Origin of the sequence: Clostridium sp. D43t1_170807_H7 (assembly GCF_015555905.1) — a bacterium.
GTDB lineage: Bacteria > Bacillota > Clostridia > Clostridiales > Clostridiaceae > Clostridium.
In genome coordinates, this window is the sequence record NZ_JADNLK010000012.1 from 57,672 (window position 1) to 115,342 (window position 57,671).

The following is a 57,671-nucleotide window of genomic DNA, read 5'->3' on the forward strand; positions in this document are numbered from 1 at the left end:
TGTAATTTTTGTCCGAAGACTAAAAGAAAATATAAATTTATGAATAAGGAAGAATTTAATTATATTTTAAACGAAGTAAAGCCTTTTACAGAGCATATATATTTGCATTTGATGGGAGAACCTTTATTAAATGAAAATATAGAAGATTTTTTACAGGAAAGCGGTAATAAGGGACTTCATGTTAATTTAACAACTAATGGAACATTGTTAAATAAGGTTGGAGATAAGCTTATTAAAGCAAGGTCATTAAGACAAGTAAATATTTCTCTTCATAGTTTTGAAGCAAATAAAAAAACTGTGGAATTAGAAGAATACTTGAAAGATGTTAGTAGTTTTATAATAAAGGCTAGAGAAAATAGTGATATAATTTGTGCAATAAGACTATGGAACATGGATAGTAATGATTTAAAGGGTGAGAATAACTTAAATAGAGAAATTTTAAAAATGCTTGAAGAAAACTTAAATCTTGATTTTTCGTTGGCAGAAAAGTTACAAGAAACAAATAGAATTAAGCTAAAGGATAAAGTATATTTAAATATGGCAGAAAAATTTCAATGGCCAGATATAAAAATTGATAGTTTGGGAGAAGAAGTTTTTTGCTATGGACTTAGAAATCAAATTGGAATTTTGGTAGATGGTACTGTTGTACCATGTTGTTTAGATAGTGACGGAAATTTACCTTTAGGAAATATTTTTGAAAAATCATTAAAAGAAGTACTAGAGGGTGAAAGAGCAACTAATATATATAATGGTTTTTCAAGAAGAGTAGCAGTTGAAGATTTATGTAAAAAATGTGGTTATGCTACTAGGTTTAAAAAGTAATAATTCAATGAAAGGCACCTAATAAGTTTAATATTCTTATTAGGTGCTTTATATAGATTAAAAAAAGCTAAGATTGTTTTCTTGAGAAATAACCTTTAATAATGTTGGCATATAATTATCTAATAGTTCAAAGTTGTCATTAATTTCTTTTTTGATTGATAATAGGCATCTATAGTTTGTTTTCTTTGAATAACAGTGAGTATTATTAGATTTAAATTTAACTTTCCAAACTTCACAACCTTGAAAAGGATTAGCAGTACCAATATAAAGAGAATTAGAAGAGTCTACAAATAGAGTTCTGCCACCATAATTGTATCTATTAGCCAAACCATTTAGAAATACTGGTGTGAAGTTAATTCCATCAGTAGATTCATAAAGGTCAAATCCAAACGGATAATCTATAGAGTTTAACTGAGAAACTATAGATTGATATATTTTAATAAGTTTATTTGTTGTTGCAGTGCCAATTTTATTTTCTATTGTAGTCTTATTAGTAACAAGAAATTCTAAGATAACTTCCATATTACTTGAATCATCAAAAGTACTTATTAATAATTTGTCTTGATATTCTTTTATTTGCCATGCATATACATTAAAAGGGTTATTAAAACCAGAGTTAAAACCAGACAAGCTATTAGTTCTTATTCCTTTAGATGGAGCTGAAGGAATTACAGGTTTGCTACCTACAACTAATTTCCAATTGTCATTAGGGGAGATTCTTATAATGTCACATCCCATTGGAGCAAGCCAAGTTAGAGGAAGTTTTTTAGTAGCACTTACATAAAGATAGTTTTTAAAAGCACCCATACTTAGAGTATATTGATTTGCAGCATCACCAAATCCATTGTCAACAATAAGAGTCCAATCATTTAGTTTTGGTGTAGAGTTATTTGTTCTCCAAACTTGAACGCCATCAGTATTATTGGTAGCAACATAAATTTTATCATTAAAAACTTTCATTTCGCTTATGGAGCCATTTGGATTTTTAGATTTATCATATAATGGATTGTCAGCATTGATTACATCTTCCCAGGGATAAAACTCTGGATCTATACTACTATATAAGTTAGGAATTAATGTAGGATTTTTTTCATCAATAGTAGCAATGTATAATTTGCCTTTATGGCTTATCATTGCACGAGACGAGGTTCCTTTAAGGATCATATCAGAAAGCGGAAACCAATTTACACCATTACTAGATTTAAATATCTTTAACTTTCCACCATAACTAGCAGCATACAGGTTGTTATTGCCATTAAAAGGTTTATGAGAAACTATAAATCTAAGTCCTGATAGTTGAAGATACTTTGGAACAGAATAAACCTTTTCCCAGCATAGAGTATCATCTTTTTTATATCTCCAAATTTCAGGAGAATTATTAGCTGCAGGTGGAGTTATTGAAATAGGAGTAATTATTTCAGGTGAAATACTATTGATTATATTATAAGCAATATTTCTTCCAGTACCAACATAGATATATTGATCTAATTGCTCAATTGACCAAGCATAATTATTTTGACGGGCATTGTTTAAATTGTTGGAATCAAATCCAGTTGTTGGGGTAATGTTTTTAAAAGAATACATAACATAAATTCTCCTTTATCATTTGGTTTTTAGATATTTTATATCTAATATACAATATATGAAAATATAAAATTGTAAGTTACATTTAAAATATAATCAGGTTGACATTTATTGAAAAGTTGTTAAAATTACTTGTGTAGGAAAATGTCGAAAAAGACAAAGTGAAAATAATAAAAATAAGATTTTTATTAAATATAGGGTAAAGATAGAGGTTGCAATATTAAAGAGTAATATTAAGGAGATAAGCACGATGAATTAATATGAAAGGTAATATTGCCGAAGTATATAGAGGAGGCTTTAAATCTATATACTGGGTTTGTATAAAATATATGCAAAACTGTCACAATAATAATTGTGGAGAGCTATCTTTGTGTTTGTTTATTAGTAAGTACAAGCTCAAAGAGTAGGCTTTGGGCTTATTTTTTTACCCCAAACTAAGGAGGAAAAATGGAAAACAAGAGTTTAAAAAAAGAAATTAGTCTTTTTATGGCCACAATGCTTGTGTGTGGTAATATGATTGGTTCTGGAGTATTTATGTTACCATCAACATTAGCACAGGTTTCTGGACCAGGAGCTACAATTATTGCATGGATTTTAACAACAGTTGGATCTATATTAATTGCAATTTCATTTGCAAATCTTGGTACAAAATATCCATCAACAGGCGGAGCTTACCACTATACTAAAGAGGCTTTTGGTGACTTTGCTGGATTTTTAAGTGCTTGGCTTTATTGGAATGGTTCGTGGATAGGAAATGCAGCTATATTAGTTGCAATTACTAGTTATGCATCAGTAGTATTTCCGGCATTAAATAATCCTACAATATCAATAATATTTTCAAGTGCAGTTCTATGGATTTTTACTTTAATAAACATATCAGGTGTAAAAAAAGCTGGAAAGATTCAATCATTTGTTACAGTATTTAAAATAGCATTTTTTGCATTATTTATAATAGTTGCATTTTTAAATTTTGATTCGGTTAATATATTACCACTATATCCAGAGGAAAAGGGACTTAGTACAGTTCCGTTAGCAGCAACTTCAACTCTTTGGGCATTTATAGGACTTGAAAGTGCAACAGTGGCAGCAGGTGAACTAAAAAATCCAGAGAAGAATGTAAGAAAAAGTACAATTTATGGACTTATAATATCTGCAGCAATATATCTATTAATAAGTATAGGTAGTATGGGCGCTATGAATAATAAGGAATTAGCACAAAGTTCAGCACCACTTACAGATATATTAACTAATGCATTAGGAACTCAAGTAGGAAAAATCCTTACAATTGCTGTTGTTATTTGTATTTTAGGAACTATAATTGGGTGGCTTTTATCTACAGCTAGAGTAGGCTATGCAGCTGGAGTTGATGGAGTATTCCCTAAGTTTTTTGGTAAGATAAATGAAAAGACAGGAACACCGGTAAATTCATTAATATTTGGGTCAGTATTAGTTAATATATTATTAGTAATGAATTTCCAAAAAGGTATGGTTGATGCATTTACATTTATAACAATACTTGCAACACTTTCATATCTTCCAGTTTATCTTTTAAGCATATCAGCAGAAATGATGCTTACTTTTAAAGAAGAGAAAAAGTTTAACTTTAAAATATTTATTAAAAAATCTATTTTACCATTATTAGCATTTATATATGTTCTTTGGACTATATATGGTTCAGGAGCAGAAACTGTTATGTGGGGATTTATATTAATGTTAATAGGTATACCTGTATACATATATAATTATCATAAGAATAAGCTAGGATAAATTTAATTAAAAAAGTCAGTAATAATTTGAACTATAGATTGTCTATTAAAACAGATAAAGTTCATTAATTATTTACTGGCTTTTTTGTAAAGTTAAATTATTTTTAATAAATAATTAACTTTAGAAAATCTTAATAACTTTTAATTATAAACTATGTTAAAATAGAAGTAGTATTTTAGAGGTGGAGGAAAAAAATGAAGATAAATTGGAATAATAAATACGCAACAATAGCAATGTATGCATTTTTAGTTATTTGTGCAAGTATTCTTTTATATTTAGGAATTTCACAGATTAACTCAATAAAAGCAAGTGTTAATGATTTTATTGGAACACTGCAACCATTTATTATAGGAGGGGCATTAGCATATTTATTAAACTTTATTTTAAAATTTTATGAAGATTATATATTATCGCATAAAACTTTTAAAAGATTAAAAAAGTCAGGTAAAAGAGGAATAGGATTATTATTAACTTATATTACTGCAACTATAATTACATATTTATTTATACAATTTGTATTACCACAATTACTAGATAGTATTATAGGGTTAGTAAATAATATACCTCAATATCTAAATGATCTAACAAAGGTTACTAATGATATATTTGATAATTTAAATTTACAACCAGAATACATTAGTTTAATTACTGATAAATTTGGTGAAGCAATTACATATATTATAACACTAATAAGTAATTTAGTACCGGTTATTGGTAATTTTATAGTGGGTGCAACATCTAGTATATTAAATATAATAATAGGAATAATAATTTCCATTTATATATTAATAGATAAAGAAAAATTTATGGCATTAGGTAAAAAAATAGTATATGCATTATGCTCAGAGGAAAAAGCTAAATTTATTTTAAGATTAGCAACTCAAAGTAATATGACATTTAGTAGATTTATTGGTGGTAAAATTTTAGACTCATTTATAATAGGATTATTAACTTTTGTAATATTAACTATATTTAAGATGCCGTATATATTATTAATTTCAGTAATAGTCGGTGTTACTAATATTATTCCATTCTTTGGTCCATTCATAGGGGGGATACCAGCAGCAATAATTATATTATTTGTGTCTCCGATACAAGCATTATGGTTTGTTGTAATCATAATTGTAATTCAGCAAATCGATGGAAATATAATTGGACCTAAGATATTGGGAGATTCAATTGGAATATCGGCATTTTGGATATTATTCTCATTATTAGTTGCAGCTAAGTTTATGGGATTTGTAGGAATGATAATAGGAGTTCCTTTATTTGCAATATTCTATTCAATAATTAAAGAAATAGTTGAGGAAAGATTAAGAAAAAAAGGATTACCTATATAAACAGAAAAATATAAATAATATTATTTATATATGTATATAAATTTTAAAAGTGTCTATACTATAATAATGTAAAGACAAGGAAGGTATACAAACAGTAACTAATAATTCATTATTTTGTTGTTATTTTTGTTTAAACCTTTCATAGTATGGAGGAATTTTAAATGGCAGACAAAACATTAACATGTAGAGACTGTGGAAGTGAATTTGTTTTCACTGAAGGAGAACAAGAATTCTACAAGGAAAAAGGATTTGAAAATGAACCAACAAGATGTCCAGCTTGTAGAAAAGCTAAGAAACAACAAAATAATAGAAGATAATTATAAAGTATGTTTCTTAAGAGCTATAGAAGTATTCTATAGCTCTTTTAATGCAAAAAATCTGGCAACCTATCATTAGATAGTTTCCAGATTTTTTTATTATATAGAATTTAATGATTTTATCATAATTGAATTAAGAGCTTGCTCAACATCAACTTGGCTGATTAGACTTACTAAGGATTCATTTAATCCTTGTGCTTTTCTTAATAAGTCTATAGATTTTTCAAAATTTCCGTTTTTACCTTCTATTAATGCAGTATAGTAGTAAGGTTCAATAAAACGAACATTTTCATCAATTAAAGTATCAAAATATTTCTTTGCTTCATCAAATTTTTCAAGCTTATAGCATATTTCTGCATAGTTAGATTTAATGATGTTATTATCAGAATTAAACTCCATAGCTTCAATAACATAATTCTTTGCTTCATCAAATTTCTTAGAGCCTAATAATAATGAAGTTAGTGTTTCGTATATATAAGTGTTTTTATTACTAGCTAATAAGTTTTTTAAAGAAGTTATTGCTTCTTCTTTTGAGCTAGTTTTCCAATTAACAATTGCTTTTGTAACTTCTAAATTTAGAATCTCATGTGGTTTAATAGATTTAGTTTTTAAATTTTCATTTACATATTCTTTTGCTATTGATGGTTTACCATATTTTAATTCACAAATTAAGTAATTTGTTATTATAACACCATTAGCCCAAGTAGACATGGCTGCATCTCTATAAAATTCTAATGCGGTTGTATAATCTTCAAGTTTATATGCGTTCATACCCTTAAATACTTTAATATAATGTTTTTTTGTAATGATTAAGTAGACTAAAAATAATACTAAGAATAAAATTATAGCTAATTGTATTCCAAGAAAAGTTGCTGATATTAAAGAAATTGTAGCTATAGATAGTAAAATTATAGTCTCTTTGTTTAAATTTTTTCCCATAAAATCCTCCATTAGTTGTATTGTTTTAGCAAAGTTTAATATAATATGTAAAGTAAGAACTAGTGAAATCTAGTTAACTATAGTTATTATTATACAATATGTAAATAATTTAACAACCTGTTAATAAAAGTTAATGGTTTAATGGTTTTAATTGGAATAAAAAGGAGTATAATAAATTTAGTATAAAACTAAGTCAAGGAGAATAGTTATGAGAGTAATGTCTTTTAATTTAAGAAGTGATTTTATTTTAGATTTTAAAAATAGATGGGATAATAGAAAGCATATAGTGTATGATATAATAGATAAATATAAATGTGATATTATAGGAGTTCAAGAAGTAACCAATAAGATGTATGAAGATATAACTTTAAATGTTGATAATTATAATATAATAGGTAGTGCACGAAGTAAAGGATTTTTTTCAGAGAGAAATAATTTATTTATTAGAGAAAATCATAAGATATTAAAGCATAAAACATTCTGGCTATCTAAAAGTCCTGATAAGGTAGGAAGTCAACTTTGGTATTCATTATATCCAAGAATATGTACAACTGCTGTAGTAGAATTAAAAAGTGGTGAAAAGGTAAGAGTATATAATACACATTTAGATTGCTTTTTACCTCAAGCTAGAGATTTTGGATTAAAGAAGTTAGGACAATTTATTGAAAAAAATCGTAAAGAAGAAAAACTACCTATAATTATAATGGGAGATTTTAATGCAACACCTAATAGTAAAATTATTAAAAAATTTGCTGCTGGTGAATATAGTACAGATAGATTTGTAGCTGTACAAGAAGTGAAAAAAGAATTATATAGCAAATCAACTATGAGTAGCTTTAAAGGGAAGGAAAAAGGACTTCATATTGATTATATTTTTGTTAGTGAAGATTTAGAAATTATTGATGTTGATATTGTTAAAGATAATATTAATGGGAAATATCCATCAGATCATTATCCATTAATTGCAGATATTAGAATAAAAAAATAAATGATATTGAGAAAATTATATATTTTGTTAATAGAGTAAAGAGGGCTAAGATTTTAGCACTCTTTAAATTTACAATTAATTAATATTTATTATTAAAAATATTAAAGTTTAATTATTTAACTTTTTTGAACTAAAATTTTAATAAGATATTAATTTTTAATTAACAATAAAAATTGAAAAACAGTAGAGTCAAGGTAAATTAATATATCTATATCAAAATAAATGGAAAATAAAGAAAAATAAAGAAATATTGTGAATAGGATATAAAAGTTAACTTAAAAATGAAAAATGGAAATAAAAGGGTTGAAAACTAAAATTGAAAAAATAGTCCAAAAAGTATAAAGTTTAATTCAAGAGAATGATAGGGGGAGCATACTATGGAGAAAATATCACGAGCAATAGCTAAAAATAGGATTTTTATTTTAATAGTAGCAATTGTTTTATTAATACCATCTGCAATTGGCTATTTTACAACAAAAGTTAACTATGATATTTTAAGTTATTTACCAAATGATTTGGAGACAAGGGAAGCTCAAAAAATATTAAAAGATGAATTTGATTGTGGATCTTTAGCAATGTTAATTGTTGAGGGAATGGATAATAAGGATGTATCAAAGTTAAAAGAGAAAGTGTCTGATGTTGATGGTGTATCAGAAGTTATATGGATAGACGATGCCCTTGATATTTCCGTTCCAAAGGAGATATTACCGGCTTCAGTAAGAGATATGCTTTTTTCAGATGATTCAACATTAATGATTGTTAAATTAAAAGATACAGATGCCAGTGAAAGCACTGAAAAAGCAATAGAAGAAATAAGAAGTATTACTGGAAAGCAGGGATTTTTAAGTGGGATTGGAGGAGTAATAAAAGATACAAAGGATTTAGCAGACAAGGAAACTCCCATTTATATTTTAATAGCTGTGATAGTATCGATAATAATTTTAAGTTTGACTATGGAATCTTTTATAGTTCCTATTATATTTATGCTAAGCATAGGGATGGCAGTAGTTTACAATATGGGAACCAATATTATATTAGGAGAAATTTCTTATATAACAAAGGCATTATCGGCTGTATTACAACTTGCTGTAACAATGGATTACTCAATTTTTTTACTTAATAGATATGATGAAGAAAGGGCCAAGCAATCTAATAACACTGATGCTATGGCGGTTGCAATAGAAAAAACTATTTCATCTATTGCGGGCAGTTCATTAACTACTATTGCTGGATTTTTATCATTATGTATTATGGAGTTAGGATTTGGAAAAGATATTGGATTTGTAATGGCTAAAGGAGTTATATTTGGTGTTATATGTACTATAACAGTATTACCAGCAATGATATTAACATTTGATAAACTTATTCATAAATTTAAACATAAAACATTATTACCTAAGTTTGAAAGAAGTTCAGCATTTATAATAAAACATCATAAATTATTTGTTATTATTGGAGCTATTGTGTTAATACCAGCTGTTATAGGAAATAATAATACAAAAGTTTATTATAACTTGGATGAATCGCTTCCAAAGGACCTACCTTCTATTGTAGCTAATAATAAATTAAAATCAGAGTATAATATGATGTCAACTAATATAATTTTGGTAAGAGATGATTTAGAAGGTTATAAAGTTAATCAAATGATTAATGAATTAAAAAAGATTGATGGAGTAACTTCAGTAGTTGGATTAGAAGATATATTAGGAGTAAGAATTCCGCAAAACTTCATACCGCAGGATTTATTAGAAAAAATCAAAAGTGGTGGGTATGAAGAGATAATGCTTAATTCAGAGTATAAAGCTGCATCTGATGATGTAGGAGTTCAATTAAAGGAAATAAATAATATTGTTAAAAAGTATGATAAAGATGGATTAGTTGGTGGTGAAGCACCATTAACAGAAGATTTAATTACAATAGCAGATAGTGACTTTAATAGAGTTAATATAACATCAATTTTAGTTATATTTATAATAATACTATTTGTATTTAAATCAGCAATAATTCCTATATTATTAGTTATATCTATTGAATTAGCTATTTTTATTAACTTAGGAATTCCATTTTATACAGGTACAAGCATTCCTTTTATATCATCAATAGTAATAGGAACTATTCAATTAGGGGCAACTGTAGATTATGCAATTTTATTAACATCCAGGTTTAAAGAGGAATTAGCTTTAAATTCTGATAAGAAAAAAGCAATGATGATAGCATTACAAAGTTCATCAAGATCAGTTGTAACTAGTGCATTAACTTTCTTTGGAGCAACTGCAGGTGTTGGAATTATATCAGATATGGAAATGATAAGCTCTTTATGTAGCTTGCTGTCTAGAGGTGCAATTATAAGTATGTTTGTAATCCTATTTGTATTGCCAGGAGTATTATTGCTTTGTGAAAAATTAATAGTAAAAACAAGCAAAACTTTTGTTGAGTGTGTAGAGGGAGGAGAAAAAATATGAGAAAAGGGTTATCAAAAAGATTAGCATGTTTAGTTACACTAATAACAGTTACATCAAATTCAGTTGTTTTTGCTCAAGATATACAAAAGGATGAAACTGTTTATGTTATATTAGATGAAAATGGAAATCCTACAGAACAAATTGTTAGTGATTGGATTAAAGGAAGTGAAAATTTAGGAGAATTCTCCGATAAGTCATCACTAACTGATGTAAAAAATGTAAAAGGTAATGAGGAACCAATTAAAAATGGAGATGAATTAAATTGGAATATTAATTCCAATGAACTCTATTATCAAGGAAAGAGTGATAAGGAATTACCAGTAACTATATCTATTAAATATGAATTTAATGGAAAAGAGGTTAACCCAAATGATGTGTTGGGGGAAAAAGGTAAATTTAAGATTTCAGTTAATATTAAAAATAATGAAAGTAAAACAGTATTAATCAATGGTAAAGAAAGGACTTTGTATTTACCATTATTAACTGCGGCAGAATTTACATTAGGTAATGATAATTTTACTAATGTAGAAGTTAATTCAGGAAAAATAATAAATGACGGTAATAATTCGTTAGTAACTTTTGTAACAATACCAGGTCTTAAGGAATCATTAGATTTAGGAGATTTATTAAATGACATCTTAGGAAACTCTAGTATTGATTTATCAGATTCTTTTGAGATTACAGGTGAAACTGATAATTTTGAAATTCCTGCAATAATGGTTCTTGCAACTACATCTAGTGAAGATATAGGTGAAATAGAGGGATTAGATAAGATTGATGATTTAAGAACTGCCTTAAATGATTTACAAACTGGTGGAGAAGATTTATTAAAGGGATCTAAAGAATTACTAGATGGACAAATTGAATTAGCAAGTAATTACTCTATATTTAATACTGGAGTAGGGACTTTAAATAGTGGAGCTATTGGACTTAGAAATGGGCTAAATACACTGAATAGTAGTGTTCCAACATTATTAAATGGAGTTAATTCTTTAAATAGTGGTGTAGGAGAGTTGAAGGGAAAATATTCACAATTTGATGAAGGAGTATCATCATTATCAGCAGGTGTAGAAAGTTTAAATAATAGAATTAGTACTTTAAGTGGAAATATACCAACATTAATTAATGGAGTTGATTCTTTAAATAGTGGTGCAGGAGAGTTAAAAGAAAAATATTCACAATTTGATGAAGGAATATCGTCATTAGCAGCAGGTACAACTAGTTTAAATGATGGTATTAATACATTAAATAATAGTGTACCAACATTAAATGATGGGGCAGTTGCATTAAATTCAGGTGTAAGTGAATTACAAGGAAAATATACAGAATTTAATGAAGGAGTATCAAATTTAGCCTCAGGAGTAAATAATTTAAATAATGGAGTTGTATCTTTAGAAGATGGATCAAACAAATTAAATGCAGGTGCAACAGAGTTGAATGGAGGACTTGGAACTTTAAAGCAATCCCAAGAACAATTTACATCTGGAGTTAATAGCTTTATAGATGGAGTTAGTGATATTAGAAATAATTATATATCAATAGATAATGGCATAAATTCAGCATTAAATAGTGCAACACAATTAAATTCAGGGTTGCAACAAGTAAATGGAGGAATTGAAAATATTCAAAGCACTACAGGAAGTTTAATTCAAATTGCCAACTCCATAGATGAAATGGCTAATGAAATTGAAGCAACAGATGCTAATCAGGCAGCTACTCTTAGAGCCTATAGTGAAAGTATTAGGGAAATTGCAAGTGGACAAAATGATGGATTATCATCTTTAAGTTCTGGAATTCAATCAGTTGAAAATGGAGCTAATGACCTACAAAATGGATTATCAAGTTTAGCTACTGGATCAGCACAAATTAAAGCTGGTTTAGCTACATTGGAACCTGGTGGTGAAGAATTAAAAGCGTCTTCTCAAGCTATTGGAGAAGGCATAAGTTCAGCATATACAGGAAGTAGTTCTTTAGTAGAGGGAACTGAAAGTTTACAAAATGGTGTTGGAACATTAAAGGAAGGAAGCAGCACATTGCTAAATGGAGCTAATTCATTAAATGATAATTCTAAATTAATAAATTCAGCTATGGGAGACTTATCTAATGGTAGCCAGGAATTAGCTGCTGGTACAGGTACTTTATTAGAGGGTACAACATCTTTAAGTGCAGGAAGTAGCACATTAGTAAATGGAGCAAATGAATTAAGCACTAATTCAAAGTTGATAAATTCTGGAATAGGCTCAATATATGATGGAACAACTCAATTATCAAGTGGAGGAAAGACATTAGCTGATGGTGTAACTGCTTTAGCATCAGGAAGCAGTAAATTATCAAGTGGAGCAAATAAGTTAAATACAAACTCAAAGAATATAAACTCAGCATTGGGAACATTATATAATGGTACAAAAGAACTAGCAAATGGAGGGAAAACATTAAGTGATGGAGTAAGTACTTTAGCTAAGGGTGGAGCTACATTGGCAGAAGGCACTAGTACATTAAAGAGTAATTCTAAAAAAATTCTTGAAGGAACTATTGAGTTAGAAAGTGGAACATCTCAATTATATGATGGTGTTGCAAAGCTTAAAAATGAAGGATTAGATAAACTTAATGATGAAGGAAGTCAAGCTTTAGATAGTATTGATGGCTTTAGTGAAGTTAAAGATGAGCTAGTTCAGATGACAAAAGAATATGGAGTATATTCAGGATTATCAAGTGATATGACTGGATCAGTTAAATTTATAATGAGAAGTGATGCAGTAAAAAGTTCTAAGAATAATAAAACTAAAGAGGAAGTTATTACTGAGAAAAGTAATACAAGTAAAAATTCAGATGAAAGTGATAAATCATTATTAGAAAAGATTAAAGATATATTTAAATAATAGATGGAGAGAGTAGATAGATTTAGGTAATAAACAAATCTATTTACTCTCCCATTATTTATTTCACGAAAAGTAATTAATGATATATGATTAAATTTACTAATCAATATTATGATATTTTTTCTTTTTTAAACCATTTTAATGCATTCTTTAATTTAATAGGATTTCCGTACATTAAAGTACCTAATCTATAAATTTTAGCAGCGCCAAGAGCTATTAAAATAGTAGATAATAATAAGATAATAAATGAAATAATTATTTCTATATTAGATACAGTACCCAGTGCAACTCTTATAAGCATAGTCATAGAAGAGCTAAAAGGTATAAATGAAGCGATTTTTATTAAAAGGCTATCACTATTTGTTAGCCCAAACATACTTATAAGGAATACAATAATAAAAATCATAGTTATAGGTGCTATACTAGAGCTAATATCTTCTGTTTTTGAAACTAAGGCACCAAGAGCTCCGAATATAAATGAGTAGAATAAGTAACCAATACTACCGAAGATAATAAATGTTAATAGGATATTACTAGGTATTTTAAACACTCCATCTAAGAGACCATTCCAAGCCCTGCTATTTAAAGTATAGCTTATCATACCAGATCCTAATATTATAGCAACCTGTAAGAAGCTTGCTAATGCAGCACCTATTACTTTACCAAATATAAGACTATTACTGCTAGCACTTGTTACCAGAACTTCAATAGCTCTATTACTTTTTTCAGAGGTAACTGAAACAGCAATTAGTTGACCATATAGTAATATCATCATATACATTGCAAAAACAAATATATAAACATAAAAGAAATTACTTGCACTATCTTTTCCTAATATAGTTATATCAGATTGAAATGGTGTGTGAATAACTGATTGTAATTCATCAATATTTAAATTATTATTTTGTGCATACTCAATTTGATTTAATGTAGATAATATGTTTTCAAAAATCATTTGATTAGTATCAGTGAAACCCAAATTATCAACTAAGTAAGAGTATTTATTTAAACTTTCAATAATAAATCCAGCTTCAGCATCACCAGATTTTATAAGATTTTCAGCTTCATCTTTACTATTTACTATAGTCCAATTTGAGTTTGGAAATGAAGTTTCAAGAATACTCTTATCACTAATAATATTATTAGTGTCCATGATAATATAGTTAGTTTTATCTTTGCTTTCTTCTATATCATCAGTGCTTTCTGTAATTTCAGAGTTATTACTTGATGATAATTGGGGAATAAGTTTAGACATATTAAATATTGAGGGTAAAGATAATCCTACGATTAATAATATTGAAATAAGTATAGTAGTAATTAGATAACATTTATTCTTAAAATAATTACTTAATTCAAAGCTTAATACATTAAAAAATTGTTTCATTATTTATCACCTGCCTTTAATACAAAAATATCTGTTAGTGAAGGTTCATATACTGAGAATTTTTCTATGTCAATATCATAATCAATGATATTTTTTAAAAAAGAATTTTTGGTACAGTTTTCACAAAGCTCTAATATTAAAAAGTCTTTCTTTATGTCATAAATACTAACTAAATCAGAAAAATTGTTTTCGCAAATCTTTTTTAATTCATTTAATGAATAATTATTAGCGCTTAAGATAAGTCTATTTCTTCCATATTCTTTTTTTATATCTTTCAAATTGCCACTTAAAGCAATATTTCCTTTATTTATTATTGCTATATCTTCACAAAACTCTTCCACATAGCTCATTTGATGACTAGAGAAAATAACAATTTTATTATCAGCAATTAATTCACTAACCACATTTTTAAGTATTTGAGCATTAACAGGATCAAGTCCACTAAATGGCTCGTCTAATATAATTATATTAGGATTGCAAACTAAGGTTTGAGCCAATTGAACTTTTTGTTGATTTCCTTTAGACAAGGTATCTAGCTTTCTATTTTCATATTCAGCAATTCCTAATCTAGTTAACCATTTCTTTGTATTTTCCTTAGCTTCTTTTTTACTAATTCCTCTTAAAGTTGCAAGATAGACTATTTGTTCTGTTACCTTTTTCTTTGGATATAGCCCTCTTTCTTCAGGTAAGTAGCCTATTTGATGATTGCGAGGTATAAAAGGTTTACCATCCAGTAATATTTCACCAGAATCACCTTTAAAAACATCCATTAGTATTCTGATAGTTGTCGTTTTACCTGCACCATTTCGGCCAAGTAATCCTAATGCTTTTCCGCTTTCTACTGAAAATGAAATTCCATGCAGAACTTCATTTCCAGAGAAACTTTTCCTTAGATTTTTTATCTCTAGTCTCATAAATAGAGTCCCCCTTTGAAAAATAAATAGATTCAATTAACTTCATAAAAGTTAATTTTAAAAATATTAAGAAGTAACTTATAACTTATTATAAAGTAATAAAGATAGAAATTCAATACTTTATTAAGAAAATTTTAGTAAATTTCAAAATAAAGTAAAATAGTATTTACATAAATTAATTAATAAAGAATTTCAGATTATTAAAAAGCAACTTTGGAAATAATATTTAGTGGAGAATAGTTTACTATTGGTGAGGATAATAATTTATATCAGGTTTAGAAAGATGAAAGGATGAAGAGGATGATAGATAAAAAAGATAAAAAAGATTATAATAATGGGTTAATTGATGGTGTAATTCCTTGTGAAGAAGAAGAAAGAAAATTAAGGCATGGAGATGAACCAAAATCAAAGAGAGGAATTACAGATATATTTAATTTCCCTAATTTAAATTAATAGTAAAAAACCCACTAAATACTATTTAGTGGGTAAATTTAAAGTATTATTTAATATTTAAATTTAAAGTGCAGCATCAAGTTGGCTTTCATCAGAATAGAATGTTGTTTCATTAAATTCGCATTCTTGTTTAGCCACAATTGTAGTACAAATTGCATCTCCAGTAACATTAACTGCAGTTCTTGTCATATCAAGGATTCTATCTATTCCCATTATTATTCCTATACCTTCAACTGGTAAACCTACTGAGTTAAGAACCATTGATAATGTTATAAGGCCAACACCAGGTACACCAGCAGTTCCTATTGAAGCAAGTGTTGCTGTTAGAATAACTGTAAGATAAGCATTTAATCCAAGTTCTATTCCAAAGGCTTGAGAAATGAAAACAACAGCTACACCTTGCATTATTGCAGTACCATCCATATTTATAGTAGCTCCTAGTGGAACTGTAAAAGAAGATATTTTTTCAGAAACACCCATTTCATTATCTAGAGTTTCTATACTTAGTGGTATTGTTGCATTTGAAGATGAAGTTGAAAATGCAAAACTCATTACTGGGAAGAATTTCTTTAAAAATGTTATAGGGTTTAGTTTCGTAAATATTTTTAACATTGCCATATATGTTATTAAGCATTGCATAACTAATGCTAATAAAACAGCAAAAATATATTTTAACATAGGAGTAAATGCACTCCAACCAATATTAGAAAATGTAGTTGCGATAAGACAAAATACTCCAATTGGAGCAGCTTTCATAACTATCATAGTCATTTTCATCATGATTTCATTGAACTCACTAAAAAAGTTTGCTACTGTTTTAGCTTTTTCATTAAGCATAGCAAGAATAATACCTACTAATATTGAGAAAAATATGATTTGCAACATATTTCCATTTGATAATGCAGAGATCGGATTTGTAGGAATTATATCCAGGATAACATCAGATACAGCACTTGCTTCACTAACTGTAGTTTCTGCAACTTCAATATTACTCATATCTAAGCCAACTCCAGGATTAATCAATTTACCTACTCCTATAGCTAAAGTAATTGCAATTGCAGTAGTAATAAGGTAAAACACTATAGTTTTTACACCAACACGTCCCAATTTTTTAGTATCGCCTATAGCCATACTTCCGCAAACTAATGAACAAAATACTAATGGTACTACAAGCATTTGCATAGCTCTCAAAAATCCTTTTCCAAGAATTTTAAACACACCATTAATTAAAATATCATCTCTTATTACTCCAGCAGGTACAAAACCGTAAAGAATAATACCACAAATTGCACCAAGTAATAAACCAATAAAAATTTTTGTTGTTAATCCTAATTTTTTTTTCATATTAGCCCCCCTTATTGTTTAAAATGCATGAAAAAAAATAAAACTTGCATTTTTATAGATTTTACCATAGAAAGAAAAAAAACACAACAAGGTATTTCGTAGAAAAACGAATAAATAATATAAAAATGAAAAAATATGTAAAAATATATGAATGATTTAAAATAAAACTTTCATTTTGTTGATAAAATTATAAAAAGTAAAATGTATAAATTTAAATAAATAGTTAATGATAAAAAGGGTGATATTTATGTTTAATTTAATATATTTAGTATTAGGAATATATCTAATAAAGATTATAGTAATAAAAATAAATATGGAATATAAAAAGAAAAAGAATGAAAAGTGTATTAAGAAAATTTCTATAAGAAAAAATATTCAATATAAAATAAAGAGTATTTTTAATGAAGAAAATAATATTTTCATATTTATGAACAATAAAAATAACTATAAAGAGGATAATAATATAAAGGATAAAGAAGAATGGAATTTGAAACGTCATAAAGCTTTGGAAAGAGCAAAGTATAAATGTGAAGAGTGTGGAAATATTACTAATTTAGAAGTCTATACTAAGGGGATTAATAATGATGAAGAGTTAATAGTACTTTGTAAAATGTGCTATGAAAAGAATATTGGTGAAATAAAATTACATTATCAATAAAAACTAAAACCTAACAGAATTAGGTTTTAGTTTTTATTTTTATAATAATATTAGATTTAAATTACTAAAAAATTATAATATATTAATTGCTAAAAAGTTCATAGTTTATTTTAGAATTATCTACACCTAATTCAACTAAAATACTTTCCACAGCTTTCATAAATACTGGTGGTCCACAAAGATAAAAATCTGAATTTAAGTTTATGTTATTTTCAAGAAAATCTTTATTTACATATCCAGTATAATCATAGTCGACACCTTCTATATCTTCATCTAATGGATTAGAGTAAAATACAGTATTTTCAATGTTTCTTAATTTAGCTATATTCTCTATATCCTTTTTGAATGGATGTATCTTAGAATTCTGTACTGCTTGTATAAAGTGAATATTATTTCTAATAGAAGATTCTTCATATAGCATAGATAATAATGGAGTTATACCAATTCCCCCTGAGATTAAAACTATATCATTATTTTTATTCTTTATAGTGAATAATCCTGTTGGAACCATTGCTTCAATAGAATCACCTATATTAAGGTTTTCATGTAGATAAGTACTAATTAAGCCACCATCAATTTTTTTTACACTTATTCTATAAGTATCTTCATTAGGGAACATAGAAAGACTATAAGTTCTTATAACATCTTTATATTTAGGATCATTAGTTTTTATTTTAAAAGGTAAGAATTGACCAGCTTTATGCTTTACAAGTTTGCTTCCATCTTTTGATTTAAAGTAAAATGAAATAATATCAGGACAAACTTCAGTTTTATCAACTAATACTAACTCTTTAAAACCATCCCAATTTTTATTATTCATAAAATACCTCCTATAATTATTAGGTAATAATAATTATTATCTAATGAAAAGTAAATAAAGTCAATATATATAGTGTATTTTACTATGGAAATCTATTAATTATGACATGAAGATATAGTTTAATCTGTTATATTTTATAGATAAAAATAAATAATTAAAAGTTAAGTAAATAGGAATAATATTTAGTGTAGTTTTTTGTGAGGTGATATTATGGAAAAAGATATATTAGATAAATTAGAATTAAAAAATAATGAAAATTTATCAAGAAATAGAATGAATGATAATGTACTTGGAATGAATAGAGATTTAGATTATTTAAAGATTAATGATGATTTCTCAAATGAGGAGGTTATAGAAGACGAATTTAGTATTATTGAAAATAATTCTTATGTAGACTTGTCAGATATAGTAAGTGATATGGAAATTAAAAAAACTGATGATATTAAAAAAGCTGATATTAGCGCATTACCCTTAGACAATGAATAGATATAAATAAAAAGAGGAGAAAATTACCTCTTTTTATTTATATATTTATTTTTATAAGCTATAACTTAACGTTAGTTTTTTTTAGCTTTTCTTTAAGAAATATTTCTTCTTTGGATAGTGGCTCTTTATTTATTGAGCGAATATTGAATAGATAAAATAATATTTGTCTTAAAGTTATAGGTAAAGTAATCATTATAATTAAGCAAAGTACTAAAACGAAATTACTTTCTATAAAACTATAATCATTTGGTTGATTAAATAAATTTAAGTATGCTTCTAAAGCAAAGACTGCTATAAATCCTATCCAGCATATTGTTTCAAGAAAAACTTCAAAGTGAACTTGGCGTTCATACTTTGTTTCTTTAGTTATATTTGATATTTCTTCATTTAATTTAGTAGAATTAATATTTCTAAAAGTATTTATGAAACTTTTAAAATGCTTAAATGGTGATAATACTTGAATAAGAAAATATCCTAATATTACAGCAAATATAATAAATAAAGTATTTAAGGTTAGATAAGTTGTTATGTTATACCATTTACCAAAGCTAGTAAATAAAATAGTGTTAAAAGATAAACTTATAAAAAACATAATACTCCAATAAACTATTTTTTTAGATGTCTCAGTTTTATGATACCTTATTTTATTTTGCAAGATAAATACAGTTAAGCCTACTAAAATTATTAATAATTCTAATTTAAACATTATAATAGCTCCCCATTCATTGTATAATTTTCATTAAGATTATTTAAGGAATCAATATATTGATTATTTAATGTCAATGAAACGATTTTATCATTAGCCCATACCACAAATTTACTTTTTATTAATACATAATCTTCATCAGTAATATTAGAGTTTTGATCTTTAAAAAACAATTCTTTAGAACTTACTATAGTTGCTAAATTAAATTGACATAAAGTTGCTAAAAACACTTGATATTCATTTAAGTTGCTTAAAGGACAGTACATAGAATATCCATTTTCTAATGTTTCTGTTAAAAGATTAAATTGGGAAATAAAGTTTTTTAGCTTAAATAATGTATTCTCAACTCTATTTTCATCACGACTAGTAATATCACCAGATAAGAGTGAAAGCATTAATAAATTTTCAATTGATTCTTTAGAATTACCTACAACTTCTTTTATTGATTTTGCAAATAGTGGTGTTTTTTCTTTACCATCAATTATGGCAAATATTAATGTTAATCCATCAATAAGTATGGCAAAAAGCAAACAGAACCAGGACATACTTAAACCTTCATTGTATTTAAAAAGATTTATTATAGGTAAAACATATAGATTATGAATTAAAAAATCTTCATCAGTTGAACTGATTTTTTCTGTATTACTAGAGATATTATTTAAAGTATAAATTGCACTTTTAATTTGAGAGTCCATTAATGAGTAAAGGTCCATTGCATTTTCGTCAGTTAATATAATATTATCTTGATTTTCAGAGTTAGTGGTATTTTTATAAGCAATTAACTTTAATTCATCATATGATTTTATAATTTCTGAATCCTTTTTATTTATAAGTAAAAATTCATTGATTTGATTTTGAAGGTCTTCTATATTACTTTCATTATTAACAATTAAAGCTTGAGAGTTTAAATTAAGTAATATAGTAGCGAAAATATCTTTATCGCCATCAATACCTTGAATGTAGTTTTGGCAATAATCTTGAATTTTAGCTAGTTTTTCATTTGTATTAAGAGAGTTTTCTTCTGGTGATATTAATTCGTAAATACTTGTAATACCTTTTTCAAATTGTTCTTTTTTACTCTTAGTTTCTATACTTTCTGAAGTGAAAGTTTCCAATGTTTTTCCGCCTAAAATAGATTCAACTTGTGAATTATATAGTTCGTTTTTTAATGATGATTTTTGCTTAGCACTATCAGTAATCATATTACCTATTGCAGTATTATATTTAGACATATCAGCGTAATATTGGTCTAAATTATCACCATAATTATTTATATTTGGCTTAGATACAGAAGTAGTTTGAGAACTTATTAAGTCATTATCTATATTTATATTGGCTATTTGTTCAGACAGATTATTATTATTTTCAATTTGCATAGTTAGAGTTGCATAGCTTGTACTTAAATCATTAATTAAGTTAAGCATAGTTTTAGTCATGGATCCCTTACTTGTTTCTATTAAAGTATCGTATTTATTAGAAATATTAGTGCTTATTTGTTTGTATTTTTCTTCTAGATAATTAATAGGGGAATTAATATAGTTATATATTCCTATATAGGAGAAGTAAGTTGAGCATAGTGTTGCTAAAGTAAGAACTACAATGAGTACTTTCCTGAAATTACATTTAAGAGTATGACTGACATAAAATACTATTAATTGAATAGATAATGCAAATAATAGTGGAGCACTTAAATTAAAAGGTAAATCAACTCCACCAAAATAAACAATGCTTCCTTTGTAGGTAGTAGCTAGAGAAATTAATTGAAGTAGTAATGTTACTATCACAATTAACCAAGATAAGGACGTCTTATTGAAAATTAAGCTAGTATCATTTCTAGCTGAAGAATTAACCATACTTTCATAAAATCTCTGTTGTTTTTTTATTTGATATTTATTATTATGGTTAGTTATTTTTTCTTTAATATTATTTTTAAAATCCATAGTAGCCTCCTTTAAGATTTATATAATTTTACTTATATATGTGGCAAAGAATTATTTCCATAAAATGTATAAAATTAATATTCTTTTAAGAAAGTCTTAATAAATTATAAATATAGAAGATTAAAATTTAAAAAAAATTTAATTATTAGAATGTTATAAATGGAAATTTACTTTTAGAACATGATTTGTAGGAGGAAAAAGACTAAGAATGTGTATATGGAAACAATAGAAAAAGGTCAGAACAAGATATAAAAACCTTAAGAAATTAGGATTAAATCACTATCAGTCAATAAAATTCGCCAATACCCGTAAAGGATACTGGCGAATAGCTAATAGTGAAATATTAAATACTACACTGACAAATAAATTCGTTAACTCTAATAGATAATTCTTTCTCTAGCTTATTTTGATATGAATTCAATTATGAAAGTTTATAATAAATATAATCTTATTTATATTCATCAATTTCTGTAATAACCTTTACTGGTACTCCTTGTGTTGAAGTTGCTTTCATTCTATCCTTCTCTGTTTTAGCTTCTATGATAACTTCCATTGGCCCTTCTTCTAATTTACTTAAAAATTCTTTATATTTATCCCTTTCAAAATATAACTTCCAAGAATAAGGATATGTTCCTATTGTAACAGAAGCATATTTTTCATTAATATCATCGTCATAATTATAATTATAATAATCTGATATCTCAGCTTCTCCTGCTAAAACAAAAGCTTTTCCAACATTTTCATACATTTGATATTGTACATCAATACAATCTAAAATTTCAGGATTTTTTGCTATATAGTTATTTCTAATTTCCATTTCATTATTGGTATTTGTTTTAGCTTTATTATAAGTTTTTTTATCTATATCTATTACTTCGCTAGCAATTCCTATTCCAATACAATCTTTACCAGATATATCTGATAATTTTTCAGGATCTTCTAACTTAACTATACCATTAAAGCTTCCTAATTTTAAATTTTCATATATTTCTTTATTGTGTTCCCTATTTAGATAAACTTCTAACTGAATAATTTCCATATCTTCAGTACTATTTACTTTAGGGCAATATTCTGTCCTTATACCAACCTTAAAGTAATCTTTGTCTAGTTCTTCAAAATAATTATCGTATCCAGTATCTAATAAAATAAGCCCACCTACTAAGATTTCATTATTTTCTAAATTATTAAAATTAATATCTTTATCACCATAATATACTAATGTTAATGTTATATTGAAATAATAGATTCTGTAGAATATAATTAATATTTATATGGTAAGTTTTGGTATGGTGGTAGATATTATATCAATTTATTGGGGGTGAAACTTTGAAAAAGAAAGCTTTTAAAATAATAGGAGCAAGTATATTTATAGTATTTTTACTAGCAGTAGGGCTATTTATTTATATATATTTTACTCAGCCTATTGCTATTTTTGAAACTAAAGATGTGGAATATAGCGGTGAGCCAGATATTAATAAAATATTATCTAAAGAAGAAGTAAGTGAAGATATAGAAAATGTCATATATATTATAGAAAGTACTCATCCAATATTTTTAGAAGAAGTACCAGAAGAGTACTATAAAGAAAAAGAAAAGCTTTTAAGTATTAGTGAAGAAAGCATGAGCGTAGGGCAGTTACAAAATAACATATCCAGATATTTATCAGTGTTAGAAGATGGACATACTATGCTTTGGTGGCAGGAAAATCAATTTTTAAATATTGATTGGAAATATGTTAATGGAAAGCTAATGCTTTTAGAAAATAGTGAGTTAACAGGTAATAGAGTAACTAAAATAGGAGATGTGAATATAGAGGATATAATAGAAATTATTGAAGCAACCTTTCCAGCTGAAAACTATATTGCAGAAGCTAAAAATATAGAGAAGTACTTAAAGTCAAAATTGGTATTGGAGCAAGCTGCAGTACAAGATTACGAATTTATTAATATTACTGTTGAAAGCAATGGAGAAGAAAAAAAGTTACAAGTTGAATTTAATAATGGAAATAATAAAACTAAAGATTATAGCATATACAGTAAAAAAATAGATGATAACATTGCATATATACGATTAGGAATTTGTGAAGTAAATAGTTCTTTAGAAAAAGTTATAGATGATATAAATAATTATTTAGATAGTGAAATTGATAACTTTATAATTGATGTAGAGGACAATCCAGGGGGGAATTCAACGGCATGTACTATAATATTAGAAGCACTAAAAATAACTCCGGGAAATTATGGTAGTACAATAAGATTTTCTAAATTAGCTCAAGAGCAAAGGGGATATTTAAGAAGTTCAGGAAGTGTAGATTTTAAAAGTAATAACGATGCTGTAGCTAATGAGGATATTAATTTATATGTTATTGAAAATGAAAATACTTTTAGTTCAGCACAAATGCTAGCTGTGTGGGTAAGTGATGGGAATCTTGGAAGAATAGTAGGCAGACCAAGTAGTAATAAGCCTTCTAGTTTTGGAGATATTATTTGTTTTCAACTAGAGAACTCTAAGCTGAAAGGCTCTGTATCTCATAAAAAATGGATAAGACCAGATATAAATAAAGATAAAGAAGATATATTAGAACCAGATATTTATGTAGAGTATGGAGAAGATTCTGTAAAAACAATTATAGATGAAATAAATAGTAAATAAGATTACTATAATTTATAATAAACATATATTATACTTTATTTTTTGAAAAATGAGATTATATTGAAGAGATATAAGGAATACAAATAGCAGTACCACAGTAAAGGTAAAATACCTTTCCTGTGGTGCTTTTTTATTTTTTATTATATTCATAAAATAAAGTAAAGATTAAAAAAAAGGAGTGTTAGTGATGAAGATTGGAGTGATAATGGGTGGAATATCATCAGAAAGAGAAATAAGCCTAAAGTCAGGGGAGCAAGTTTTATTAAATTTAAATAGAGATAAATATGAAGATATAATTCCTATAATAATAGATTCTAAAAGTGAAGTAGTTGAAAAAGTAAAAGGAATAGACTTTGCATTTTTAGCTTTACATGGACAGTTTGGAGAAGATGGAACTATTCAAGGGTTACTTGAAACTATGGGAATACCTTATAGTGGTTGCAAGGTGCTACCAAGTGCTATATGTATGAATAAAGGCTTAACTAAGAGAATAGTAAAAACTGTAGGTATTAATACGGCAAAGTGGCTAATAGTAAAATCAGTTGAAGAAATAGATTATAAAAAAATAAGAGAATTACAATATCCTATATTCATTAAACCTAATAGCGGTGGTTCAAGTGTTGCTACATTTTTAGTTAGAAGTGAAGATGAAGTGGAAATGGCAGTAAGGGAAGGATTAAAGTACGACAATGAAATAATGATAGAAGAATATATAGATGGACAGGAAATAACTTCTTTTGTATTAAATGGAGAGGTTTTTCCTACTGTTATGATTAAGTCAAAAAATGGTGAATTTTTTGATTATGTTTCTAAGTATGAGGAAAATGGAGCAGAAGAGGAAGTAGTTTTGTTAGATGAAAAGTTACAAGAAAAAATTAATAATATCTCAAAAAAGGTTTGGGATATTTTGGGTTGCAATAGTTATGTACGAATTGATATGATAGTAAGTGATGGAGTACCATATTTACTAGAAGTAAATACACTTCCTGGAATGACAAAACAAAGTTTAATTCCTAAAAGTGCAAAGGTACGAGGATTAGAATTTAGTGAGTTATTAGATAAAATAATAGAATATTCATTAAATTAGGAGTTGTGAGATAATGATATTTTCTAAAATAGACTTTAATGATGAAGAACCGTTATATTTACAAATAGAAAATTATATAAAGAGTATGATTGACAGTAATCTTCTTGTATCAAATGGCAAGCTCCCTGCTACAAGGGAGCTTTCTAAACTACTTGGTGTAAGTAGAAATTCTGTAATAACTGCATATGAAAATCTTGAAGAGAAAGGTGTTTTATATACTGTAAAGGGAAGAGGAACCTTTGTATCGGAGATTAAGTCAATAAATGAAGATGGATGGAAGGTTTCTTGGAGCGAAAAAACCAATGATTATGGAAAGCTTGCAGAAAAATTAGATATTGTAAAAAGTGAAATTCCATGGGAAAAGAATTTAATATCTTTTAAAAGCATATCACCAGATGGTGAATTGTTTGATATGGAAGAGTTTAAAAAATCATTTTTAAATAGAATTTCAATAGAGGGACATAAGATTTTAAATTATGGATATGCAAAAGGTTATAAACCTCTTATTGAATATCTTTTAAAATATATGAATACAAAGGGGGTAGATACTGAAGGTAAAGATATTATAATTACTAATGGATTTACAGAGGGATTGGAGATGCTTCTTACTTCATATACAAATAAAGGAGATAAAATTATTTGTGAAAATCCAACTCATAATACAGCTATTAAGATTATGAAAGTTCATGGATTAGAAGTAGTAGGAGTTTCTATGACAGAAGAGGGAATAGATACTAATGAATTGGAAGAAAAGTTAAAAAGCAATGATATAAAGTTTGGGTATTTAATTCCTTCATATCATAATCCAACTGGAATTGTAATGAAGGGTGAAAGAAGATATTCTGTTTATAATTTATTTAAAAAGTATAATGTTCCTATAATTGAGGATGGCTTTAATGAAGAACTTTTATATAATAGTACCCATGTATCTCCAATAGCAGCTCTTGATAATGGAGGGAGTGGAGTTGTTTATATAGGAAGTTTCTCTAAGATACTATTTCCAGGTATACGAGTAGGATGGATTCTTGCAGATAAAAATGTTATAGACATATTAGAAAGTGTGAAGAGGTGTAAAAATATTCATACATCATTTTTAGATCAAGGAATACTTTATGAGTATTTACGTTCTGGAGCTTTTGAAAAGCAAATAAAAAAGGTTAGAAAAGTTTATAAGGAGAAATATGAGTTTGCTATAAAATGTATTAATAAATATATTAACCCAACATTTATATGGGGAGAAGGTGGACTGCATATTTATATTAGAATAGAAGGTGTAAATTCAAGACAACTTTTAGAGAAGTGTTATAAAAAGGGGGTTATATTTACACCAGGAGATATATTTTCAGTAGATGATAGTTGTAAAGAGAGTTTAAGATTGGGACTATCTAGATTATCTCTTAAAGAGATAGAAGAAGGTATTAAAATTATAGGTGAGGTAATTGAGGAATTAAAAAATAGTTAATTATTAAAAAGGGGCGTAGGTAATATGAAGTTAATAATTCATGATTTAAGTAATAAAGATTTTACTAGTATTTCAAAAAATATAGATAAGGATAATATTGTAATTTCTAAAGATAAAGAAATAAAAAAGTGTATAGGATGTTTTGGATGTTGGATAAAGACTCCGGGAGAATGTGTTATAAAAGATGATTATAATAAAATGGGTGAAAAAATAGCTAGTTGTGATGAGCTTGTAATAGTAAGCGAATGTAAATATGGTATGTATAGTCCCTTCGTTAAAAATGTACTTGATCGTAGTATAGGTTATATACATCCATATTTTACAATAAGAAATAATGAAATCCACCATAAAAGCAGATATAAAAAACAAATAAATATGAGAGTGTATTTTTATGGTAATAATATTTCTGATGAAGAAAAAGAAATTGCTAAAGAATTAGTTAATGGGAATGGAATAAATTTCAATACTAAAGCTAGTGAAACTATATTTGTAAAAGATATATTAGAAATAGGAGGCACTTTGTAATGAAAATAATGATGATAGATGGAAGTCCTAAGGTATCTAAAAGTAATTCAGAATATTTTCTAAGTGTATTAAGTAATTTCATTGAGGGCAAAGATATAGTTAAATATAGACTATCGAAAAAGTTAGATTATGAAAAGATAATAAGTAACATTAAGAATATAGATATATTAGTACTTGCTTTCCCTTTATATGTAGATTCATTACCTTCTCATGTTTTAGAATTTTTAAGTATATTAGAAGATAATTTTAAAGAAGAATTAAATGGTATTACTGTGTATGTTATTGCTAATTGTGGGTTTTATGAAGGTAATCAAAATAAAATAGCACTTAAGATAATGAGATGTTGGTGCAAAAAGATGAACTTAAAATGGGGTCAAGGAATAGGTATAGGGGCAGGAGAAATGATGGGTGGATTAAGTAATGTACCTATGGGAAAAGGACCTAATACAAGTTTAGGTTTAGCATTAGAAGATTTGGCTAGGAACATAAATGAAGGAAGTAGTGGAGAGGATATATTTACTATTCCAAGTATGTTTCCGAGATTTGCATTTAGGTTGGCAGCAAATAGATTTTGGATAAGTAAGGCTAGTAAAAATGGATTAAGGAAGAAAGATTTAAATAAATGCATTGTAAAATAGTAATTATATAGAAGATAGGTATAAGAGGTAAGAAAAATTTTTCTTACCTCTTAAAGTTTGTTTTGCAAAAGTATGCTAAATATGCTATTCTATTTAATTGTGAAATAAAACGTTAGGGGGAGATGATGGGATGAAAAATGATATGAAAAATGATATGACAAATGATATGATAAATGATATGATAAATGATATGACAAATGATATGACGAAAGGTAGTCCGATAAAATTAATTTTACTGTTTTCGATACCTTTATTAATAGGGAATATATTCCAGCAATTTTATAGTATGGTAGATACTATAATAGTTGGTAGATTTGTTGGTGTAGATGCATTGGCAGCAGTAGGATCAGCAGGATCTATAGTGTTTTTAGTTAATGGATTTGCCACAGGGTTAACTAGTGGATTTGCAGTTTTAGTATCACAAAGATTTGGAGCTAAGGATGAAAAAGGACTTCGTAAGGCTACAGCAAGTGCAATTACTTTAACTGTTATTTCAGTAATAATAGTTACAGCAATTGCTTTATTAGGAGCAATGCCATTATTAAAGTTAATGAATACACCGGAAAATATAATAGGTGATGCTTATGTATATGTAAAAATAATTTTTGCTGGTATAATAACAACAGTTGCATATAATTTAATTGCAAGTATATTAAGAGCACTAGGAGATAGTAAAACTCCTTTATACTTTTTAATAATATCTTCAGTATTAAATATTATTTTAGATTTAGTATTTATAATCAATTTTAATATGGGGGTTGCTGGTGCTGCATATGCAACAATTATATCTCAAGGGATATCAGCCATATTATGTTTAATATATACATATAAAAAGTTTACTGTTTTAAGACTTAATAGAGAAGATTTTAAGGTTAAGAAAAGATATTATAATAAGCATTTAAAAATAGGGATTCCAATGGCGCTTCAATTCTCAATAACATCTATAGGAATAATGACTGTTCAAGGTGCTTTAAATGTATTTGGATCTACAGTTATTGCTTCATATACAGCGGCATCAAAGGCATTACAACTTGTTATGCAACCAGCAATTACTTTTGGTGTTACTATGGCGACTTATTGTGGACAAAATCTTGGTGCTAAAGAGTATGGACGTATAAAAGAAGGCGTTAAAGAATGTACTAAAATTTCAATTATTACAAGTATTATTGCAGGAGCAGTTTTAATGTTCCTTGGGAAATATTTTGTTATGATGTTTATAAGTAACCCAGATGCTGAAATATTAAAATATGCACAACAAGTACTTGATATATCAGCTATATTCTTTATACCTTTAGGATTAATATTTATATATAGAAATGCACTTCAAGGGATAGGAGATTCATTTGTTCCAATGATGGCTGGAGCATATGAACTTATAGCAAGAGCTATAGTTGCATTTACTTTACCAAGGTATTTAGGTTTTATGGGCATATGTTTAGCTGATCCAGTAGCTTGGTTTGCAGCTGTAATTCCATTAGGAATCACTTATTTTAAAAGAATAAGAAGTTTATTAAAGCATGGAAATATTAAAGTTTAAAATTTAGTTAAAGGTGATATAAAATGATTTTAGATTGTTTTATATCATCTTTTTATTTTTTAGAGTAAAGAGAGGAGATATTGATAGTCTTTATAATAATGAGATTAGGTCAAGTAAATATTTACCTGAAATAGGAGAAGTTTTAGTAGAATATGAAGGTGTACTTGAAGGAGATAATTATGAAATAATATATTATGATTATACAAATACAGTAAGTATGTATAGTGAAAATAGTTTTAATGTTGATTTAAAATAAAATTGGTGTAAATTTGTAGCAATGTTTATAATTTTGACGTATTATGAAGTGTTAGATAAGTTATAAGGAGAAAAAAATTGAGTACATTAGGAGCAACAGATACTTTAAATGAGATTATAAATAACTTAGATGAAGATGATTTAAGAGAACTTTGTTCAAGTTATTGTGAGGATACGAATGATGTTAATGGGACAAATGAGTTTTTGGCATGTCAATTATTAAATTTACTGCAGTGTTATGGTAGTCAGTTTGTGAGATTGATATTGCTACTAATATTTTTATATGCTTGGAATAATCAAATGACAAACAATTATTTAATGAATTCAAATTGCCAATTAACAAATGCTATTAGTGATTTATTACAAGAGTGTATGGAGAATAATTGTAATAGTAGAAAGAAATAAAATCAAAAAAGAATAACAGAAATGTTATTCTTTTTTTGCTACTTGACAATACAAAGTAGTGTGGTAAAATTTATCTATAACTATTATGCAATGCAAAGTAGGTGAAAAAGTGGCAAATTCAACACAAATGCTAAAGGGATTATTAGAAGGATGTATATTAAAGATAGTATCTAATGGTGAGACTTATGGATATGAAGTTTGTGAAAAGCTTATAAATTATGGTTTTGAAGATGTAAGTGAAGGAAGTGTTTATCCAATTCTTATAAGGTTAGAAAAGAAAAAATTATTATATTCAATAATGAAAAAATCACCACTTGGTCCAATGAGAAAATATTATTATTTAACTGAAGAAGGAAAGTATGAATTAAATGAATTTATAAATACATGGAATATAGTAAAAAGAAATGTGAAAAATGTTTTGGAGGGATAATTATGGTAAGGGTATTGAAGTTAAGAAATATAAGGATCAAAGAACAGAAAAAATTAAACGAAAATAATCTTTTTTTATATAAATATATAACTACATATATAAAGGCTACTGATTTAACGATGTATGAAAAGGAAGAGATATTACATCAAATAATGGATATGCTTCTTGAAGCTCAATATGAAAATAAAGATAAGTCTTTTATTGTTGGTGATGATTATAAAAAATTTTGTAAAAGTATTATAGATGAATATATGGCAACTAAAAGTAAACTGTATATATTTTTAGATTATTTTCAAAGATATATTTTATGGATGACAATAGGGTTGGGGTTGGATGCTTTATATAATTTATTTTCAATAAATCAATTAAGTATAACTTTAAATGATATATTTACTTGGAATATGATCTCATTAGTCATTGTATTTGTTTCTAAATCAGTAAACAGGGAAGCTATAATAGTGCCTATAAGTGGAAAAAGTAAAATTAAAGTAAATGTTAATTTTAATAATAATAATAATAATAAATATATGATTTGCTTATTTGGTATTTTATCATTTGTACTTCAATTAGTTTCAAAATATTTATTTAATATTGATCCATATACGTACTCAATAATATTAAAGAGTAATATTGGTGCAATAACAACTGCTATATTGTGTATTTTAATTGGAGTTTCAATATATAAATACCAATATTGTAGGAGATATTAATAATGATATTTTCTAGGAAATCATTAAATCAGGAAAAAGTTATTATTGGGCAGAGATTGAAGTAATACTTAGGATAATTAATATATTAGATAATAAAGTAAAGCCAGGTGTTGTAAAGTCAAGAAATGCTATTAAGCTTTTAGAGTATGTTGGATAGCCTAAAGAGATTGTTGATGAGGCAATGTATTTAACAAAAGTACTAGAAGAATAATTTGTAATATTATTGTAATTTATACTTAAAATTTTGATTATATATTAGTAATAAATTAAAATTTTAAGTTTATAGTTAAAGTATAAAATATAAATTTTTAAGTTAAATTATAAGAGGTGAGAACTTGGCAAAACACGATTTTGGAATTATTGAAAGATTTGAAGATGATAAGTGGTATAGTGATTATGAACCAGAAAAGTATAATTGTATTTCTGTTAGTGATGAATTAATAGATGAAGTAATAATAGAGTATTTAGAGGAATTAGGACATTTAAAAACATACTTTCATGTAAAAAAGCATCCAGGATTAGGATTAGATTATTGTGGTACTACCATTATACCGCCAAGTTCATTAAAAGAATTTAAAAAAATTATTATGAGAGCTAATAAGCAATTTAAATCAAATGAGCTTGATAAGTTAATAAGGAAAATTAATATTGCAATAAAAGAAAACAAGCATGTAATTCACTATGGAATATAAGATTAAAAAAATAAAAAAAGATTAAGGTAAAAAACTTAACTAATGGTTAAGTTTTTTTGCTTTTATTTAAGTTTAGAATTGCATATTTGTTCGTTAAATATTTTTATACAACGGGTAGTGAGGAAATAGCAAAAGAAATGATAAAGGAAAGCTTAGCTTTAAATGAAGAAGTTGTACTTAAAGCTACTAATAATAAGCTAAGTGATAGAGAAAAAATAATGATATTCCTAGAGGTAATATCATTATTTTTCGTCATCACGGCATTCAAGCTTTAACGAACAATTTAGTTAAAAATTTCGTATGGAGTTATAATTAAGTAAATCATTAAATATCATTTCTGCTCCAGCTAAGTAATTATAGTCAGAGTTAGAATCTGAAGATTTAAGCAATGACCAAGTTGCATTATAAAACTTCACTACAAAAAGATAATCTAAAAGCTTTTGATAATATTCATTTTTAAATTCTCCAAAGTATAGAATTAATAACTGCTTTCGAGAATCTTCAGTAAAAAACCAAGATATAGTTGCTAAGTCAAAAAATACATCTCCCATGGAAGAGTATTCAAAATCTACAAAATATAAATTATCATTACTTAAAATAATATTTGAAGCATTTAAGTCATTATGGCAAAGTCCAATTAAAGGATTTTTATTAAGCTTAATTTCTAAGCTAGTTAAATACTTTAGAAGCATATCTATAGATTTTGGTAGAGGAAGATTTAAATTTTTACATATAGTTATTCTTTTTCTTATATGATTAAAAGGATTAAAATATTTTTCACATTTTAAACTATGAAAGTTTTTTAAAGAGTTAGAAAGTTTATGTAAAAATTTAGTTGAAGAAAAATCGGTTAAGGATGGAATAGCTCCATTAATCCAATTACTTACTATATTTCCAGTTTGAGTAGAAAAATAGTGTAGATGGGGAGCTATATTTACTTCTATAGCTTTATTTATTATTAATAACTCATTTTTTCTATCAGTATGTAGATAATTATGTGTACAAATCTTAACAAAATAATTACTGTTTTTATAAGAAACTTTATAGTTTTCACTACTAAGACCACCTATTCTTTTTATAGAAGAGAGGTTTGCGATATCCCACTTAAGTTCAGTTTTTAAAAATTTTATTAAAGTAGTGTTCATATTGTTCTCCTAGATGAAAAAATTGTTCAATATGTCATTGTTGACATTTAAACAAATAATAAAGTATTATAACAAAAAAAGAAGGTATTTTAAATGAATAATTGGGGTGAAATCATGGAAAATGAAAAAGCGGAATTAAAATATATCATTGATAATATAACTGGTTTAAATAAACAAGCTATGGAGGAGGCTAAAATAAGAGTTGACTCACTAGTAAAGCCTTTAGGTAGCTTAGGAAAATTAGAAGATATAGCAATAAAATTTGCTGGAATTACAGGTAAGATAAAAAATTCTATAAATAAAAAGTGTATTATTATAATGTCATCAGATAATGGTGTAGTAGAGGAAGGTGTCGCTTCAGCGCCTCAAAGTGTAACATTAGCACAAACAATTAATTTTTCAAGAGGATTAACAGGAGTAGCTGTACTTGCTAAGGAAAATAATTGTGATTTAAAGGTAGTGGATATTGGAGTAAATACCGATAAAAAAATACCTGGAGCTATAGATAGAAAAATAAGAAAAGGAACCTACAATATAATTAGAGGACAAGCCATGAGCTATGATGAGTGTATAAAGGCAATAAATATAGGAATAGAAATGGCAAGACAAGCTTCTGAGGAAGGATATAGTATATTAGGTGTTGGTGAAATGGGAATTGGAAATACGACAACAAGTAGTTCGGTTCTTGTAAGTTTAACTGGTTGTAGTATTGAAGAGGCTGTTGGAAAAGGGGCAGGAATAACTAAAGATGCATTTGAAAAGAAAAAATGGGTAGTATCAGAAGCTATTAGAATTAATGAACCCAATGATAATGATCCACTTGATGTAGTCGCTAAGGTTGGTGGATTCGACATAGCAGGAATGATTGGAGTATTTTTAGGAGCAGCTTACTATAAACTACCTGTAGTTATAGATGGATTTATCTCATCAGTTGCAGCATTAGCGGCAGTAAGAATAAATCCAGTAGTAAGGGAATATTTAATACCTTCACATTGCTCTAAAGAGATTGGTTATAATATTGCAATGAGAGAATTAAATTTAGAGCCTATGGTTAATTTAGATATGAGATTGGGGGAAGGTAGTGGTTGCCCAATAGCATTTTCTATAGTTGAATTTAGTTTAGCAATGATGAATAATATGGCTACTTTTGATGAAGCAGAAATAAATGATGACTATTTAGATGAAGTTAGAGGAGAAGAAAATTATATAGTTTAGGAGTTAATATGATTGCTTTAGTAGTTGGTGGAGCTAAAAGTGGAAAATCAATGTTTGCACAGGATTTGGCTAAATCATTAAATGAATCTTTTAAAATATATTTAGAAGAGGATTTAGAGGTAGATTTACATGAAAATCCAGAAATAAAAAATGGAAAATTATATTATGTGGCAACAATGAATCCATATGATTTAGAGGATTTAAAAAGAATAGAAAATCATTTAAAAGAAAGAGAAGGATATGGATTTAATACAATAGAAGAAACAATAGATATGAGTAAGGTTTCTAAATTAATACAAAAAAATGATACTGTTTTAATAGACAGTGTAACATCTCTTGTTACAAATTATATGTTTCAAGGAAAGGAATTTTTTAAAGAAGTTAGTGGTGATATCTTATTTGGAATATTAGAAGTTATTAATGAATCAGGTAATGTAGTTATAGTGTCAGATTATTTATTTAGTGATAGTATTCAATATGATTGTTATACTGAAAGCTTTAGAAAAGAAATAGGAATTATAAATAGAAAGCTAGCAGAACTTGCAGATACTGTAGTTGAATGTTCTTATGGAAATATAATTTATCACAAAGGTAAAGCCAGATAATGGGAGCGCCTCCGGGGTTAATCCAAATTTTGGATTAACCCCGGAGGCAGACCCATATATTGTAAGGAGGAAGAATGAAGAAATATTTTAAGGGATTTTTAATGGCAATAAGTATGTTTACTGTTATTCCACTACCTAGATATGAATGGGATGATGAGGGTGGAAAAAATATAATGAAATTTTATCCTGCAATAGGGTTAATTGTAGGACTTATTTGGTATGTTGTATTTAGAGTGTTAACTCTATTAGGAGCAAGTATAATGGTAATAACTGCAATTACTTTAATAACACCATTTATATTAACTGGTATGCTTCATTTAGATGGATATATGGACGTTTGTGATGCTCTATTATCTAGAAGAGATAAACAAGAAAAGTTAAGAATATTAAAGGATCCTCATACTGGAGCTTTTTCAGTTATATCTGTAGTAATGTTATTTGTAGTAAATTTTTCAGGTCTTTATACTGTAATAAGCAATAGTATCAACAATAACACTATTAATAATATTAATACTAGTGCTGTTGGATTGATTTTAATACCTATTATTTCAAGAAGCTTAATGGGATATTTATTATTATCAAAGGATTCTATGAAAGGAAGCTCTTTAGGAGCATTTTTTAAACAAGGAACAGGAAAAGTAGATAGATTTATATTATTAGCATGTTTGACAATATCAAGTATAATTGCAATATTTATTTTTGGAATATATGGAGTAATAATGAGTTTAGCAATGATTTTAGTAAGCACTTTTTTAGTTAATAGTGCAGCTAAAGAGTTTGATGGAATGTCAGGCGATAGTGCTGGATATGGACTTGTTATTGCAGAAACCATTGGGGTTTTAATTTTAAGTTTTATATGATTATTAAAGTTATATAAAATCAATAAGTATAAATATAAGAAGTTTAGTTTTAAGGAGAAAATTATGGTTTTAGTTTTTGGTGGAGCATATAATGGGAAACTAGATTTTGTTAAAGAGACATTTAATATTAATAAAGACGATATATTTTACTGTGGTGAAGATGAAATAGATTTTTCAAAAAAAGTTATCTGTGGACTTCATAAATTTACATATAATAATATATTAAAAGATACAAATTCACTTGAGTATATAAAGGAAAATATAAATCTATTTAAAGATAAAATAATAATTTCAGATGAGATTTCAAGTGGAATAGTTCCTTTAAAAAAAGAGGATAGAATGTGGAGAGAAGAAACAGGAAGATGTCTTCAGTACTTATCAAAAGAATCTTCCTGTGTGTATAGAATATTTTGTGGTATACCAACAATAATTAAAGGTTAAGTATAAGTTTATAGAACTAAGTTTAATCAACAATATTATTTGTTGGTTTTTCTTTTTTTAGTGATTTCCATACTGTAAGCATCATAGTAGTAAAGCTGGCAATTCCGCATATGAAGTTAGAAATTGGTTCAGCTAAGAATACACCATAAACACCTAAGTTAAATAAGTTAGGCAAAATTAATGTAACAGGTATTACAATTATTACTTTACGAAGTAATGAAAAGAAGATTGATTGTTTAGGTCTTTTTAAAGCCACAAAGGTTGCTTGACCTGCAAATTGCAATGCCATCATGAAAAATCCAAAGAAATATATATTTAATGATGGAATTCCTTTAGAAATTAACTCTGGATCATTATTAAAGATATTAATAAAGAATTTTGGAATTAACATGATAGCAAGCCACATTAAAGTTGTATAAATTATACATGTTATGTACATAAATTTAATTCCCTTTTTTACTCGAGAATATTTTTTAGCACCATAATTAAAACCAAGTATAGGTTGAGCTCCATTAACTAATCCGGAAACAGGCATTGTAATAACTTCACGAATGGAACTAATAACTGTCATTATACCAACATAAAGATCTCCACCAAATGTTTGAAGTGTTGAATTACATACAATTTGAACAGCTCCATTTGTAATTGACATTATAAATCCTGACATGCCTAGTGAAGTTATTTCTTTTACTAAAGATATATCTAATTTTATGTTAGATACTTTAAGTTTTAAAATAGCCTTTTTACTAGTAAGAAATTTAAGTACCCAAATAGTAGATAATAATTGAGATATAACTGTAGCAAGGGCCGCGCCAGTAACTCCCATATTAAATACAAATATAAATAATGGATCTAATAATAAATTAGTTATTGCTCCAAGTAAAACAGTCATCATTCCTATACGCCCAAATCCTTGAGAGTTTATAAAACTATTCATTCCTAAACTTATGCATACAAAAATACTACCAAGTAAATAAATTGTTAAATAGCTATTAGCATAAGGAAAAGTATTTTTGCTTGCTCCAAAAAGATAAAGAAGTGGTTCTTTAAAAACTAAAAATAAAATAGTTAATACTACACCAGAAATGATAAGCATAAAAAAAGAATTTCCCATTATTTTTTCAGCTTTTTCATAATCACCTTTACCTCTTGCAATAGAGCATAGAGAGGCACCACCCATTCCAAATAAATTAGCAAGGGCTAAAATCATTGTTATTATAGGAAAAGTAAGACCAATTCCTGTTAAGGCTAGAGTTGATGCATTTGGAATATGTCCTATGTACATACGGTCAATAACATTATATAAAACATTAATAAGTTGAGCTAAGGTCATTGGAATAGCTAAACTAAGTATGTTAGCAGATATGCTTCCTTGTGCAAAGTTGTTTTTGTTATTCATAGATTATTACTCCTTGTTTTTTTTACGACTTTTTATAATACCTTAAAAAGTATAGTAAGTAAATTGGAAGAATATTATGACAATACTATAGGGTTTAGAAAAATATAAATTAAGTTAGGTAATATAATAAGAAATATATAATAATTAATAAAAAGTTAGTTGTAGAAAAAACTTAAAAGTGATATTCTCGTAAGAGATAATTATAAGGAGAAAATAAAGTTATGGAAAAGTTGGTGCTATATTTAATAAGGCATGGCAAAACAGAAGCAAATGAAAAACATCTTTACTGTGGAAAGAGTGATATAAATTTAAGTGAAAATGGAATAAGGGAACTAAATGATATTAAAAATACAATAAAGTATCCAGAATGTAATAGTTTTTTTACTAGTGGAGCAAAAAGAGCAAATGAAACATTAGAAATTCTGTATCCTAAAAAATCATACAGTGAAATTAATGAGTTTTGGGAATATGATTTTGGTGATTTTGAAATGAAAAGCTATGAGATGCTTAAAGAAAATAAAGAATATATTAAATGGATTACTGATAAAGAGGGACAAGTATTATGTCCTAATGGAGAAAGTAAAGATCAATATAGTAAAAGAATAAAAAAAGCATTTAATATGTTTGTAGAAAAGTGTTATGAAGAAAATATAAATTCAGCAGTTTTAGTTTGTCATGGAGGAACAATAGGTACTATATTAGAAAGTTTTTATGACAGTAGTAAAAGTTTTTATGAACATCAACCATCATGTGGAAGAGGATATACTTTAACTTTAGATAAAAAGGATAATAAATTTAAAATTGTAAGTATAGATAATATTTAATTGATAGAAAGGTTAGAACAATGATAGAAACAATATTAGGTTTTTTATTGGATTTAATAATTGGAGATCCACAAAATCCAATTCATCCAATTAGAATAATAGGATCTTTATGCAAGGTAACCGAAAAGTTTTTTAGGAAAGTATTAAAGAAATCATTAAAAATAGCAGGTTTATTAACTTGGATAACAGTAGTGATAATTGTATTTTTATTTAATTATTTTTTATTAAAAGGGGCATATGCAATTAATAATGTTTTAGGAATAATATTATCAGCTATAATGATTTATTTTTGTATATCAACAAAGGCCCTTAAAGTTGAAGGTTTAAAAGTTGTTAAATATGTAATACAAGATGATATTGAGGGAGCAAGAAAGCAGTTATCATATATAGTTGGAAGAGACACTAAAAACTTAGATAAAGAGGCCATATTGAAGGCTGTTGTAGAAACAGTAGCCGAAAATATGTCTGATGGAGTTATTGCTCCACTTTTTTATGTTGGAATTGGGGGAGCTCCATTAGCTTTCTTATATAAAGCTGTAAATACAATGGATTCAATGTTTGGATATAAAAATGATAAATATATTGAATTTGGATATTTTCCAGCAAAATTAGATGATGTATTTAATTACATTCCAGCAAGATTAAGTGGATATTTCATAGTAATAGTATCTTTTATTTTAGGGTTAGATTATAAAAATAGCTTTAAAATTTATAAAAGAGATAAAAATAATCATAGTAGTCCTAATAGTGCTCATCCGGAAGCAGCTGTAGCAGGAGCATTAAATGTTCAATTAGGTGGTGCAAACTATTATTTTGGAAAGCTTGTAGAGAAGCCAACTATAGGTGATGATATAGAAAAAATAGATGTTGATAAAGTAAATAAAACAAATAATATATTATATTGTAGTGCTATTTTAGGATGTGCTATGGCGTTATTTATTAATAGAATTATAAGTAATATTATATTTTAAGGAGGAGATACTTTGGCTGTTCATGGAGGAAATACCGAGGAAATTGCAAGAAAATATAATTTTGATTCCAGAGAAATAATAGACTTTTCAGCTAATATAAATCCAGTAGGATTAAATGAAAATGTTAAAGCTGCTATGATAAATGCAATTGATAAAGTAGTTAAATATCCAGATATAACTTATTTTGATTTAAAAAATTCTATTGGAGAATTTGAAAAAATAGATATAAGTAATATTACATTGGGGAATGGTGCGGCAGAAGTAATATTTAATATTGTACGAGCTTTAAAGCCACGAAAGGCATTATTGCCAGCACCAACTTTCTCAGAGTATGAAGAAGCAATTATAAGTGTTAATGGTGAAATAGAATATTACAAACTAAAAGAATCTAATGATTTTAATTTAGACAATGAATTTATTAATAGAATAAAAGATGATATAGATGTAATCTTTATTTGCAATCCTAACAACCCAACTGGTTGTCTAACTACAAAAGAATTTATAAGAAAAGTACTGAATAAATCATTAATTACCAATACAACAGTAGTGATAGATGAATCATTTTTAGATTTTATAAAACCAAATGAACTTTATTTAAGCAATGACTTATTAATGGATTATAAAAATCTTATAATTGTAAAATCATTGACTAAATTTTTTGCCATTCCTGGAGCAAGAATAGGTTATGGATTGTGTTCAAATAATGAAATAATAAATGAGATTAATAAAGTTATAGTGCCTTGGAGTGTTAATATAATAGCCTCTGAGGGAATTATTCAAGGGTTAAAAGAAAAAGATTATATTGAAAAAAGTATATCATATGTAAAAAATGAGAAAGAATATTTATATAGTGCTTTAAAAGAAATTAATAGTTTAAAAGTTTTTGAACCAAGTGTAAATTTTATTATGTTTAAATTATTAATAGATTTAGATTTAAAAAGTGAGCTTATAAAACGAAAAATATTAATTAGAAGTTGTGATAATTATATTGGACTAAATAGTAGTTTCTATAGAGTAGCGGTAAGAACTAGGGAAGAAAATAATAAATTAATTAGTGAACTAAAAAATGTCCTGTTTGACAAATAAAGTACATAATTATATAATGGGTATGAATTTAAACTATAATAGGTGTTTATAATCTTAATAGGGAATTAGGTTAAAATCCTAAGCTACCCCAGTAACCGTAAAACTGACGAAATTCATTTAATTTGCCACTGCATAATGATTGCGGGAAGGTATGAAAAGTAGGATGAAGTTAAGCCGGGAGACCTGCCTACTATGATGAAAATATTATCTTCTGAGGGTGAGATAATAGATACGAATAATAGATAATGGGGTTAATATACTTTACTTATATGAATTTTAAATATTTGGAATTTATCTTAACAAGCTAAAATGTTAAGCTTATTTTCTGAACATCTATTTTAAAAGAGATATTAATTAGGAAATTATCAAAAATTATTATGTATTTTAGAGCGCTCTCATAAATGAAGCGCTCTTTTTAGTTAGAGATATAATTTATTAAATAATTAGTATAAAAGAAAAATATATAAAATTTAATTTTATACTACTAACTAAATTAATACCCCTCTAAGATGGAAATTTAGGAGGAACTATAATGCAAAACATGAAAAAGGTTTTATCATTAGTAGCTACTTTTGTAATGGCTATGATGATATTTGTAGGATGTTCAAGCAAGCCTACAACAATGAAAGATAGGGAAGGAAATGAGTTTAATGTTCCTAAGGAAGTAAATACTATAATATCTACTGCACCATCTAATACTGAGGTATTAGTAGCTTTAGGTTTAGCTGATAAATTAGTAGCAGTAGATAAATATTCAGCTGATGTTGAAGGTGTAAGTGAAGATATACCTAAAATAGATTTTAGAAATCCAGATGCAGAAGCTATTATAGCTTTAAATCCAGATATAGTTATTGCATCAGGACATAATAAAGCGGGGGATGAAGATCCATTTGCTTTAATAAAAGAAGCTGGAATTCCAGTTGCATATATTCCAAGTAGTTATAGTATTGATGGAATATATGGAGATATTGAATTTATTGCAAATTTAACTGGAACAGAAAAAGAAGGAGAAGAGTTAATAAACTCAATGAAAGAAGACGTAGAGTCTATAAAAGCTATAGGTGATACTATAACAGATAAGAAAAGTGTTTATTTTGAAATTGGAGCAGGTTCAGGACTTTATACATTTGGAAATGAAACATTCTTAAATGAGATGATAGAAACTATTGGAGCAACTAATATCTTTGGAGATGAAAGCTCATGGATAACAGTAACACCAGAAGCTGTTATAGATGCTAATCCAGATGTTATTTTAGCAAATTCTCCAGGAACAAATGAAGCTGGTTTAACTGCTGTTGAAGATATAGTAAGCAGAGAAGGTTGGGACACAGTAACTGCTGTAAAAAATGGTGATGTATATCAAATTGATAAAAACTCTTCTTCAAGAGGATCTCAAAATATAATAAAGGCATTAAAGGAAATGGCTAAGGCTGTTTATCCAGATGAATATAAAGACTTCTAAAAATAAAATATTATTAATATTATCAATTCCATTGGTATTATTAGCTATATGTATTGGAACTTCCAGTGGGAGTTCCAATATTAGCATATTTGATACTTTTTCTATTTTAGCTAATAAGTTTTTTAGTGTCCCTTTACTAGATGGAATTGATCCAAAGCAAGTAACGATTATATGGAATTTAAGATTACCTAGAGTTTTACTTGCATTTATGGTTGGGGGATCTCTTGCAGCTAGTGGTGCTATAGTACAATCAGTTTTGAAAAATCAATTAGCATCACCATATACATTAGGATTATCATCTGGTGCATCATTAGGTGTAGGAATTATTATCGTAACAGGAGTATCAATCCCTTTCTTAGGAAGATTAACTCTGCCAATAGTTGGATTTGTTTGTAGTCTAATTACTATGATAATAGTATTGAAATTTTCAGAAAAGGTTGATAAGGGATTCTCTAATACAACAATAATATTAGCAGGTATGGTATTATCACTATTTTTTAGTGCTACATTAACTACTATTTCAGCCTTGGCCTCAGATAAAATGCAAAGTATAACAATGTGGTCAATGGGATCATTTTCTATGAGAGGATGGAGTTATGTAAAAGCAGGATTACCATTTTTTATTATAGGTATTCTAGGTGTATCTTTTTATTTTAAAGAAATGGATGTATTAACTTTTGGTGAAGATGAAGCAAAAGCTATTGGAGTAGATACAAATAAAGTTAAAAGAAGATTATTTTTATTTGTAGCAGTGCTTACAGGAAGTGCTGTTGCTCTTAGTGGAACTATAGGATTTATAGATTTAATTGCTCCGCATGTTGTTAGGAAAATATTTGGATCAAAGCATGCTTACGTTATACCAATGTCAGTGGTATTAGGTGGTTGTATGATGATAATTACTGATTTAATATCAAGAACAATAGTAGCACCATCAGAATTACCAGTTGGAGCAATAACAGCGTTAATTGGTGGACCATTTTTTGCTTATATATATTTTAAAAAGTCAAAGTAGGAGATGTTTTAATGCTAGAAATAAAGGAAGTTAGATGTGGATATGACAATAAAGAAATTGTTAAAGGTGTAAGCTTTACTATTGAACGTGGAAATAATCTTTGTATAGTTGGACCTAACGGATGTGGCAAAAGCACTCTTTTAAAATCCATTGCTAATTTGTTAGATTATAAGGGAAATATTACACTTGATTCAAGGGAAATTAGTAAATTAAATAGAAAAGATTTAGCAAAGAATGTTGCATTAATGACGCAAGCTAGTAATATATATTTCCCATATACAGTTTATGAAACAGTAGCTTTAGGAAGATATGCACATTTAAAAGGAGTATTTTCAAGAATAAATAAAGAAGATGATGAAATAATTCTTAAAAGTATAGCTAATGTAGGTTTAATAGATATTAAAGATAAATTAATAAGTGAATTATCAGGAGGGCAATTACAAAGAGTATATTTAGCTAGGGCCTTTGCACAGGATCCAGATGTAATTCTTTTAGATGAACCTACAAATCACTTAGATTTAAAATGTCAAATAGAAATATTAGATTATCTAAATAAATGGACTAAAGAAAATAATAAAATTGTTGTTGCTGTATTACATGATTTAAATTTAGTTCAAACTTTTGGGGAAAAGGTAGTAATGATGAATAATGGTAAAATCATTAGTTCAGGATCTCCTAAAGAAGTATTAAGTGGAGAAAAGTTGAAAGAAGTTTATGGAATAGATGTAAAAGGCTTCATGATTGATGCTTTAGAAAAGTGGAAGTAGTTATTTATAATATTAATAAGGGATAGTATTCTTATGAAGAAGTTTGTAATGTCATATAGCTGTGGAAAAGATAGTACTTTAGCATTATACAGAATGATAAGGAATGGAGATACTCCAGCATCTTTACTTGTAACAGTAAATAAAGAAGAAAATAGATCTTGGTTTCACGGAATTCCTGAAAATTTAATAAAAGAAGTATCTAAATCATTAGATATACCTTTAATATTAGTAGAAACTAAAGGTAATGATTACGAAAGTAAATTTACTGAAGCATTAATTAAGGCAAAAGATAGCTTAGGAATTCATTCATGTGTATTTGGAGATATAGATTTAGAAGCACATAGAGAATGGTGTACTGCAAGATGTAATGAAGCAGGAATAGAAGCAAACTTTCCTTTATGGCAAGAAAATAGAGAAGAGTTAGTTTATGAATTTATAGATAGTGGTTTTAAAACAGTAATAAAAAATGTAAAGCTTGAATGTATGGGAGAAGATTTCTTAGGAAAAGTTTTAACAAGAGAAGTAGTTAAAGATATAAAAGAAACAGGATCAGATGCTTGTGGAGAAAATGGTGAGTATCACACATTTGTATATGATGGCCCAATATTTAAATATCCAATTAAATTTCAACACTTGAATATTATTAAAAATGAAACCCATGGTTTCTTAGATGTAAAGGAAAGTAAAAATGAATAAGATAATGGTTTTAGGCACAGCTTCAGGTGTAGGTAAAAGTACAGTAGCAACAGCATTATGTAGGTATTATAAGAATAAAGGTTTTAAGGTAGCACCATTTAAAGCATTAAATATATCATTAAACTCTTATGTAACTGAAGATGGATTAGAAATGGGAAGGGCACAAGTTGTACAAGCAGAGGCCTGTGAGTTAAAGCCTATGGCATATATGAATCCTATATTATTAAAACCTAGTGGAAATAATAAAACACAAGTCATTGTTAATGGAAAAGTTCATTGCACTATGGATGCTTATAAATATAAAGAGTTAAATAAAGAGCTAAAAGAAATTGTTAAAGAGACCTTTGATAGCTTTTCAAAAGATTATGAAGTTATGATATTAGAAGGGTCAGGCAGTTGTGCTGAAATTAATTTAAGAGAAACTGATATAGCAAATATGTCAATGGCAAAAGCAGCAGATGCAGATGTAATATTAGTTGCAGATATAGATAGAGGAGGAGTTTTTGCATCAGTTTTAGGTACTTTAATGCTTTTAAATGAGGATGAAAGAGCTAGAGTAAAAGGTGTTATTATAAATAAATTCAGAGGAAATGTAGATTATTTTAAGGATGCAATGAAGCAGTTAGAAGATATTATAAAAGTACCAGTCCTTGGAGTATTACCTTATTTTGAATTAGATATAGAAGATGAGGATAGTGTAACTGAAAGAATAAAAAATAAAGATATAACAGGATTAGATATAGCAATAATAAGATTACCTCATATGTCAAATTTTACTGACTTTAATAATCTAGAAAGATTGAATGATGTTACTATAAGATATGTAAATAATGTTGAGGATATAAATAAGCCAGATTTAATAATAATACCAGGAACTAAAAATACTATAAATGATTTAAGATTTATAAAGGAAAATGGAATTTTTGATAGAATAAAAGCTCTGGAAAAAGAGGGAGTAATTATACTTGGGATTTGTGGTGGATATCAAATGCTTGGTAGAAATATAAGTGATTTAAAAGGGATTGAAGGGGAAGTTACTTCAGAAATGGGATTTAATCTTCTTGATATAGAAACTATTTTTAATGAGGAAAAAAGAACGAAACAAGTTAATGGTATTATTAAAAATGCTTGTAATATATTTAAATCTTGTATTGGAGTTAATGTTAAAGGTTATGAGATTCATAATGGTGTTACAAAAGTTAAAGATGAAGATTCAGTTTTCATAAAAGGTGAAAATGATGAAGTTCTAGGTGTTTATAATAAGGAAAAGAATGTTTTAGGAACTTATTTACATGGGATATTTGATGACAAAGATTTTTTATTGAATTTTATTAATGATATTAGAGAAACTAAAGGGTTAAAGGTTATAGAAAAGGAATTGTTAGATTATAGAGTTTATAAATTAAATCAGTATGATGAATTAGCTAAGATATTTGAAGAAAATATTAATATAAGAAGAGTAATAAATATATAGTTACTTAGTAGTTTTAATTTTTTATATAAAGGATATTTAAATTAAGAAGTAGTAAAAATAAATTAAGCTACTTCTTTTTATTTATGAAATATACAATAAAAGAAATTTTGTTAACGATTTCACCAATAAAAAACATAAAAAATATTAAATTAAAATATAAACGTTACTAAAAAAGTAAAAATTGTAAAAATATTCAATTGAATTGAATTTGATTCAAAAATAATATACAATAATTCTGTAAAGGAAATAAATGTAAATAAAAATATTTTTTAATGCTTGTAAGAAACGGTTCCGATAACTGTTCCAGAAGTTTGTTGATATATAAATATTTTTACAAATATTTTATATAGTAAAGTTTATTTTAAGGGAGAGGGAATTTATGAAAATTAAAAAACTATTAGCCATTGCTCTTGCAACAACACTAGTGGCAAGTGCATTTGTAGGATGTGGAAGTAAAGAAAATGGTGATGGTGCTACAAGTACTTCTGCTAATGAAACTACAGAAACAGAAATTTATTTTTTAAATTTTAAACCTGAAATTGCAGATGTATATAAGAAGATTGCTGAAGATTATGAATCTGAAACTGGTGTAAAAGTGAAAGTTGAAACTGCAGCAAGTGGTACTTATGAACAAACATTAAAATCAGAAATAGCAAAGAAAGATGCTCCAACAATATTCCAAATTAATGGACCAGTTGGATATGAATCATGGAAAGATTATTGTCTGGATTTAAAAGATACAGATCTTTACAATCATTTACTTGATAAAAGCTTAGCAGTTACAAGTGGTGATGGAGTATATGGTATACCTTACGCTGTTGAAGGATATGGAATTATATATAATGATGAAATAATGCAAAAATATTTTGCACTAGAAAATAAAGCAACAGACGTTGAATCCATGGATGATATCAATAATTTTGATAAATTAAAGGCTGTAGTTGAGGATATGCAAGATAATAAAGATAAGCTTGGAATTGAAGGTGTATTTGCATCAACATCAATGGCTGCAGGTAATGCATGGAGATGGGAAACACATTTAGCAAACTTACCATTATATTATGAATTTAAAGATAACGCAGGGGAAAGTGGAGACGTTCTTCAAGCAGGTTTAGATGCAAATGAAATTGAATTCAAATATAATAAAAACTTCAAAAATATATATGACTTATATACTGATAATTCTGTTTCAGAAAAAGGTGTTTTAGGAAATAAGAGTGTTGATGATTCAATGGCAGAATTTGCTTTAGGTGATTGTGCTATGGTTCAAAATGGTAACTGGGCTTGGTCACAAATTAACGGTATAGATGGTAACACTGTTAAAGAGGAAAATATTAAATTCCTACCAATATATACAGGTATAGCTGGTGAAGAAAATCAAGGACTTTGCATTGGTACAGAGAACTATTTAGCTATTAATAGTCAAGTTTCTGAAGAAAAGCAACAAGCTTCTATTGATTTTATAAACTGGTTATTTACAAGTGATACAGGAAAAGGTTATGTTAGTGGAGATTTAGGATTTATTGCTCCATTTGATACATTTAATGATGATGAAAAGCCTGCAGATCCATTATCAAAAGAAGTTATAAACTGGATGGAAAAGGAAAATTTACAAACAGTTAAATGGACATTCCAAGCATTCCCAAGCCAAAACTTTAAAGATACTTTTGCTGGTGCTTTACTTGAATATGTTCAAGGTACTCAAGATTGGGATTATGTTGTACAAACTGTAAAGGATTCTTGGAAGGCTGAAAAGGCCGAATAATATTTAAATAAAGGCGGCATATGAATATGTGCTGCCTTTAATATTAAATATATTAGGCTATAGACATAAAGAAAAAATGAAATAGTTAATAACATAATATAAATATAATTTTGTATGGGGGGAAGAGAATATGCAAAAGAGTATGAAAAAATATTTTTGGTTATTTGCATTACCTACATTAATAGCTTTTGCAATAGCATTTTTAGTACCATTTATAATGGGAATATATTTATCTTTTACTAAATTTACTACTGTAACTAATGCAACATTTGTAGGATTAGATAACTATAGGAAGGCATTTTCAAGTCCAGAATTTATTAATGCTTTAATTTTTACAACTAAATTTGTTATTGTATCAGTTATAACTGTTAATGTATTTGCATTTGCATTAGCATATCTTTTAACTAGAAAATTAAAAGGTACTAACATATTTAGAACTGTATTTTTTATGCCTAATTTAATTGGAGGAATAGTTTTAGGCTATATATGGTTAATAATTTTAAATGGAATCCTTAATTATTTTGGGGTTAATTTAACATATGATCCTAAGTATGGATTTTGGGGATTAGTTATTTTACTCAACTGGCAACAAATTGGATATATGATGATTATATATATTGCAGGTATTCAAAATATACCAGGAGAGTTGATAGAAAGTGCCAAAATTGATGGAGCATCTAAATGGATGACTTTGAGAAAAATTACAATTCCACTAGTTATGCCATCAATAACTATATGTCTTTTCTTAACTATGTCAAATGCATTTAAATTATTTGACCAAAACTTAGCATTAACTGATGGGGCACCAGGTGGAAAGACAGCCATGCTTGCTTTAGATATATATAAGACATTCTATAATAAAGTAGGTTCAGAAGGAGTAGGACAGGCAAAAGCAGTAATATTCTTCTTAATAGTGGCAGTAATAATGTTACTTCAATTAAGTATTACTAGAAAGAAGGAGGTTGAAAATTAATGGAAGCAAAATTAAATACTAAAAAGGATACAGAATTAAGATATACTCCTAAAAAGAAAAATAATATATTTCTTTATATTATTTTAATAGTTTTATCAGTACTATTTTTAGCACCGATATTTATAGTATTATACAATTCATTTAAAGGTAAATTATATATAAGTAGGACACCTTTTGCTTTACCAAATTCAACAACTTTTTCAGGATTAGATAACTATATAAATGGTATAGAGAAGACAGGATTTATTTCTGCCTTTGGATTGTCTGTATTTATAACCATATGCTCAACAGCTGTAATTATTTTATTTACATCAATGACAGCTTGGTATATCACAAGGGTAAAATCAAAAGTTACAAGCTCTTTATATTACTTGTTTGTATTTTCTATGATAGTACCATTCCAAATGGTTATGTTTACAATGAGCAAAATAGCCAATATGTTAAATTTAGATAATCCTCTTGGAATTATAATAATATATCTTGGGTTCGGATCTGGACTTTCTGTATTTATGTTTAGTGGATTTGTTAAATCGATTCCTATAGATATTGAAGAAGCGGCTATGATAGATGGATGTAATCCAATACAAACATTTTTCTTAATAGTATTACCATTATTAAAACCAATATCTATTACAATAGCTATTTTAAATGTAATGTGGATATGGAATGATTATTTACTTCCTACTTTAGTTTTAGGTTCAGATTACAAAACATTACCTATGGCTGTACAATATTTACGTGGTGGATATGGTGCTGTTGATATGGGGGCTATGATGGCTGTTTTAGTTCTTGCTATTATACCAATAGTAATCTTCTATTTAGTTTGTCAAAAGCATATTATAGAAGGTATTGCAGCTGGAGCTGTAAAAGGATAAATAATAAAAAATATATCTCTATTTATTGATAAGTTAAATTTATTAATAAATAGAGATTTTTTTATTACAATAATATACTATTATAATTTATTATTTTTATTAAAAAGCAAACCTTATAGAAACTATTGCTACTATAATTATTGTAGTTAAAATAGGTATAACAACCGATGTCACAAATATATCTTTATAGCTTTGTTTATGAGTTAATCCGCAAATAGCTAAAGTTGTTATAACAGCTCCATTATGAGGTAAAGTGTCTAATCCACCTGAAGATAAAGATGCAATTCTATGAAGTATTTCCGGGGAAATAGAAAAATTTTGACTCATTTCAACAAAGGTTGGAGCAAGAGCAGATAATGTTATTCCTAATCCACCAGATGCAGAGGCTGTAAGACCACAAATTATATTTACAGAAATAGCTTCTGAAATAATTGGATTAGAAGAAATATTCATAATACTAGTTTGTATTGAGATGAAAATAGGCAATGCCTTAATTATACTACCATATCCAACTATAGCACTAGAATTTAATAAAGGAAGAAAAGAATTCTTAACTCCATCGCTAAGTGTATTATTTAAATTTTTAAGTTTTTTATAATTTAATAATATAATATAAACTATTGAGATTACTATAGATATTATTACACTCCATGTTCCAGAAACTTTATCTAGCGTAACCCCGTATTGTTCTAAATAACTTCCATCTATATGAGGATAATAAAATTTTGAAAGTGTAAAGTTAGTAATAAATATTATTAAAATAGGTATAATAGATACAATTACATTAGGTAATTTTTCATTAGAATCAATTTTATTTGTATCAGAATGATTACCATATCCCTCACCATTATCTTTTGCTTTTTTAGCTCTTTTTGTAAGCCATAGCATACCTAAAGTAAACATAATAATACTTGCTGTTATACCTATTAATGGCGCTGCAAATGTATCTGTACCAAAATAGCTCATTGGTATAACATTTTGAATTTCAGGTGAACCTGGCATAGCTGTCATTGTAAAAGTAAATGCACCTAGAGCAATAGTTCCTGGTATAAGTCTTTTAGGTATATCTGCTTCTTTAAACAAAATATTTGCTAATGGATATAATATAAAAGCGACAACAAATAAAGAGACACCCCCATATGTTAAAAGTGCTCCAGATAAAACAATTGCAAGAATTGCTTTATCCTTTCCTAGCTTTGTTGTAATAAATGATGCTATAGATTTACCATAACCAACTTCATCTATTAGTTTTGCAAAAATAGCTCCAGTTAAGAATAAAGGAAAATAGCTTTTTACAAAGTTAGCAAATCCGCTCATGTAAACTTCTGTATAATTAGCCATTAAGTGACTATTAAGACCAAGTGAAATTAAGATAGTTAATAATCCTACAATAGGAGCTGTAATTATAGTAGAATAGCCTTTATATGCAAGATACATAATAAGTGATAAAGAAAGTATTAATCCGATTAAACTTATCATTTGTTTTCTCCTTATATATAATTTACTAAATTTATTATATGTACTTAATCAAAAAAGTAGTATATAATATATATTAAACAATAACAATTATTATATAATAAAATAGATATAAGTAAAGAGTTTTATGCTTACCTATATTAAGGAGTTAGTAAAAATGGACAAAAAAGATAAAAAACAAGTAGAGATAGAAGCACCCAAAAAGATAAAATATCAATGTTTACATACTAAGGAAGCAAGAGAATGTACTTGTATAAGAAGTAAGGGATTAGTTTTAAAAAAATAATATTAAGCAATATCAGTTAGTTTATAAGGCTAATTGATGTTGCTTTTTTATTTGTAAAAATTTCAATTTAATATTGTTTCTTTGTATACTTTGTATTATAATATATAATACAAAGTATACAAAGGGGTGAAAAATAATGATTATTAATTTAGATATGACTAGCAATATTCCTATTTATGTTCAACTTAGAAATGAAATTGTTATGGGAATTGGAAGAGGAGAATTAAAAAAAGGAGAAGGGCTTCCGACAGTCAGACAAATGGCAGAAGATATAGGTGTTAATAATATGACTGTTAATAAGGCATATACGATACTAAAAAATGAAGGATATATTGAAATAGATAGAAGACATGGAGCTAAGGTTAATCCAGCCATAGATACTAGTAAGGAATTTAAGGAAAAGTTAGAAAGTGAACTAGAACTTATAATTGCTGAATCTGGTATAAAGGGAATTGTGTATAAAGAGTTTATGAAAATGTGTGAAGATATTTATAAAAATATGAATGGATTAAAAATAGCGTGGAATGAGGGGAAAAAATGACGATTTTTGGTATTATATGGTTAAGTGTACCAATAGTAATTATCTTATCAATGTATTTTAATTGTAGATATGTAGTTAATGGTAATAAGAATATTTTAATAGGAGTAACTATTCCTTTTTTAGAACTTAAAAATAAAGAAGTATTAGAAATAACAAAAAAATTTAAAAATGAAAATATAATTTTATATATAATAGAAATAATAGTATTCATTCCATCAGTTTTTTTTAAGTTTAATTCAAATCAAATTATATATTTATTTTTATGGATTGGTATAATTTTTTATATTAATAGAAGAGTATTTATAAAATATAATAAAAAATTAAGAGATTTAAAGAGAAAAAATAACTGGCTATTACCAAGTAAAAGATTAGTTACTATAGATACAGAAGTTACTAGATTAAAAGATAAGATGCCTGTATCAATTTTATGGTTTATTCCAAGTTTTATAATTTCATTAATTCCAATTGCAATAGTTTTTAATAATATAAAAGAATATGGAACAAGTTTAGGAGTTGGATCAGCTAATGCATTAATAGGAAATATAATTTTCTTTATTATGTATAAAATATATTCTAAAGGAAAGACAGATGTAATCAGTGAGGATTCAAATGCTAATATAGCATATAATACTATATTTAAAAGAACATGGACATTAGGAACTATAACTGCAGCTACAACTCAAAGTATTGGTATGTTATTTATGTTTTTACTTCTTTTAAATAACAATAATAGTATAATATTATTTATTTTATCAATAGTAGTACCAGCAACAATTATTTTTATAGGTATATTTTATATAAATAATAAAATAAGAGAAGAACAAGGTAGAATATTAAATACATGTAAGAATCCTATTTATACTGATAATGATGAGTTTTGGAGTAAAGGAGTATATAATAATCCCAATGATAGATCTGTAACAGTTGAAGATAGGACAGGCTATGGAATTACTTATAATTTAGGAACTAAAAAGGGAAGAATAATTTATTATGGATCTTTAATATTTGCTGGAATAATTATTATAGGTACTACAGTAAGTATGGTAAGGTTTGATCATGCTAAGTTTACTTTAAGTATAGATAATAATATTGTTAAAATAAACGCACCAACTTATGGAACAAAATTTGATATTGATGATATTGAAGAAGTAGCAATGCTAGATAATCTACCTTCTGGAATACGAACAAATGGAGTAGGTGCATCAACATATAATCTTGGTAACTTCAGTATTAATGGTTATGGAAAGTGTAAATTATATGTTTATTTTGAAAATAAAAATTGTATTAGTATTAAGTTAAAAGATAATAGTTATATTTTTTTCAATGATAAAAGTAATGATAAAACACTAAAGTATTATAGTGAATTAGAAAAAGTACTAGAAAAAAGCTAAGAAGTTTGTAACAATTAAACAATACTATGTAAAATATTAAATCAAAAACGTATTGTAAGTACTATACAAATCTTATAAGTTAATTCAAGTTGATCTTGAGAAATATCTTCTATACTTTCTTGAGGAAATTGAACACCAGCATTATTTATTAATATATCTATTTTTCCAAAATCCTTAACAACACAATCAACTAAACTTTTGCAAAAAGATTTACAAGAAATATCACCCATATATAATATACATTTGCTTCCATAGCCTTCTACACAACTTTTAGTAGTCTTAGCATCTATTTCTTCATATAAGTAAGAAATAGCAACGCTAGCTCCTTCTTTAGCAAAGGCTATTGCAATAGCCCTACCAATTCCGCTATCGCCACCTGTTATTAGAGCAACCTTACCTTTTAGTTTTTCACTACCTCTATAGCAAGGATTATCAAATATTGGTTTAGGACTCATTTCAGCTTCAATTCCAGGTTGAATATCCTGGTGTTGAGCCGGAAATTTCTTGGGAAGTTTATCATAGTCTATACAATCATAATTTATATTATTCATAAAATCTCCTATGAAATTTATACAATTCTAAAATATGAATTGAGTATTTCATATGTGAAAGATATAGAAAGTGAAAATCAGATAATGTTACTATATAATAGAACTTTATTATTTATGGAAATAATTAAATAGATTTTTTATAAATAAAAAACAGTAGCAACTATTGATAGGATGCTACTAGTTTTTTAAATACTATCTGTCGAAATAACTAAAGTTGTAATATGGTGTAAAATATATTGCAGTATGTTTTACATCATATTGTATTATGTACACTTTTTTTAGTTTTATACAATAAAAGTACTTTTATCGATCCATTTATATTCAGGTTTTAATTCTTTTATGTCGTCTGCAAGCTTAAATAATGCTAAATCCTTTTCCTTGCATTCAAGCATTATATCAATATCAGTATTAAGAAGTTTAATATTTTCTAAAAAGGTTATAAAATCATTTGCATTAATAAAATCAGAATGTTTCCTATCTTTTTCACCGTCTCTAGGAGAGGAAAAATGAAGTTTAGGAGGAAGCTGTTGATTTTCCCATGTAAGAAATATTTTAGGTATTAATTCATAAATATTTTCACCATTATTATTACAATTATGATGATGAATATCTAAAACCATAGGTAAATTTAATTCATTGCATAACTTTAGTGTTTCTTGGGCTGTATATGTCTTATCATCATTTTCAATAATAATCTTTGACTTTACCTCAGTTGGAAAAGTAGTAAAATTGGTGATAAATCTTTCTAAACCAGCGTCTTTTCCATTTGTAGCACCGCCAACATGGATTACCATTTTTCCTAAGTCATATTTAAAATCTTCAAACCATTCAGCCTGCTTTAATAGATTTATTTTAGTATTTTCAACGACTTTAGGATTAATGCTATTAATTACATTAAATTCATCAGGATGAGTATCTACTCTCATTTTAGAATCATTTATTAATTTTCCTACATATTCAAAATCCTTTTTTAAAAATTCTCTATGTCCCCAATAACCAACTTCAGGATGAGTAACTAGGGGAATTAAAGCAGAAGTAATTCTATAAAAATGAATATTATTTTCTATATTATATCTAATTATAGTTTCTAAATCTCTTAAGTTAGAAGCAGCTACAGATTTTAGTTTTTCTAATTTTTTATTAGGAAGAGTAATTTTATTATAATTTGTAAAAGTTACAGTGCTAGAAGAAGTAACTTTTTTACCAAGAGCTTTAGAAATAGCTACATATCCAAGTCTTACCCTCATAATTTTCCTCCAATCATACAGATAATTAATAATACTAGTTTATTATGTGCATAATAAATTGGTCATATGTTTTATATTTAATCATAAATATTTAAATGTAATATTTACTGAAATATCTACATAGTAGTTAAAAGTAATAAAATATTACAGATAATCCATAATAAATTTAATAAAAGAACAATCAAAATTCGTAATAATGTTGTATAATAATATTGTCGGGATTATAGAGTATTTTAAAATTCTGACGAGGGGAGAAATCTTATGCTAGTAAACACACATTTAGCCATAGGCTCATATTGTTATAATTTGTGCAATGAAAAATATAATTTAAGTTTAAATAAAAAAAGGTTTTTAGCAGGGTGTGTAGAGCCAGATTTACACAAGAGAGGAAATAAGATTAAACACACATATAGTGTTTCTAAAGATAAAATGCTTGAATATAAAGAATACATTGAAAATAATGATTTAGATATTAACGAAGTATCATTTATCATAGGTAAAATAGCTCATTATATTGCAGATTGTTTTTGTAAATATCACTTAGAAGAATATTATGGTAAAGATATGAAAAATCATTTTGTATATGAATTTACCTTGCATTTAATACTAAGAAAGACTTTGAAAAAAAATAAAGATATTTTTGAAAATATTTTAGATAATATAGATGACTCTGTAGATTATCTTGAAGAATTAAAGAGAAATAGGCAAGAGTATTTAAGTTTAGAAGAAGATTGTGTAAATGATATATTCTATACAATAAAGACAACTTGTCAGCTTTTATATTTGACAGAAAAATATTTTGTTAAAGCATTTGAATCATATATTTAATTGAGAAAGATTTACGCAGTAATAGTAAGATATAGATTACTATTACTGCGTTTTTTATTATAAGGAAATCTTAAATGGTAATTATAGATAGTCGTGATATAATTTAAATATAAATTTATTTATTGTTTATAGAAAAAGGTGATTATATGAAAAAAACAATAGGGGTATTAGCTCATGTAGATGCTGGAAAAACAACTTTTTCTGAACAAATTCTTTATCATACTAATGCAATTAGAAGTAGAGGAAGAGTAGATCATAAAAATTCCTTTTTAGATAGTCATGATATAGAAAAGGAAAGAGGAATTACAGTATTTTCAGATCAAGCGGTATTTGAAATAGAAAAATCAAAATATTATTTAGTAGATACACCAGGACATATAGATTTTTCTTGTGAAATGGAAAGAAGCATAAGTATTATGGATTATGCAATTATAGTCATAAGTGCGGTAGAAGGTGTACAATCTCATACAGAAACAGTATGGAGATTACTTAAAAAATATAATGTTCCTACATTTTTCTTTATTAATAAGTTAGATAGGACTGGAGCAAATTTAGATAATGCAATTAATGAAATAAAGACAGATTTAACTAAAGATGTTTGCTATATAGAAAATATTAGAGATATTAAAGATGATGTAATAGAATTTATAGCTGAAAGAGATGAAGAGTTATTAGAAAAGTATTTTAATGGAGAATATAATAATGATTTATGGATTAATAAATTAAGAATTTTAATTAAACAAATGAATATATTTCCATGTTTTTCAGGATCAGCGCTTCAAGATCAAGGAATAACTGAGTTTTTAGATTCTTTAGAAGAGTTAACAGTTACTAATTACAATGAAAATGACGAATTTTCAGGAGTTGTATATAAGATACGACATGACAATAATGGAACAAGAATTACATTTATTAAAGCTTTAAGTGGGATACTAAAGGTTAGAGATGAAATAAATAGTAGTAGTTCAAAAGAAAAAATAAGCACTATAAGAGTCTATAATGGAAGTAAGTTTTCTACAGTAGATAAAGCTGTGGCCGGTGATGTTTTTGCAGTAACAGGTCTTACAAGCTTAAATGTAGGTGAGGGAGTTGGAGTATTAAGGCAAAAATTAAAATTTAATATGATTCCAACTTTAATGTCTAGTGTGATTTTTGATAAAACATGTAATGTAAAAGAAGTGTTAGGATATTTTAAAATGTTGGAAGCTGAAGATCCTGCCCTAAATGTTATTTGGAATGAAACTCTTCAAGAAATACATGTTCATATTATGGGAAAGATACAATTAGAAGTATTAAAGGAAGTTATATTAGAAAGATTTAATTTTAATGTAGACTTTGGACCATGTGAAATAATATATAAAGAAACTATAAATGATACAGTTAATGGATATGGACATTTTGAACCATTAAAACATTACGCTGAAGTACATTTAAAGTTAGAAAGTATTCCTAGAGGTTCTGGAATTGTTTTTGAAAATAAATGTCATGCGGATAATCTAACTACTGGGCATCAAAATTTGATAAAAACTCATTTATTTGAAAGAAAACATCATGGAATATTAACAGGTTCAGAAATTACAGATAT

55 protein-coding genes, 1 pseudogene and 2 riboswitches (2 of these 58 cut by a window edge) are annotated in these 57,671 nt (G+C 26.9%); of the genes and pseudogenes, 42 read left to right on the forward strand and 14 right to left on the reverse strand.

The features are described 5' to 3' along the window. A protein-coding gene (locus I2E98_RS09430; RefSeq protein ID WP_195468666.1) for a radical SAM/SPASM domain-containing protein crosses the window boundary here: on the forward strand, positions 1-822 show its 3' portion. The gene continues 54 nt to the left of window position 1, outside the view; the window shows 822 of its 876 coding nt (coding positions 55-876); the start codon falls outside the window, past its left edge; the stop codon is at positions 820-822. 57 nt (positions 823-879) lie between these two features. Here I2E98_RS09430 and I2E98_RS09435 read toward each other — a convergent pair whose 3' ends face one another. Further along, positions 880-2,406 (reverse strand): hypothetical protein, encoded by a 1,527-nt coding sequence (locus I2E98_RS09435; protein WP_195468667.1) that lies wholly within the window; start codon positions 2,404-2,406, stop codon positions 880-882. A gap of 198 nt (positions 2,407-2,604) precedes the next feature. Continuing rightward, positions 2,605-2,779: riboswitch (Lysine riboswitch) on the forward strand. Between the two features lie 74 nt (positions 2,780-2,853). On the opposite strand from I2E98_RS09435, the gene I2E98_RS09440 reads away from it, so the two are divergent. The 3 genes from I2E98_RS09440 (at position 2,854) to I2E98_RS09450 (ending at position 5,830) form a co-directional block, all read left to right on the forward strand. Next, a complete protein-coding gene (locus tag I2E98_RS09440) occupies positions 2,854-4,173 on the forward strand; it encodes an amino acid permease (RefSeq protein WP_195468668.1) in 1,320 nt (439 codons plus the stop codon). A gap of 194 nt (positions 4,174-4,367) precedes the next feature. After that, entirely contained in the window at positions 4,368-5,513 is a 1,146-nt protein-coding gene (locus I2E98_RS09445; protein WP_195468669.1) for an AI-2E family transporter, read from the forward strand. A gap of 161 nt (positions 5,514-5,674) precedes the next feature. After that, on the forward strand, positions 5,675-5,830 hold the full coding sequence (locus I2E98_RS09450) for a zinc-ribbon domain-containing protein (RefSeq protein ID WP_133015847.1): 156 nt from the start codon (positions 5,675-5,677) through the stop codon (positions 5,828-5,830). Between the two features lie 99 nt (positions 5,831-5,929). On the opposite strand, the gene I2E98_RS09455 is transcribed toward I2E98_RS09450, so the two are convergent. Further along, complete coding sequence (locus tag I2E98_RS09455) at positions 5,930-6,769, reverse strand: tetratricopeptide repeat protein (protein ID WP_195468670.1); 840 nt, start codon at positions 6,767-6,769, stop codon at positions 5,930-5,932. Positions 6,770-6,977: 208 nt separating this feature from the next. Between I2E98_RS09455 and I2E98_RS09460 the strand changes: the two genes are divergently transcribed. The 3 genes from I2E98_RS09460 (at position 6,978) to I2E98_RS09470 (ending at position 13,098) form a co-directional block, all read left to right on the forward strand. Continuing rightward, positions 6,978-7,757, forward strand: a complete 780-nt coding sequence (locus I2E98_RS09460) for an endonuclease/exonuclease/phosphatase family protein (RefSeq protein ID WP_195468671.1) — start codon at positions 6,978-6,980, stop codon at positions 7,755-7,757. 377 nt (positions 7,758-8,134) lie between these two features. Next, a complete protein-coding gene (locus tag I2E98_RS09465) occupies positions 8,135-10,219 on the forward strand; it encodes an MMPL family transporter (protein WP_195468672.1) in 2,085 nt (694 codons plus the stop codon). Continuing rightward, entirely contained in the window at positions 10,216-13,098 is a 2,883-nt protein-coding gene (locus I2E98_RS09470) for a hypothetical protein (RefSeq protein ID WP_195468673.1), read from the forward strand. Before I2E98_RS09465 ends, I2E98_RS09470 begins: the two co-directional genes overlap by 4 nt. A gap of 109 nt (positions 13,099-13,207) precedes the next feature. On the opposite strand, the gene I2E98_RS09475 is transcribed toward I2E98_RS09470, so the two are convergent. Together I2E98_RS09475 and I2E98_RS09480 are read right to left on the reverse strand one after the other, a co-directional pair. After that, complete coding sequence (locus I2E98_RS09475; RefSeq protein ID WP_195468674.1) at positions 13,208-14,482, reverse strand: ABC transporter permease; 1,275 nt, start codon at positions 14,480-14,482, stop codon at positions 13,208-13,210. Next, positions 14,482-15,396 carry an ATP-binding cassette domain-containing protein gene (locus I2E98_RS09480; RefSeq protein WP_195468675.1) on the reverse strand — a complete coding sequence of 305 codons (915 nt, stop codon included), beginning with the start codon at positions 15,394-15,396 and terminating at the stop codon, positions 14,482-14,484. The genes I2E98_RS09475 and I2E98_RS09480 overlap by 1 nt, the downstream gene beginning before the upstream one ends. Positions 15,397-15,696: 300 nt before the next feature. On the opposite strand from I2E98_RS09480, the gene I2E98_RS09485 reads away from it, so the two are divergent. After that, positions 15,697-15,849, forward strand: coding sequence for a hypothetical protein (locus I2E98_RS09485; protein ID WP_195468676.1), 153 nt, complete (start codon positions 15,697-15,699; stop codon positions 15,847-15,849). 63 nt (positions 15,850-15,912) lie between these two features. On the opposite strand, the gene I2E98_RS09490 is transcribed toward I2E98_RS09485, so the two are convergent. Continuing rightward, positions 15,913-17,193 carry a dicarboxylate/amino acid:cation symporter gene (locus tag I2E98_RS09490; RefSeq protein ID WP_195468677.1) on the reverse strand — a complete coding sequence of 427 codons (1,281 nt, stop codon included), beginning with the start codon at positions 17,191-17,193 and terminating at the stop codon, positions 15,913-15,915. A 247-nt stretch (positions 17,194-17,440) separates the two neighbouring features. On the opposite strand from I2E98_RS09490, the gene I2E98_RS09495 reads away from it, so the two are divergent. Further along, a complete protein-coding gene (locus I2E98_RS09495; RefSeq protein ID WP_195468678.1) occupies positions 17,441-17,851 on the forward strand; it encodes a hypothetical protein in 411 nt (136 codons plus the stop codon). An 82-nt stretch (positions 17,852-17,933) separates the two neighbouring features. Here I2E98_RS09495 and I2E98_RS09500 read toward each other — a convergent pair whose 3' ends face one another. Continuing rightward, positions 17,934-18,671, reverse strand: a complete 738-nt coding sequence (locus I2E98_RS09500; RefSeq protein ID WP_195468679.1) for an FAD-binding oxidoreductase — start codon at positions 18,669-18,671, stop codon at positions 17,934-17,936. A gap of 210 nt (positions 18,672-18,881) precedes the next feature. Between I2E98_RS09500 and I2E98_RS09505 the strand changes: the two genes are divergently transcribed. Further along, entirely contained in the window at positions 18,882-19,157 is a 276-nt protein-coding gene (locus I2E98_RS09505) for a hypothetical protein (RefSeq protein WP_195468680.1), read from the forward strand. A gap of 58 nt (positions 19,158-19,215) precedes the next feature. On the opposite strand, the gene I2E98_RS09510 is transcribed toward I2E98_RS09505, so the two are convergent. From I2E98_RS09510 to I2E98_RS09520, 3 genes are all read right to left on the reverse strand, one after another. Further along, positions 19,216-19,863: a hypothetical protein gene (locus tag I2E98_RS09510; RefSeq protein WP_195468681.1), complete on the reverse strand. Its 648-nt coding sequence runs from the start codon at positions 19,861-19,863 to the stop codon at positions 19,216-19,218. After that, positions 19,863-21,803: a hypothetical protein gene (locus I2E98_RS09515; RefSeq protein ID WP_195468682.1), complete on the reverse strand. Its 1,941-nt coding sequence runs from the start codon at positions 21,801-21,803 to the stop codon at positions 19,863-19,865. Before I2E98_RS09515 ends, I2E98_RS09510 begins: the two co-directional genes overlap by 1 nt. A 448-nt stretch (positions 21,804-22,251) precedes the next feature. Then, positions 22,252-22,842 (reverse strand): hypothetical protein, encoded by a 591-nt coding sequence (locus I2E98_RS09520; RefSeq protein ID WP_195468683.1) that lies wholly within the window; start codon positions 22,840-22,842, stop codon positions 22,252-22,254. A gap of 287 nt (positions 22,843-23,129) precedes the next feature. On the opposite strand from I2E98_RS09520, the gene I2E98_RS09525 reads away from it, so the two are divergent. The 12 genes from I2E98_RS09525 to I2E98_RS09580 all read left to right on the forward strand — a co-directional run bounded on the left by I2E98_RS09525 (position 23,130) and on the right by I2E98_RS09580 (position 32,471). Next, positions 23,130-24,455 carry a S41 family peptidase gene (locus I2E98_RS09525; protein ID WP_195468684.1) on the forward strand — a complete coding sequence of 442 codons (1,326 nt, stop codon included), beginning with the start codon at positions 23,130-23,132 and terminating at the stop codon, positions 24,453-24,455. A 187-nt stretch (positions 24,456-24,642) separates the two neighbouring features. Continuing rightward, the gene (locus tag I2E98_RS09530; protein ID WP_195468685.1) at positions 24,643-25,542 is read left to right on the forward strand and encodes a D-alanine--D-alanine ligase; all 900 of its coding nucleotides are present in this window, start codon (positions 24,643-24,645) and stop codon (positions 25,540-25,542) included. 13 nt (positions 25,543-25,555) lie between these two features. Then, a complete protein-coding gene (locus I2E98_RS09535; RefSeq protein WP_195468686.1) occupies positions 25,556-27,004 on the forward strand; it encodes a PLP-dependent aminotransferase family protein in 1,449 nt (482 codons plus the stop codon). Between the two features lie 24 nt (positions 27,005-27,028). Next, positions 27,029-27,529, forward strand: coding sequence for an NAD(P)H-dependent oxidoreductase (locus I2E98_RS09540; RefSeq protein ID WP_195468687.1), 501 nt, complete (start codon positions 27,029-27,031; stop codon positions 27,527-27,529). Further along, entirely contained in the window at positions 27,529-28,167 is a 639-nt protein-coding gene (locus I2E98_RS09545) for a hypothetical protein (RefSeq protein WP_195468688.1), read from the forward strand. The genes I2E98_RS09540 and I2E98_RS09545 overlap by 1 nt, the downstream gene beginning before the upstream one ends. A 190-nt stretch (positions 28,168-28,357) precedes the next feature. Beyond that, positions 28,358-29,704, forward strand: a complete 1,347-nt coding sequence (locus I2E98_RS09550) for an MATE family efflux transporter (RefSeq protein WP_195468720.1) — start codon at positions 28,358-28,360, stop codon at positions 29,702-29,704. Between the two features lie 34 nt (positions 29,705-29,738). Then, positions 29,739-29,960: a hypothetical protein gene (locus I2E98_RS09555; RefSeq protein ID WP_195468689.1), complete on the forward strand. Its 222-nt coding sequence runs from the start codon at positions 29,739-29,741 to the stop codon at positions 29,958-29,960. 77 nt (positions 29,961-30,037) lie between these two features. After that, positions 30,038-30,364 (forward strand): hypothetical protein, encoded by a 327-nt coding sequence (locus I2E98_RS09560; RefSeq protein WP_195468690.1) that lies wholly within the window; start codon positions 30,038-30,040, stop codon positions 30,362-30,364. Positions 30,365-30,473: 109 nt separating this feature from the next. Continuing rightward, the gene (locus I2E98_RS09565; RefSeq protein ID WP_291656589.1) at positions 30,474-30,794 is read left to right on the forward strand and encodes a PadR family transcriptional regulator; all 321 of its coding nucleotides are present in this window, start codon (positions 30,474-30,476) and stop codon (positions 30,792-30,794) included. A gap of 2 nt (positions 30,795-30,796) precedes the next feature. Continuing rightward, entirely contained in the window at positions 30,797-31,504 is a 708-nt protein-coding gene (locus I2E98_RS09570; RefSeq protein ID WP_195468691.1) for a DUF1048 domain-containing protein, read from the forward strand. 335 nt (positions 31,505-31,839) lie between these two features. After that, positions 31,840-32,196, forward strand: a complete 357-nt coding sequence (locus I2E98_RS09575) for a hypothetical protein (protein ID WP_195468692.1) — start codon at positions 31,840-31,842, stop codon at positions 32,194-32,196. A 56-nt stretch (positions 32,197-32,252) separates the two neighbouring features. Continuing rightward, on the forward strand, positions 32,253-32,471 hold the full coding sequence (locus I2E98_RS09580) for a hypothetical protein (RefSeq protein ID WP_195468693.1): 219 nt from the start codon (positions 32,253-32,255) through the stop codon (positions 32,469-32,471). 12 nt (positions 32,472-32,483) lie between these two features. Here the strand turns inward: I2E98_RS09580 and I2E98_RS09585 are convergent, their stop codons facing one another. Further along, positions 32,484-33,341, reverse strand: coding sequence for a choline kinase family protein (locus I2E98_RS09585; protein ID WP_195468694.1), 858 nt, complete (start codon positions 33,339-33,341; stop codon positions 32,484-32,486). Between the two features lie 114 nt (positions 33,342-33,455). Between I2E98_RS09585 and cobT the strand changes: the two genes are divergently transcribed. The 4 genes from cobT (at position 33,456) to I2E98_RS09605 (ending at position 36,462) form a co-directional block, all read left to right on the forward strand. Then, positions 33,456-34,556: a nicotinate-nucleotide--dimethylbenzimidazole phosphoribosyltransferase gene (gene cobT, locus I2E98_RS09590; RefSeq protein WP_195468722.1), complete on the forward strand. Its 1,101-nt coding sequence runs from the start codon at positions 33,456-33,458 to the stop codon at positions 34,554-34,556. 8 nt (positions 34,557-34,564) lie between these two features. Continuing rightward, positions 34,565-35,161 carry a bifunctional adenosylcobinamide kinase/adenosylcobinamide-phosphate guanylyltransferase gene (locus I2E98_RS09595; RefSeq protein ID WP_195468695.1) on the forward strand — a complete coding sequence of 199 codons (597 nt, stop codon included), beginning with the start codon at positions 34,565-34,567 and terminating at the stop codon, positions 35,159-35,161. Between the two features lie 74 nt (positions 35,162-35,235). Beyond that, positions 35,236-36,021: an adenosylcobinamide-GDP ribazoletransferase gene (locus tag I2E98_RS09600; protein WP_195468696.1), complete on the forward strand. Its 786-nt coding sequence runs from the start codon at positions 35,236-35,238 to the stop codon at positions 36,019-36,021. 63 nt (positions 36,022-36,084) lie between these two features. Then, positions 36,085-36,462 carry a bifunctional adenosylcobinamide kinase/adenosylcobinamide-phosphate guanylyltransferase gene (locus tag I2E98_RS09605; RefSeq protein ID WP_195468697.1) on the forward strand — a complete coding sequence of 126 codons (378 nt, stop codon included), beginning with the start codon at positions 36,085-36,087 and terminating at the stop codon, positions 36,460-36,462. A 22-nt stretch (positions 36,463-36,484) separates the two neighbouring features. On the opposite strand, the gene I2E98_RS09610 is transcribed toward I2E98_RS09605, so the two are convergent. Further along, a complete protein-coding gene (locus I2E98_RS09610) occupies positions 36,485-37,861 on the reverse strand; it encodes an MATE family efflux transporter (RefSeq protein WP_195468698.1) in 1,377 nt (458 codons plus the stop codon). A 221-nt stretch (positions 37,862-38,082) separates the two neighbouring features. Here I2E98_RS09610 and I2E98_RS09615 point away from each other — a divergent pair, with 221 nt between their 5' ends. The 11 genes from I2E98_RS09615 to I2E98_RS09665 all read left to right on the forward strand — a co-directional run bounded on the left by I2E98_RS09615 (position 38,083) and on the right by I2E98_RS09665 (position 49,766). Next, the gene (locus I2E98_RS09615; RefSeq protein ID WP_195468699.1) at positions 38,083-38,685 is read left to right on the forward strand and encodes a histidine phosphatase family protein; all 603 of its coding nucleotides are present in this window, start codon (positions 38,083-38,085) and stop codon (positions 38,683-38,685) included. 20 nt (positions 38,686-38,705) lie between these two features. Continuing rightward, positions 38,706-39,656: an adenosylcobinamide-phosphate synthase CbiB gene (cbiB, locus tag I2E98_RS09620; protein WP_195468700.1), complete on the forward strand. Its 951-nt coding sequence runs from the start codon at positions 38,706-38,708 to the stop codon at positions 39,654-39,656. A 12-nt stretch (positions 39,657-39,668) separates the two neighbouring features. After that, the gene (gene cobD, locus I2E98_RS09625) at positions 39,669-40,742 is read left to right on the forward strand and encodes a threonine-phosphate decarboxylase CobD (RefSeq protein WP_195468701.1); all 1,074 of its coding nucleotides are present in this window, start codon (positions 39,669-39,671) and stop codon (positions 40,740-40,742) included. 23 nt (positions 40,743-40,765) lie between these two features. Further along, positions 40,766-40,948: riboswitch (cobalamin riboswitch) on the forward strand. A 326-nt stretch (positions 40,949-41,274) separates the two neighbouring features. Further along, a complete protein-coding gene (locus I2E98_RS09630; protein ID WP_195468702.1) occupies positions 41,275-42,204 on the forward strand; it encodes an ABC transporter substrate-binding protein in 930 nt (309 codons plus the stop codon). Further along, a complete protein-coding gene (locus I2E98_RS09635) occupies positions 42,185-43,216 on the forward strand; it encodes an iron ABC transporter permease (RefSeq protein ID WP_195468703.1) in 1,032 nt (343 codons plus the stop codon). The genes I2E98_RS09630 and I2E98_RS09635 overlap by 20 nt, the downstream gene beginning before the upstream one ends. An 11-nt stretch (positions 43,217-43,227) precedes the next feature. Beyond that, positions 43,228-43,983 (forward strand): ABC transporter ATP-binding protein, encoded by a 756-nt coding sequence (locus I2E98_RS09640; RefSeq protein ID WP_195468704.1) that lies wholly within the window; start codon positions 43,228-43,230, stop codon positions 43,981-43,983. 33 nt (positions 43,984-44,016) lie between these two features. Then, entirely contained in the window at positions 44,017-44,679 is a 663-nt protein-coding gene (locus tag I2E98_RS09645; RefSeq protein WP_195468705.1) for a diphthine--ammonia ligase, read from the forward strand. Next, on the forward strand, positions 44,672-46,153 hold the full coding sequence (locus I2E98_RS09650; protein WP_195468706.1) for a cobyric acid synthase: 1,482 nt from the start codon (positions 44,672-44,674) through the stop codon (positions 46,151-46,153). Before I2E98_RS09645 ends, I2E98_RS09650 begins: the two co-directional genes overlap by 8 nt. A gap of 379 nt (positions 46,154-46,532) precedes the next feature. Beyond that, complete coding sequence (locus I2E98_RS09655) at positions 46,533-47,918, forward strand: ABC transporter substrate-binding protein (protein WP_195468707.1); 1,386 nt, start codon at positions 46,533-46,535, stop codon at positions 47,916-47,918. Between the two features lie 130 nt (positions 47,919-48,048). Then, positions 48,049-48,891, forward strand: a complete 843-nt coding sequence (locus I2E98_RS09660) for a sugar ABC transporter permease (protein WP_195468708.1) — start codon at positions 48,049-48,051, stop codon at positions 48,889-48,891. Next, a complete protein-coding gene (locus tag I2E98_RS09665; RefSeq protein WP_195468709.1) occupies positions 48,891-49,766 on the forward strand; it encodes a carbohydrate ABC transporter permease in 876 nt (291 codons plus the stop codon). Before I2E98_RS09660 ends, I2E98_RS09665 begins: the two co-directional genes overlap by 1 nt. Positions 49,767-49,865: 99 nt before the next feature. Here the strand turns inward: I2E98_RS09665 and I2E98_RS09670 are convergent, their stop codons facing one another. Next, a complete protein-coding gene (locus tag I2E98_RS09670; protein WP_195468710.1) occupies positions 49,866-51,245 on the reverse strand; it encodes a GntP family permease in 1,380 nt (459 codons plus the stop codon). A 154-nt stretch (positions 51,246-51,399) separates the two neighbouring features. On the opposite strand from I2E98_RS09670, the gene I2E98_RS16190 reads away from it, so the two are divergent. From I2E98_RS16190 to I2E98_RS09680, 3 genes are all read left to right on the forward strand, one after another. Further along, a complete protein-coding gene (locus tag I2E98_RS16190) occupies positions 51,400-51,528 on the forward strand; it encodes a hypothetical protein (RefSeq protein WP_279324976.1) in 129 nt (42 codons plus the stop codon). 136 nt (positions 51,529-51,664) lie between these two features. After that, positions 51,665-52,069 (forward strand): GntR family transcriptional regulator, encoded by a 405-nt coding sequence (locus tag I2E98_RS09675; RefSeq protein WP_195468711.1) that lies wholly within the window; start codon positions 51,665-51,667, stop codon positions 52,067-52,069. Continuing rightward, positions 52,066-53,460 (forward strand): PH domain-containing protein, encoded by a 1,395-nt coding sequence (locus I2E98_RS09680; RefSeq protein ID WP_195468712.1) that lies wholly within the window; start codon positions 52,066-52,068, stop codon positions 53,458-53,460. The genes I2E98_RS09675 and I2E98_RS09680 overlap by 4 nt, the downstream gene beginning before the upstream one ends. A gap of 62 nt (positions 53,461-53,522) precedes the next feature. On the opposite strand, the pseudogene I2E98_RS09685 reads toward I2E98_RS09680, so the two are convergent. Both I2E98_RS09685 and uvsE read right to left on the reverse strand, forming a co-directional pair. Continuing rightward, a pseudogene (locus I2E98_RS09685) lies at positions 53,523-54,011 on the reverse strand (SDR family NAD(P)-dependent oxidoreductase); the annotation flags it as partial. A gap of 284 nt (positions 54,012-54,295) precedes the next feature. Continuing rightward, positions 54,296-55,258 (reverse strand): UV DNA damage repair endonuclease UvsE, encoded by a 963-nt coding sequence (gene uvsE, locus I2E98_RS09690; RefSeq protein ID WP_195468714.1) that lies wholly within the window; start codon positions 55,256-55,258, stop codon positions 54,296-54,298. Positions 55,259-55,519: 261 nt separating this feature from the next. On the opposite strand from uvsE, the gene I2E98_RS09695 reads away from it, so the two are divergent. Both I2E98_RS09695 and I2E98_RS09700 read left to right on the forward strand, forming a co-directional pair. Continuing rightward, a complete protein-coding gene (locus I2E98_RS09695; RefSeq protein WP_195468715.1) occupies positions 55,520-56,086 on the forward strand; it encodes a zinc dependent phospholipase C family protein in 567 nt (188 codons plus the stop codon). A 146-nt stretch (positions 56,087-56,232) separates the two neighbouring features. After that, positions 56,233-57,671, forward strand: partial view of a TetM/TetW/TetO/TetS family tetracycline resistance ribosomal protection protein gene (locus I2E98_RS09700; RefSeq protein ID WP_195468716.1) — the 5' portion only. It continues 505 nt past the right edge of the window; only the first 1,439 of its 1,944 coding nucleotides appear in the window; it begins with the start codon at positions 56,233-56,235; the stop codon falls past the right edge of the window.

What these genes read in the sequence shown, in the direction of transcription:
- I2E98_RS09640 (WP_195468704.1), top strand. Translation starts at nt 43,228, where the DNA reads ATGCTAGAAATAAAGGAAGTTAGATGTGGATATGACAATAAAGAAATT.
- I2E98_RS09570 (WP_195468691.1), top strand. Translation starts at nt 30,797, where the DNA reads ATGGTAAGGGTATTGAAGTTAAGAAATATAAGGATCAAAGAACAGAAA.
- I2E98_RS09495 (WP_195468678.1), top strand. Translation starts at nt 17,441, where the DNA reads ATGTTTAATTTAATATATTTAGTATTAGGAATATATCTAATAAAGATT.
- I2E98_RS09650 (WP_195468706.1), top strand. Translation starts at nt 44,672, where the DNA reads ATGAATAAGATAATGGTTTTAGGCACAGCTTCAGGTGTAGGTAAAAGT.
- I2E98_RS09510 (WP_195468681.1), bottom strand. Translation starts at nt 19,863, where the DNA reads ATGTTTAAATTAGAATTATTAATAATTTTAGTAGGCTTAACTGTATTT.
- I2E98_RS16190 (WP_279324976.1), top strand. Translation starts at nt 51,400, where the DNA reads ATGGACAAAAAAGATAAAAAACAAGTAGAGATAGAAGCACCCAAAAAG.
- I2E98_RS09470 (WP_195468673.1), top strand. Translation starts at nt 10,216, where the DNA reads ATGAGAAAAGGGTTATCAAAAAGATTAGCATGTTTAGTTACACTAATA.
- I2E98_RS09530 (WP_195468685.1), top strand. Translation starts at nt 24,643, where the DNA reads ATGAAGATTGGAGTGATAATGGGTGGAATATCATCAGAAAGAGAAATA.
- I2E98_RS09605 (WP_195468697.1), top strand. Translation starts at nt 36,085, where the DNA reads ATGGTTTTAGTTTTTGGTGGAGCATATAATGGGAAACTAGATTTTGTT.
- I2E98_RS09535 (WP_195468686.1), top strand. Translation starts at nt 25,556, where the DNA reads ATGATATTTTCTAAAATAGACTTTAATGATGAAGAACCGTTATATTTA.
- I2E98_RS09480 (WP_195468675.1), bottom strand. Translation starts at nt 15,396, where the DNA reads ATGAGACTAGAGATAAAAAATCTAAGGAAAAGTTTCTCTGGAAATGAA.
- I2E98_RS09610 (WP_195468698.1), bottom strand. Translation starts at nt 37,861, where the DNA reads ATGAATAACAAAAACAACTTTGCACAAGGAAGCATATCTGCTAACATA.
- I2E98_RS09660 (WP_195468708.1), top strand. Translation starts at nt 48,049, where the DNA reads ATGCAAAAGAGTATGAAAAAATATTTTTGGTTATTTGCATTACCTACA.
- I2E98_RS09435 (WP_195468667.1), bottom strand. Translation starts at nt 2,406, where the DNA reads ATGTATTCTTTTAAAAACATTACCCCAACAACTGGATTTGATTCCAAC.
- I2E98_RS09645 (WP_195468705.1), top strand. Translation starts at nt 44,017, where the DNA reads ATGAAGAAGTTTGTAATGTCATATAGCTGTGGAAAAGATAGTACTTTA.
- I2E98_RS09500 (WP_195468679.1), bottom strand. Translation starts at nt 18,671, where the DNA reads ATGAATAATAAAAATTGGGATGGTTTTAAAGAGTTAGTATTAGTTGAT.
- I2E98_RS09515 (WP_195468682.1), bottom strand. Translation starts at nt 21,803, where the DNA reads ATGGATTTTAAAAATAATATTAAAGAAAAAATAACTAACCATAATAAT.
- I2E98_RS09475 (WP_195468674.1), bottom strand. Translation starts at nt 14,482, where the DNA reads ATGAAACAATTTTTTAATGTATTAAGCTTTGAATTAAGTAATTATTTT.
- I2E98_RS09550 (WP_195468720.1), top strand. Translation starts at nt 28,358, where the DNA reads ATGACAAATGATATGACGAAAGGTAGTCCGATAAAATTAATTTTACTG.
- uvsE (WP_195468714.1), bottom strand. Translation starts at nt 55,258, where the DNA reads ATGAGGGTAAGACTTGGATATGTAGCTATTTCTAAAGCTCTTGGTAAA.
- I2E98_RS09675 (WP_195468711.1), top strand. Translation starts at nt 51,665, where the DNA reads ATGATTATTAATTTAGATATGACTAGCAATATTCCTATTTATGTTCAA.
- I2E98_RS09630 (WP_195468702.1), top strand. Translation starts at nt 41,275, where the DNA reads ATGCAAAACATGAAAAAGGTTTTATCATTAGTAGCTACTTTTGTAATG.
- I2E98_RS09695 (WP_195468715.1), top strand. Translation starts at nt 55,520, where the DNA reads ATGCTAGTAAACACACATTTAGCCATAGGCTCATATTGTTATAATTTG.
- I2E98_RS09455 (WP_195468670.1), bottom strand. Translation starts at nt 6,769, where the DNA reads ATGGGAAAAAATTTAAACAAAGAGACTATAATTTTACTATCTATAGCT.
- I2E98_RS09680 (WP_195468712.1), top strand. Translation starts at nt 52,066, where the DNA reads ATGACGATTTTTGGTATTATATGGTTAAGTGTACCAATAGTAATTATC.
- cbiB (WP_195468700.1), top strand. Translation starts at nt 38,706, where the DNA reads ATGATAGAAACAATATTAGGTTTTTTATTGGATTTAATAATTGGAGAT.
- I2E98_RS09505 (WP_195468680.1), top strand. Translation starts at nt 18,882, where the DNA reads ATGGAAAAAGATATATTAGATAAATTAGAATTAAAAAATAATGAAAAT.
- I2E98_RS09460 (WP_195468671.1), top strand. Translation starts at nt 6,978, where the DNA reads ATGAGAGTAATGTCTTTTAATTTAAGAAGTGATTTTATTTTAGATTTT.
- I2E98_RS09615 (WP_195468699.1), top strand. Translation starts at nt 38,083, where the DNA reads ATGGAAAAGTTGGTGCTATATTTAATAAGGCATGGCAAAACAGAAGCA.
- I2E98_RS09595 (WP_195468695.1), top strand. Translation starts at nt 34,565, where the DNA reads ATGATTGCTTTAGTAGTTGGTGGAGCTAAAAGTGGAAAATCAATGTTT.
- I2E98_RS09520 (WP_195468683.1), bottom strand. Translation starts at nt 22,842, where the DNA reads ATGGAAATTATTCAGTTAGAAGTTTATCTAAATAGGGAACACAATAAA.
- I2E98_RS09665 (WP_195468709.1), top strand. Translation starts at nt 48,891, where the DNA reads ATGGAAGCAAAATTAAATACTAAAAAGGATACAGAATTAAGATATACT.
- I2E98_RS09600 (WP_195468696.1), top strand. Translation starts at nt 35,236, where the DNA reads ATGAAGAAATATTTTAAGGGATTTTTAATGGCAATAAGTATGTTTACT.
- cobT (WP_195468722.1), top strand. Translation starts at nt 33,456, where the DNA reads ATGGAAAATGAAAAAGCGGAATTAAAATATATCATTGATAATATAACT.
- I2E98_RS09485 (WP_195468676.1), top strand. Translation starts at nt 15,697, where the DNA reads ATGATAGATAAAAAAGATAAAAAAGATTATAATAATGGGTTAATTGAT.
- I2E98_RS09670 (WP_195468710.1), bottom strand. Translation starts at nt 51,245, where the DNA reads ATGATAAGTTTAATCGGATTAATACTTTCTTTATCACTTATTATGTAT.
- I2E98_RS09635 (WP_195468703.1), top strand. Translation starts at nt 42,185, where the DNA reads ATGAATATAAAGACTTCTAAAAATAAAATATTATTAATATTATCAATT.
- I2E98_RS09465 (WP_195468672.1), top strand. Translation starts at nt 8,135, where the DNA reads ATGGAGAAAATATCACGAGCAATAGCTAAAAATAGGATTTTTATTTTA.
- I2E98_RS09445 (WP_195468669.1), top strand. Translation starts at nt 4,368, where the DNA reads ATGAAGATAAATTGGAATAATAAATACGCAACAATAGCAATGTATGCA.
- I2E98_RS09655 (WP_195468707.1), top strand. Translation starts at nt 46,533, where the DNA reads ATGAAAATTAAAAAACTATTAGCCATTGCTCTTGCAACAACACTAGTG.
- I2E98_RS09450 (WP_133015847.1), top strand. Translation starts at nt 5,675, where the DNA reads ATGGCAGACAAAACATTAACATGTAGAGACTGTGGAAGTGAATTTGTT.
- I2E98_RS09440 (WP_195468668.1), top strand. Translation starts at nt 2,854, where the DNA reads ATGGAAAACAAGAGTTTAAAAAAAGAAATTAGTCTTTTTATGGCCACA.
- I2E98_RS09540 (WP_195468687.1), top strand. Translation starts at nt 27,029, where the DNA reads ATGAAGTTAATAATTCATGATTTAAGTAATAAAGATTTTACTAGTATT.
- I2E98_RS09545 (WP_195468688.1), top strand. Translation starts at nt 27,529, where the DNA reads ATGAAAATAATGATGATAGATGGAAGTCCTAAGGTATCTAAAAGTAAT.
- I2E98_RS09490 (WP_195468677.1), bottom strand. Translation starts at nt 17,193, where the DNA reads ATGAAAAAAAAATTAGGATTAACAACAAAAATTTTTATTGGTTTATTA.
- I2E98_RS09585 (WP_195468694.1), bottom strand. Translation starts at nt 33,341, where the DNA reads ATGAACACTACTTTAATAAAATTTTTAAAAACTGAACTTAAGTGGGAT.